This window comes from Sphingomonas sp. PP-CE-1A-559, from assembly GCF_004340965.1.
Lineage (GTDB): Bacteria > Pseudomonadota > Alphaproteobacteria > Sphingomonadales > Sphingomonadaceae > Sphingomonas.
This window is the reverse complement of record NZ_SLYA01000004.1, coordinates 1-57,671: the sequence shown is the minus strand read 5'-3', so window position 1 is coordinate 57,671 and position 57,671 is coordinate 1. Positions and strand designations below refer to the sequence as shown.

Below are 57,671 nucleotides of genomic sequence, written 5' to 3'. Positions count from 1 at the left end.
CCGTTCTACGATCACAAGCATGACGAGGGCCAGCCAGACCCTTACGCCTCGCCAGTGGCTTACGAGGATATCGTCGTGCCGAAGGGCAGCGCGACCAGCGTCGTGATCGGTCTCACCGCCGCGGTCGCGGCGTTCGGCCTGATCTGGGAGATCTGGGGGCTGACCATCGTCGCGCTGCAGGTGATCGTCGCGGCGGTCGTGCTGCGTAGCTTCGGTCGCGACCAGCACCGGACCATTCCCGCTGCAGAGGTCGCGCGCGAGCACGAAGCCTGGCTTACGCGCGTCCGGGCGACGCCCGCGATTCCGCGGCAACTGGAGACCGCCGCGGTCAATCGTGGCCTTGCGGAGATCGTGGCATGAGCGAACCCGAACTGTCGCATGCCGGCCTCAACCTTGGCGACACCGGCGCGCTGACGCAGGACCAGGCGGAGAACGCGATCTTCGGCTTCTGGATCTTTCTCATGAGCGACGCAGTGATCTTCGCGCTGCTGTTCGCGACCTATGGCACGATGATCGGCAGCACCGTCGGCGGCCCGACGCCTGCCTCCGAATTCAAGCTGCTGCCGGCGTTCGTCGAGACCCTGTTGCTGCTGACGAGCAGCGCGACGTTCGGCCGCGCGACGATCGCGATGAAGTACGACGAACCGCGCCGCGTGCTGTTCGGCTGGCTCGGTGCGACGCTCGGCCTCGGCCTCGTCTTCCTCGCGCTCGAGGCGAACGACTTCGCGACGATGTTCGCGCACGGTGCCTATCCGATGCGCAGCGGCTTCCTGTCGTCGTTCTTCGCGCTGGTCGGGCTGCACGGGCTGCATGTCGCGGTCGCGTGCTTCTGGCTGGTCGTGATGGTCGCCCAGGTCTGCGCCTATGGCCTTGATGCGCGCGTGAGGATCAACCTGTTGCGGCTGGGGCTGTTCTGGCACCTGCTCGACATCGTCTGGATCGCGATCTTCTCGGTCGTCTATCTGCAAGGGAATATCGGATGAGCGACCGGACCCGCGAACTCAGGACCTATGCGGTCGGCTACGGCCTGTCGCTCGCGCTGACGGTGGCAGCCTTCGCGGTGGTCCGCTGGCCGTCGTTCGGTGCGCGCGCGATCTTCGGGACCGTGCTGGCGCTGGGGCTGGTGCAGATGGCGGTGCAGTTCCGCTGCTTCCTCCACATCAGCCTTAAGCGCTCGTCGCGTCACGACCTGCAACTGATCCTGTTCTCCGCGCTCATCATCGCGCTGATGGTATCGGGAACGCTGGTGATCCTGTTCAACTTGCGCGGGCGGATGATGGGGTGAGGGCGGGCGACTGCGTAGCGGGGTGAACCGAACGAGGGCCCGCAGCGTTTGAACGGCAGCCGACACGCGCGACGTGCGCGGCGCAGTAGGAGAGTAGAGCGTGGCGCAATCACCGTTCCTGAACGATCCGCGGGAACAGCTGGCCCGGCATATCGCTGCGGCGGTCGCCTCGCCGATCAACGAAGTCCGCGCGATGCACATCAGGGCGGCGGAGCATCTGTCCGAACTGGCGAAGGAAAACTGCCTGCCGGCGCGCTCGGGCAAGACGAAGACGGCGAAAGACGCCTAGAGGTTTCGGACCGTATCGACCTGTCGGCGAATCGACGACGATGACATCGATCGGCTGGATGCCGGCGGCTCGGCGAGCCTGTGAGAATTTTCGCGCCGCGACCGCCGGTTCGCGCAACGCGAGGCACTCCGTCTATATCGTGCTGCTGCATGACTCGCGGTTTCCGGAGCGCTGGGGACTGTATGTCGGGCAGACGTCGCGTGATCCGGACTGGCGGTTCGATCAGCACAAGCTGGGGTACAAGGCCAGCGGTGCGGTCAGGAGGTTCGGGGTGCATCTGCTGCCCGAGTTCGTCGAACATCTGAACCCTATGCAGCAATGGGAGTCGCTGGAACTCGAAGCCGCGCTCGCCGATGCGTTTCGAGAGGCGGGCGTTCCGTGGGTCGAGGGCGGCCATTAGCGCACGACCGGCATCGGTGCGGGGCCTATCGTTCGATGCAGTGATCGACCTGGTCGTTGGGGCAGAGAAATAATATGCGGCGTAACTGCGTGGAAACGCCTCGCTTCTTGGGATACGCGCTATCCCGATCAACGGGAATGGCACACGCATGACGACAATCGGGACAGTAATCGACGAGACCGGGATGCTGCTTCGCGATGGCGGTGCATTCTATCTGCGTCGGGACATCGGCGGTCGCTATCAGCTCGAGCTGCACCGCGTACCGGTCGATCTCGTCGAGAAACGGGTGCGCGTGCGCGGTACGCTCGTCGGCGCCGACTTGGTCAACGCGGACGGTGTCGCCCCGGAATAGACGCATCAAGGTACGGATGGCGGCGTGAGGCCTCGGCCGGAGCCGGGACGGGCTCAACTGCCAAAGTCGTTAGGCAACCGTGATCGTCAGCAGCGATGATGCTGCTGTGAACTCACAGTTGCGTCGGCAGGATGTCGGGATCGATTGGATCCCCGATGTCGCGAATCGATCGGCCAGTGCCGCAGGCGCCATTCCGGAACGGCGCATGATGTCGGACCGGGTCTTGCACGAGCATTATCGTGCAAGCCCGGTCCGGGAACGATCAGTTATCGCGCTCGGCGCGCTTGCGATCGGCCTTGCGTGCACGGCTGACAGCGGCAGCATGCTCGCGGGCACGCTTTTCCGACGGCTTCTCGTAATGACGACGAAGCTTCATCTCGCGGTACACGCCTTCGCGCTGCAGCTTCTTCTTCAAGGCGCGGAGGGCCTGGTCGACGTTATTGTCGCGAACGATTATTTGCATGCTATCTAGGGCTCTCGGCTATCGTGACGGTCTTTCGAATCAACGCCCGCTTTATGAGCGACGCGACAGGAAGCCAAGTCCCTATCGGTCTGGACGACCACGCGGCCGTCGTTGAAGGGAATTTTTCGCCTGTTTGGGTCGATCGTCACAGCTTGAAGTTGACGCCGAACGTCACCGTGCGACCGATCCGGGTCTGGAACAACGTGTCCTGGCGGACGCTGTCGGTATAAAGCCGGTTCTGTTCGTCGGTCAGGTTGGTCCCTTCGAGGATGAGCTTCACGGTGTCCGTGACCGCGAACGAGGCGGAGGCGTCGACGAACAGCGTGCTGTCGTTGCCCTGGAGATCGCTGCCGGGGGAGGCGGGGATGCCGCGGATGAAGCCGTCGCGGTAATTGGCGGTGCCACGGATGCTGAACTTGCTGTCCTCGTAATAGAGCGTGCCCGATGCGGTGTTCTTCGACAGGCCGATCAGGTTGGCGGTGGTCGTGACGGTTGGCACGCCGTTCACGCTGGCGAGGATATAGTCGATCCGCGAGGTGACGTGCGTGTAGTTCGCCAGCGCGCCGAAGTTCTTGAGGAACCCAGGCAGGAAGGTGAACGGCACCTGCGCGTTGACCTCGACGCCCTTCAACGGGCCACCTGGCGTGTTGAGCGGCTGCGCGATCGTGAACTGTTCGCTCGGCAACGTGTTGCTGCCCGCGAGAAGTTCGTTCGGCAGGCCGAGATCGCTGAACGGGATGAGCGTGTTGACGCTCTGAACGTAGGATTTCAGATCCTTGTAGAAGAACGCGGCGGACAGCAGCGCGCCGGGGCGGAAATACCACTCGATCGCCGCATCGAAGGTGTTGGCGCGGATCGGATCGAGTTGCGGGTTCTGTACGCTGCCGTTGCGCGTGATCGCGTTGACGCCGCTGGTGGGAGTCAGCACGCCGAGCTCCGGTCGGGCGAGCACCTTCGCGCCCGAGAAGCGGAACAGCAGGTCTTCGATCGGCTCGATCACGAGGTTACCGGAGGGCAGCCAGTCGCTGTAGCGCTTGTTCGCGGTGGCGAACCGTCCGGTCACGCCTGTCGGCGAGCCTGCGAGCGCGACCGAGATGAAGCCCGACGACAGCTGGTCGGTGTGGACGAAGCGGACGCCCGCATCGCCGCGGACGCCGATGCCGCCGAGCCGGTCGCCGAGATCGAACGCCGCCATCGCATAGGCCGACGAGACTTCCTCGAGGACGCGGCTGGACTGCGCGCCGCATTCGGTGCCGCAATAGCGGACCGCATCCAGGTTGAACGTGCTGATCAACTTGTCTGGATCGAGCGAAGCCCAGCTCGACGGCGCGCCATTGCCCCAGAGATTGCCGACGCCGCTGATCTGGTGCGTGATGTCGGCGAGCGTGGTGCCGGCGGGCAGCGCCCTGGTAAGCGTGTCCGCAGTGTACGGAATGACGTTGCGCAATGTGAAATCGCTGCGGCGATATTGGCCGCCCGCCTTCAGCGTCAGCACGTCGGCGACCTTCCAATGCAGGTTCGTTTCCGCGGTCAGTCCGTTGTTGGTGTTCGTCGAGGGACGCGCCTGGAAGCTGTAGCCGCCGCGCACTGTGCCATCGGCAAGCGCAGGTCCGTAATTGAAGCGGGTCGGATCGGACACGTCGAAACCGAAGCCAAGCTTCGGCGTATCGTTGCCGTCGCGGTAGTCGATCGAGAAATTGGGCGTGTCGATCGCGTCCATGAAATACTGGAAGCGTCGCTTGCCGAACGCCTTGGCCTGGTTGAGTCCGAACAGCGCGGTGATCCCGAAGCTGTCGGTGAAGTCGTGCTTGATGTTGAGATTGGCCTGCTTGAACGTCGACGTGAAATCGTCGACCAGCCCTTCGGAGCGAACGTCGACGCCGTCGAACAGGCCGTAGATCAGGCCGCCTTGCGGTGTCAGCTGGACGTCCTTGATCGACATCACTGGCTGGCCGTTGTTCGCGGCCGAGCGCGCGAACGAGATCGCCTCGATGTAATTGTCCCGGCGCACGACGTGGAAGCGCGAATAGAGCAGGTCGAGCGAAATATCGGTCGCCGCGTCAGGCTGGAACTGGAAGCTGAGCGTGCCACCGAGCCGCTTCTGCTTCTGCTCCGAATTCAGATAGCGCGGGATGCGCGGGAAGAACGCGCCGCTGCCGGCGGTGTTGGGCAGGTCGGGGCGGCGCGCGGCGAGCACCGTGTTGAACGCCGCCGACGTGCTGGTGCGTGGCGTTCCGGGATAGCAGTTCGCGGCATCGGCCCCCTTGCTGCCGATCGCCGGCGTGGCGGGCGCGAAGCCGACCGGCGAACAGAACAGCCCGTTGGTATTGGCGGACAGGATGTCGACCGCGGAATAGCCCACTTCGCGGATGTCGCGTTCCTGATAGGCGACCGAGCCGAGGAGGCCGAACCGCCCGTCGTCGAACTTCTTGGCGATCAGCAGCGAAGCGCGCGGGTTCACCTTCTTCGCCAGTTCGCTGTAGACGCCGCGGACGGTCGCGCTGAGGGTGAAGTCCTGCTTGCCCGCCAGCGGTTTCGGCGCGGACAGGTCGACGGTCGCGCCGAGCGAGCCTTCCTCGACATCGGCCGAGGGCGTCTTGCGAACCGCGAGCGACGAGAAGATCTCGGTCGGGAAAACGTTGAAATCGAAACTGCGGCCGTTGTTGCCGCCGCCATAGATGTCGGACGATCCGGTCTGCGACGTGCCTTCCATACCGTTGATGCGGACGCGGGTAAATGCGGCGCCCAGCCCGCGGACCGAGATGTTGCGGCCCTCGCCACCGTCGCCGCGGGCAAGCGCGACGCCGGGAATGCGCTGCATCGATTCGGCCAAGTTCGAGTCGGGGAACTTGCCGATGTCCTCCGCGACGATGCTGTCGATGGCCGCGGTTTCGTTGCGCTTCTGGTTTATCGCGGTGGTGAGCGACGCGCGGAAACCCGTGACGATGATGTCATCGGTCTGGACTACGTCGGCGGGCGTCGCGGGTTCGGGGGGAGTCTCCGCAGTTGTCGTCGTCGGCGGGGCTGCCTGCTGAGCCGTGGCGGTGGTCGCAACCCCGGCAGAGAGCAGCGCGAGCATCGATGTGCCGCTACGAATGCAGGCCGTGAGACGTAAACCGTTCATTGGTATCCCCCCTTTGCGCAGAACCACTCTTTGGTGATTTACCACATTGTAAGATGGCTAATCATATATCATCGATTTATGGCCGTGTCAGGCCCTTTTTCCGTGGGGTGGTCGGATGCGTGCCGGTCCGCAGACATGCACGAGGGAATTCCAGTATCAGTTCAAGTCTGCGTTTGACGCGGACATTCTCATCAAGTAATCATTCGTCTCACAAAATGAGATGATGCAAATCATCGGGTGAGACGTGGATGTGCTGCGTTGCCGGGTCGAAACAGACCGGGCGGGCAGGACGCGGACATCGTTCGATGGTGTGTGCGACGCGCCTCCGGTGGGGCGCGGGGGATGAGGAGCGTTGAGCGTGGCGATTGTGACTTTGCCGAAGATCAAGCACGTCCGGGCGTTCGTCGTCCGTGGTGGTGGGGCGGACTATCACGACCAGGGCGCGGGGCACTGGATCGATGACCACATCGCGACGCCGATGAGCCGCTATCCCGAGTACCGCCAGTCGCGCCAGAGCTTCGGGATCAACGTGCTCGGTACGCTGGTCGTCGAGATCGAGGCGGAGGACGGCACGGTCGGCTTCGCGGTCACTACCGGCGGCGAGCCCGCGGCGTTCATCGTCGAGAAGCACCTCGCGCGCTTCCTCGAAGGGCGCTCGCCGACCGAATACGAGAAGATCTGGGACCAGATGTACTTCTCGACGCAATATTACGGCCGCAAGGGGCTGGTCGTGAACGCGATCTCCGGCGTCGATCTCGCTTTGTGGGATCTGCTCGGCAAGCTGCGGCAGGAGCCGGTCTATCACCTGCTCGGCGGCGCGGTGCGCGACGAACTGCAATTCTATGCGACCGGCGCACGGCCCGACGTCGCCAAGGAACTCGGCTTCATCGGTGGCAAGATGCCGCTCCACCACGGCCCCGCCGAGGGCGCTGAGGGGATGAAGAAGAACATCGCGATGATCGCCGACATGCGCGAGAAATGCGGTCCCGATTTCTGGCTGATGCTCGATTGCTGGATGGCGCTCGACGTCGACTACGCCACGCGGCTTGCGATCGCGGCGCACGAGCATGGTCTGAAGTGGATCGAGGAAGCGATCAGCCCCGACGATTACTGGGGCTATGCCGAACTGAAGCGCAACGTGCCCAAGGGCATGCTGGTCACCACCGGCGAGCATGAGGCGACGCGCTGGGGCTTCCGGATGCTGCTCGAGATGGACTGCTGCGACATCATCCAGCCCGATGTCGGCTGGTGCGGTGGCGTCACCGAACTGCTCAAGATCAGCGCGCTGGCCGATGCGCATGGCAAGATGGTCGTGCCGCACGGGTCGTCGGTCTACAGCTATCACTTCGTCATCACGCGCCACAATTCGCCGTTCGCCGAGTTCCTGATGATGCATCCGGGACCGACCGAGGTGGTGCCGATGTTCCACCCGCAGCTGCTGGGTGAGCCCGTGCCGCAGAACGGCCGGATGAAGGCGAGCGCGCTCGATGCGCCGGGATTCGGCGTCACGCTCAACCCCGAGATCGCGATGCACCGCCCGTACACGCATTGATCCAGTCTCTCTTTTCGCCATTCTCTTTTCCGAAAGTCCCCTCATGAAACTCTGCCGCTACGGCCAACCCGGTCAGGAAAAGCCCGGCATCGTCGATGCCGACGGTGCGATCCGCGACCTGTCGGGCGTGATCGACGATCTCAGCGTCGCAACGCTGGCGCAGGCGCTCGCGGCCGATCCCGCGTCGCTGCCGGTCGTCGACGGTACGCCGCGCTACGGCGTCCCGATCAAGGGCATCGGCAAGATCGTCGCGATCGGCCTCAACTACCGCGATCACGCGATTGAATCCGGCCTGCCGATCCCCACCGAGCCGATGATGTTCATGAAGCCGCTGTCCAGCCTCAGCGGCCCCAACGACGACGTCGTCCTGCCGCGCGATTCGACGCATGGCGACTGGGAGGTCGAGCTTGGCGTGATCATCGGCAAGACGTGCCGCTACGTCTCGGAGGAAGATGCACTCGACAAGGTCGCGGGCTATGTCCTCGCCAACGACGTGTCGGAGCGCTTCAACCAGAAGCAGCGCGGGTCGCAGTGGAGCAAGGGCAAGGGGCATGACACCTTCTGCCCGGTCGGCCCGTGGCTGGTAACGCCCGACGAGATCGGCGATGCGCAGGACCTCGACATGCATCTCGACGTCAACGGTGTGCGGATGCAGACCGGCAACACCAAGACGATGATCTTCAAACTGAAACAGCTGATCGCGTACGTCAGCGAATATATCACGCTGTATCCCGGCGACCTGCTGATCACCGGCACGCCGCCGGGCGTCGGCGAGGGCAAGAAGCCGGAGTCGATCTTCCTGAAGGCCGGCGACGTGATGGAACTCGGCATTGTCGGGCTCGGCACGCAGCGCCAGTCGGTCGTCGAATGGCGCCATTTAGGTGAAGGTTCGATCGCATGACGATCTATGGGGGGCGGTTTGCCGGTCGCTGCGCGATCGTCACCGGCGGCGCGTCGGGGCTCGGCAAGGATGTCGCCAAGCGGATCGTCGCGGAGGGCGGCAGCGTCGTGCTGTGGGATCTCGATGCCGCCAAGCTCGCGGTCGCGAAGGGCGAGGTCGGTGCGGCGCACGTTGTCGCGCTCGACGTGTCCGACGTCGACGCGGTTGTCGCGGCGGCGGACGAGAGCGCGGCCGTGCTCGGCAAGGTCGACATCCTGATCTGTTCGGCGGGGATCACCGGGGCGACAGCACCGGTCCACGAATACCCGCTCGACAGCTGGAAGCGCGTCGTCGACATCAATCTGAACGGGCTGTTCTATTGCTGCCGGACGGTCGTGCCGCTGATGTTGGCGAACGGTTATGGCCGGATCGTCAACGTGTCGTCGGTGGCGGGCAAGGAGGGGAACCCCAACGCGTCCGCCTATTCGGCGACCAAGGCGGCGGTGATCGGCCTGACCAAGAGTCTCGGCAAGGAACTCGCGGGCAAGGGCATCATCGCCAACGCGCTGACCCCGGCGACGTTCGAGAGCCCGATCCTCGAGCAGCTGCCCGCGAGCCAGGTCGAATATATGCGTTCGAAGATCCCGATGGGGCGGCTCGGCGAAATCCCGGAATCGACCGCGATGGTGTGCTTCATGGCGTCGGAGGAGTGCAGCTTCACGACGGCGTCGACGTTCGACACGTCAGGGGGAAGAACGACGTTCTAGACAACGTCAATCCTCCCCCGCCAGGGGGAGGTGGCGCCAAAGGCGACGGAGGGGGCGGACACGCCACCGCAGTTATCCCTTACCGCCCCCTCCGTCTGGCAAGTGCCAGCCACCTCCCCCTGGCGGGGGAGGATCATTCAGACGCTATTCCGCCATCCCCAGCAAAGCCGCCCGACACGAGGCGCATGCCAATAATATCCCAGGAGAGAAGGCGATGATCCCGTTCGTAGACGCGCATATCCACCTGTGGGACCTGAGCCACATCCGCTACCCGTGGTTGTCGCCGCCGTTCGCCGATGACGGCCCCAACGGTAGCGTCGAGCCGATCGCGTGCGACTTCGAGATCGCCGAGTACCGCGCGGCGCTCGCGCGGTGGAATGTCGTCGGCGCGGTCCATGTCGACGCGGGTGCGGACCCGGTGCAGGCGCTCGACGAGACACGCTGGCTGGACGGGATCGCCGCCGAGCACGGCTTGCCCAACGCGATCGTCGCCTACGCACCGCTGGACGATGCCGACGTCGAGACGCACCTCGCCGCGCAGGCTGCATTCCCCCAAGTCCGGGGCATTCGCCAGATCGTCAACTGGCACGCCGATCCGGCTCGCAGCTACACGGCGCGCGACCTCACGCAGGATGCCCAGTGGCAGGCGGGCTACGCGCTGCTGCGTACGCACGCGCTCTCGTTCGACCTGCAATGCTATCCAGCGCAGATGCCGGGCCTCGCACCGCTGATCGCGCGTCATGCCGACGTCCCGGTGATCATCAACCATCTCGGCATGCCCGTGCTTACCGATCCCGATGGCATCGCGGAATGGCGCGACGGCCTGCGCGCGCTCGCGGCACTACCGCATGTCGCGATCAAGCTGTCGGGGCTAGGCTTCATCGCGCGCGACTGGACGCCGGAGAGCGTGCGGCCCTTCCTGCTCGAAGCGATCGACCTGTTCGGCACCGAACGCTGCCTGTTCGCCAGCGACGCGCCGACCGACATGCTGTTCGCGCCGATCGATCGCTACCTCGAAACCTATCACGCGCTGGTCGCGGACTTCGCCGAAGACGAACGCAGCGCGCTGTTCGGCGGCAATGCGAACCGGATCTACCGGCTGGGTCTCGACCTTTGAACCCGTTGCTCGGAGTCCTGTATCACTGGCTCGGCGGGCTCGCGTCGGCGAGCTTCTACGTCCCCTATCGCGGGGTGAAGCGCTGGTCGTGGGAGATCTACTGGCTGACCGGCGGCGTCGTGTCGTGGCTGGTCGCACCGTGGTTCTTCGCCAGCCTCCAGACGCAGGACCTGCTCGGCGTGCTCGGGCGCGCACCGGACGGCGCGTTCTGGTGGCCGGTGATGTTCGGCTTGCTGTGGGGGTTCGGCGGGCTCGGCTACGGGCTCGTCATGCGGTATCTCGGGCTGTCGCTTGGCATGGCCGTCGTACTCGGATTGTGCACCGTATTCGGCACGCTGATCCCGCCGGCGTTCACGGGTGAGTTCCACGAAAAGCTGATCGCGACCACCTCCGGCAACATCGTCCTCGCCGGTATCGGCTTGACGCTGGCCGGTATCGTCGTCGTCGCAATCGCGGGCGCGATGAAGGATGCGCTGCTGACCCCGGAGCAGAAGCTGGCGGTCGTCGCCGAGTTCGATTTCCGCAAGGGCATCGTCGTCGCGATCGGCGCGGGGATCATGTCCGCGTGCTTCGCCTTCGGGCTGGCCGCAGGCGAGCCGATCAAGGCGCTGTCGGCGACCGCGGGGACCGGGCCGCTCTGGACCGGGCTCCCCGTGTTGTGCCTCATCATGGCCGGTGGGCTCGTCACCAACGGCGCCTGGTGCGCGTGGTTGATCGTCAGGAACCGCAGCGGACCGCAATGGCTTGGCCGCACGACCGACGGCGCCCGTCCGCCGCTTCTGCGCAACTACGCACTGAGCGCACTCGCGGGGGTGACGTGGTATTTCCAGTTCTTCTTCTACACGATGGGGGAGAGCCAGATGGGACGCCTCGGCTTCTCGAGCTGGACGCTGCACATGGCGAGCATCATCATTTTCGGCACGCTGTGGGGCTTTGCGTTCCGCGAGTGGAAGGACGCCGGCGCGCGGATCAAGGCGGTGGTCTGGGCGGGCGTCGCGCTGCTCCTGATCGCGACCGTGGTGATCGGCTATGGCAACAGCATCGCGGTGGAGACCGTCGCATGACCCGGATCGCGCACCTGATCGCCGCCAGCCTGCTGGCACTTGCGGGGGCCGCACCCGCAACCCCGCCACGCGAGCCCGACGCACCGCTGGTGATGACCGCGATGCACCTCCACGATCCGTGGATCGTCGCCGACAAGGCCAGCCGCACCTATTACCTCTTCACCCGCAACGAGGTCGCGATGACCGGCGACTCGCGGCTGGGCACGATGATGTATGCGAGCCGCGACCTGAAGCACTGGACCAAGCCCAAGCTGGTGTTCGTGTTGCCCGGCGACGTCTGGGCCAAGGCGGGAAGCTGGGCGCCGGAAGTGCACCGCTGGAAGAACCGCTGGTACCTTTTCGTTACCTTCCACGATCCCGCGTCGCCGCTGACGCCCAACGGCAAGCGCGCGACCTATCGCCGCGGCACAGTGCTCGCGGTCGCGGACAAGATCGACGGGCCTTACGCATTGGTTCGGGGCGGCGAGCCGATCGTGTCGAAGGACCAGATGTCGCTCGACGGCACACTGTACGTCGACCCGAAGGGCAAGCCGTGGCTCGTCTACGCGCACGAATGGTGGCAGACGACGATCGGCACGATGGAAGCCGTGCCGCTGAACGACGACCTGTCTGCGGCGGGCTCGGCGAAGCGCCTGTTCAGTGCGAACGACGCCGCGTGGGTGGTCGGCCAGAAGCAGCCCGATGGCGACACGGTCTATGTCACCGACGGTCCCGAACTGTACCGCAGCAAGACCGGTGCATTGCTGATGCTGTGGTCGAGCTATGGCAAGAAGGGCTATGTCGAGGGGCAGGCGCGATCGCGATCGGGGGGCATCGAAGGTCCGTGGGAGCAACTCGGTCCGCTCGTCGAACGCGACAGCGGCCACGGCATGCTGTTCCGTACGTTCGACGGCCGGCTGATGATGATCCTCCACCGCCCGTTCAACTTCGCGCTCGGCAAACTGTACGAGATGCGTGACGAGGGGGACCGGCTGGCGGTGGTACGCGAGGCGACCGAACTCGACGGCGAGGCGTATCCGACGCATCCCTGCACGCCGGGGCACTCGTCGTTCGACAACGCTAAACCGGGGTGTTCGTGATGCTGGGTGCAGATGATGTGTGGCCGCTGTGGGCGGACGAGCCCGCGGTGACGTTCGAGGATCTCTCGGTCGCGGCCGAGGTTGCGGTCGTGACGGCGGTCGACCAGCCGGTGCTGCTCGGGTTTCGTGCCGCCAAGCCCAACGGCCGGGCGATGCTCGTGCTTGGCGGCGGTGGCTACACGCAGTTGATGGCGGGCAGGGAAGGGGTGCAGGTCGCGGCCTGGCTGACGGGGCTCGGCTATCATGCGTTCGTCCTGATCCACCGCTTCCCCAATGCTGCCAACGGTATTGCCGCACCGCTCGACGACGCGCGTAAGGCGATGCGGATGATCCGTGGAAGCGGTCTCGCACTGGCGGGGCTCGGCGTGGTCGGACTATCGTCTGGCGGTCATCTGGCTGCATGCCTCGCCGCGGCGTATCCGGACGAATGGACGGCGCCGGTATCGCGTCATCCCGACGCGCCGACGCGGCCCGACGTGATGGTCATGGGGTATGCCCCGATCTCCACCAACGCGGCGGGGCGGACGATCATCGTCGACAAGCCGCCTCTGCCGCCGGTCGAGAAGCAGGCGATGTACGATCGGCTGCAACCCGATGCGCAACTTCTGCCGTCGCCGCCGCCTGCTTTCATCGTCTATGCCGGCAACGACCCCGTCGTTCCGGCCGAGAACGCCCGCCGGCTCCACACGGCGTGGCAGGATGCCGGCGGTGCAGCCGAACTCCACGTCTTCGCCGACGCGCCGCATGGTTTTGCGCTCGATACGCAGGGTCTCCCCGTCTCGATCTGGCCGGCGCTGTGCGAGGCGTGGCTGCGGCAGGTCGGCTTTCTCGACTAGCGGCGTGCGAGCCGGATCACGGTCGGCGCGTCGCGGTCCACCGTGAGGATGCCCTCGATTTCCTTCAGTTCGGCAATCTGGAGCACGCTGCGGCGGTGCCATTCGGGATCGCGCGTGGACTGTGGTTCGCCGGACTGCTGGACGAAATAGACGATGTACGCGCGATCTCCCGCGACGATCACATCGGGATGCTGCCCTTTGGCGCGATCGGTTTCGGCGTGGCCCGGCGTCGCGAGCAGATAATCAGGTTGCCGCGTCCAGTGCTCGCCATCCGTCGAGCGCATCGCCAGCAATCCCTTCCACGCATCGGAGATCAGCCACCACCGGCCCTTCCAGCGGAACGCCTTCGGTCCCTCGCCGGGCGTGTCGACGATCGTGCCCTTCACGCGCCAGTGCACCAGATCGTCGCTGTCGGCGTAGCGGATCGCCTTGTTCAGCCGCTCGTCGTTATACCAGAGTCGATAGCCGCCACCGGGCAGCGCCGCGACGCTCGCATCGATCACCCGGTCGGAGCCGAGCGACAGCCGCTCGCCGCAGGTCCAGCGCTTCAGGTCGCGCGAGGTCAGGTGGACGATGAACCGCGGAGCGTTCCAGTCGCGGAAGACGCCCGGCACGACGGTCAGCCACATATGCCACCGCCCTCCGAGATACTGGACATCGGGCGCCCACAGCGTCGCGCCGGTGCAGGACGCGGGGATCGCCGCGGTGCCGCCGTAGCGCCAGTGCACGCCGTCACGCGAGCGCGCGGTGCCTATCGCGGTACCATGCACCCAGCGCACGTCCTTCGCGTCGGCCATCGGCAGGCGCGGCGGTTGGTGTAGAACATCACCCATTCGCGGCGGGCCGCATCATAGACAGTCGAGGGATCGGCGGCGCCGTCGTGTACCGGATCGCGGAACAGAGGTTTCAGCGCAACCGGCGCGCCGGCGAGCAACGCGGCGGCGAACAGGATCACCGCGTGCCCGCCGCCGCGACGGGGTTGTTGCCCCACAGCTTATCGTAGGACCAGCCCGACAGATCCTCGACCACGCGCGCGTTGTCCGGCGTCGATGGAGTCCGCTCGCCGCGCCGCAGATGCTCGATCTCCTCCAGCAGGATCGCATGCGTGGCGGGCGTCAGCCGGAAACGCGTCGACACGAGCACCCCGAACACCAGCATCGCGATCGTCCCCGCGCCGAGCACCGCGACGATCGCGTAGATCGCCTGCGGGCTCTGCGCGGTTGCCTTCGAGACGAAGCCCGACGCCTGCATCACCTGCCCGACCAGGATCACCGCCAGCGCCTGGCTCATCTTGCGCACGAACGTCATCACGCCGGCGAACGCGCCCTCGCGACGACGCCCGGTGACGATCTCGTCGACGTCCGCCATATAGTTGTAGGTCGCCCACGGGATGTAGTTCAGCGCGCCGCGACCGAGCCCGGCGAACACCACCGGCAGCCAGAACAGCGCCGACGTCGCGGTATAACCCGCCGCGTACATCGCGAGGAAGATCACCACCCCGATCGCAAAGCTGAGTGCTGCAAACCGGTAGGCGGCGGCAGGCGACAGGCGCAGCGCGAAATTGATCGCCAGCACGACCGCGACGAGCTGGACGATGTACGTCACGCCAACCAGGTTCGCGACCACCGCGGTCGATCCGGCGAGCGCGAAGATCACGAAATAGGTGAACGCCGCATTGTAGATGTCCTGGCTGATGTACCCGCCCAGATACATGCCGAGATGCAGTCGGAACGCGCGGATCCGCAACGTCGAGAACAGGTTGCGGTACAGCGCCTTGAACGCCGCGCCGAGCGACGCCTTCTCGACGGCCTGGACCTCGTCGAGCCCCTCGGGCCGCTGCCGTTCCCAGCTGAACGCGTACAGTAATCCCGCGGCGCCCATGAACAGGACCGAGAAGATCATGCCCATATACAGATACGTGTCGGGCGAATCCGGGCCGAGATACGCGATCAGCCAGCCCGGCAGGAACGCCGCCGCGATCGCCGAGCACTGGCCGCACAGGATGCGCGCGCCGGCGAACTTCGCCTTGGTGCGGTAGTCGGTCGCCATTTCCGACGCGAGCGTCTCGTACGGGATGATCTCCATCGCGTAGACCATCTCGAACAGCACGTACGTCACGAGGTAATACCAGAAGCCCTGGCCTGCGACCCACATGATCGCGAACGACGGCAGCAGCGGGATCGCGGCGAGGATGAAGAACCGCCGCCGGCCGAACTTGCGCCCCAGCCAGCTCCGCCCGAGATTGTCCGACAGGTGGCCGATCGTCGGGCTGGTAAACGCATCGAGCACGCGCGCGACGCCGAAGATGATCGTCGCCTGCGCAGCGGACAGTCCGCAGAAGCTGGTGTAGAAAATCAGGATCCACGTGCTGATGACCGCCATCGACCCCGCGCCGAGCACGTCGTTCGATCCGTAGGCGAGCAGATTATACCAGCGTACCGGACGGGCAGGCGCGAGCGGCATTGCCCGACGGGCGGCGATCGGATCAGTGGCCATGCGAAAGTCCTTGGGTACCGGCGTTGGCTGAAGATGAGGCGGCTGGAGATGAGGCGGAAAGCGGATCGAAGCGCAGCGCGTCGAACACGATCGCCGAGTCGTCGATCCCGATCGTCACACTGTGACGTCCGGCCGCGAGCGGTGTCGGCAGCGCAAGATCGAGACGGTTGTCGAGCACCGCGAGCGCCCATGCCCGATCACCGGTCTTGCGCGGAACACCGACGCGAACGGGCGGCCTGCCGTCGATCGCGACCGATACCGCCAGGTCGGCGCTTTCGGTCGTAGGATAGGTCGGCAAGATTTCCGCTGCGAGCTGCCAGCGACCAGGCGGGAGCGTGACACTATACGACAGCGTTGCTGGCGCCGCCGCGGCTATCACTACACCGTTGCGGCCAAGGCCGTCGACCACGCGCCAGCCATTACGCGGGCTCTCCGAAGTCTCCGCCTCAACCACGATCGTCGAAGCCGGCAAAACTGCCCGGTTCCCCGGCGAAGGCCTGGGCCCAGTTGGCAAGGCTGAGGTAATGCTGGGCGGCGCGATCTCACCAGGGACGTTCCAACTGGGCCCCGGCCTCCGCCGGGGAGGAGAAGTTGGGACGGGCAGGATTGGAACCGACAAGCGGTAACGGCGCCATTGCCCGTCGGCGGGTTCGACGGCCATCATCCCCCGCCACTTCCCGCCCGCGATCTCATTATTGTAGCGGCGCGTCAGCGCGGTGATTTCAGCGTCCGCTGCGCGCGATCGCTCGCCGGCCACCGCCGCACCATCCGGATCGGTATCGCGCAGGCGGTCATGCGCCTCGGCATCGAACACGCGCGTGTTGGCGAGCGCCGCCGCAGTCACCGGATAGTCGACCAGCTCGAAGAACGCATCGCGACGGTTGAGCGCAACGCGCGGCGCGACCGAGCGGACGCGCGCGCGCAACGTATCGAAGGCGGCGAGGCGGGTTGCGATCTCGGCAGGGGCAAGCGGACTCGGCTTCGAAAGTTCGCCGGGCAGCCACCATTGCAGATGCTCGGGCCGGCGCTGGAAGTTCAGCCGGTGATGCTCGGCCATGATCGCGGCGATCTCCGGCGCGACATCGGCGCCGACCGTGCCCGCCGCCCAGTCCGTGACGACGGTATCGATCGGTTTGCCGCGCGTGCCCGGTACGTCCCACGCAAGCCGCAGGAAATAATCGATCGCGAGTTCCGCGGGCTTGAGGTCGCCGACATTGGCGACCCACATCCGCCGCGCACCCGCATCCCAGGCCCGCCCAAGTTCCTCGCGGATCAGCGCGGGCGGGGTGGTCGACAGCCAGAGATACGACAGCGGCGCGCCAAGATAGGACAAGTGATAATAGATGCCCGATCCGCCCAATCGCGCGCGTTCGGCGGCGTCGGGGACGTGGCGGATATAGCCGAAATTATCGTCGGGCCACATCAGCGTGACGTCATCGGGTACCTTCAGCCCGCCGCGATACACGTCGAGCACTTCCTTGTACGGCGAGAAGACCTGCGGGACGCGCGTGAGATCCCGGTTCACGCCGCGCGCCAGCATCGCGCGCTGGTCGGTGAATATGCGTTCGAGCAACGATCGGCGCGCGTCGTCGGTGGTCGGGCCGACGATCCCGCTGTCGTGGATCCCGCGCATCCCGAGCGTCCAGACGTTCTCGTACTGGCCGTTCGCCCTGACGCGTGTGCGCCAATAGTCGGCCACGCCGGCGGGGTTGGTCACATAGTTGAACTCGGCCGCCGGTGCCGTCCATTCGCCGACATTGTTGCGCAGCATCGGCTCGGCATGGCTCGATCCCATGACGATCGCATAGCGGTCGGCGAGGCGCGCATTCTCGGGGTTCGCGTTGAACGGCGCGGTGACCTTGTGCATCGCCGGCCAGACCATGTTCGCCTTCAGCCGCAGCATGAGCTCGAACAGTTTGGCATAGGTCTTCGGCCCGATCGTGCCGGCCTCGGGCTCGAACGTGCCCGCGGCCCAAGGTTGCAGCCCCCAATCCTCGTCGTTGAGGAAAATCCCGCGATACCGGACCGACGGCGGCCCGTAGCGGTGGAGACCGGTCGCCGCATAAATCGCGGCGTGATGCTCGGGCGTGGCGTCGGCCCACCAATGCCAGGGCGACACACCGATCGCGCGCGACAGCTCGTACGCGCCGAACGCGGTCCCGCGACGATCGCTGCCGACGATCACCAGCGCTGCCGGGATACCGGGTGCGGGGTTGGCGACGGTGGCGATCACGAAGCTCTCCCACGCGTCGCGCAGTTTCGAGACGTCGAGCGTGCCCCGCCGGACCAGCCGGTCAATCGCGGCGTTGCTGCCGAGCGTGCCGAGCCAGATCTGCGTGCCGTTGGCAGTCGTGGCACCCGTTACGCGCCGTATGTCACTCGTCAGGTCGGCGGCGGCGATCCGGACGACCTCGTGGTCACCCGGCGCCGTCACCACGCGCGCGATGCCTTGCGCGTCCGCCAGTGCGAGACCCGCCCCGGGCTCGAACGACACAAGACGTGCGACCGGCTCGGCCGAGGCTGGCGCCCCGAGCCATAGCGCGGCCGCGAACAAGGCACGCCGCAGGGTCAGATATAGGTCCGGAGGAACTCGGCGAGCGCGACCATCGCGAGGCTCTGGCCGTAAGGCATCGAGGTGAGCGCGATGTCCTTGTAGAATTGCTGCGTGTCGCCCATTGCGGTGCCGAAGCTGACCTGCTTCAGTTCGCCGGCCTCGTCGATATTGGCGAGCACGCCCTGCACGGCCTTGATCCCGACCGCCTCGTAGTGGCGCGGCAGATAGCCCTTCCGGACGCCCTTCAGGATGCCATAGGCGAAGCCCGCGGTCGCCGACGCCTCGAGATAGCTGGTCGGGTCCATCACCAGCGTGTGCCACAGGCCGCTCTCGTCCTGCGTCTCGGCGAGCGTCTTCACCTGCGCTGCGAGCGTATCGATCAGGAAGGTGCGGAACGCGTCGCCCACCGGCAGGTCGAGGATCTCGATGATCTCCGGGATCGCGATCGTCACCCAGCAATTGCCGCGGGCCCACAGCGCCTCCGCGAAATTGTGCCGCCCGTTGAAATCCCAGCCGTGGAACCAGAGCCCGGTCTTCTTGTCGAACAGATATTTGATATGGACGAGGAACTGCCGCTTGGCCTCCTCGACATAGTGCGGGCGGTCGAGCAGCAGGCCGATCTTGGCGAGCGGCAACACCGACATCATCAGCGTGTCGTCCCACATCTCACCCGGGTTCTCGTCATTGTAGACGATGTGCTGGAACCCGCCCTCCTCGGTCTTGGGCAGCCCGTCCGGCGCCATCAGCCACTCGGCCCAGGTGTCGAGATAGGGGATGTAGCGCGGATCTGGCTCGCGCTCGTAAAGATAGGCGAGCGTGATGAACGGCGCGACGGTGTTGATGTTCTTGGTCGGCGTGCCCTCGGCGAAACGATCCTCGAACCACTGCTTGATGATCGCCAGCGCGCCCGCGTCGCCGGTCTGCTCGTAATAGCGCCACATCCCGAACAGGCCGACGCCGTGCGTCCATTCCCAGCCCGCCCAGCCCTTGGTGTCGATGACCCGGCCGTCTTCGAGGCGCAGCAGGAACTCGCCGGTCTCGTCCTTGATGTTGACGAGGTTGTCCATCAGCTTGGCGATCGCAGCGGTCACGTCCGCGCGCGGCACATTATGGGTGAGGGCAGCCACTTATAGTCTCCTGTTGGGACGCGCAGGGTTGAGCCCGTAGTCGCGCGCCATCGTCCGATAGAGGGTGAGAAATTCGGGGTCCGCGTCGTAGCGGCCGCCATGACCGGTCGACGGCGTCGTGCCGTTCGGTGGCGTCGGTGCGGTCGGCGCTGTCACGGCGCCGGGCGCTTCGGCGGCGTTGATCCCCTGCGAGAGGAGGTCGGGCTTGGGCCCTTCGCCGGCGGGCGTGCCTTCATGCGTGAAGATCGCTTCCTGGTGCCGCGTCGGCTCCCAGATGAAGCTGCCCCAGCCGTGCGGCTGCGCGTGGACGAGGTCGTTCAAATAGCGTTTGCGCGACGAATATTCGAGCGCGAGAAAGCCGTGTTCGGGATAGGCCTTTGCGAACTCGGTAAAGGTTCGCGCCCAGTCGCCCTGCGCCTGTTGCTGGTAGCAGGAGAAGCCGGTGGCATCGAATTTGACCCCGCGCTGAAGCAGATTGTCCATCCAGTAGCGGACGATCGGCCAGTGCCGCCCGAGATGATTGTGCACCGCCACCCGCGCCTCGGGCGTCGCTTCGCGCGCGCCGGCGATCCCGGCTTTCAACAGCATCGCGAACCGGTCGTACCCGCCGGCGCCGGGCACCTTCATGTGCACCGCATCGGTCTGCGGATTGCCGGTCGGAATCGTCAGCGGCACGCGTCCGTCGGGCCAGAGCATGCCGAAGGTCGTCTCGTTACCGATCATGACCAAGTCGGGGGCGGCCCCCGCGCGCTTCATCGCCGACAGCGCGTCGACGGTATGGCGGTGGACTGCCTCGACCAGTTGGGGAAAGGTGAGCGCAGCCCAGGCGGCGGGCTTGTCCTGATGCTGCGGGTCGGCCCAGGTGTCCGAATAATGCAGCGTCAGCGACAGGTGGAAACCGGCGGACTTGATTCGCTTGGCGAACGCGATCGTGCGCGGCAGGTCGCACCACGGCCCGCCCGGCTTGCCGCTCGAATACCCCTTCGCAGGATCGACGAAGAGCCGCAGCTTGATTGCGTTGAATCCCGCATCGCGAAGGATGTCCAGCGGGTCCTTCGCGACGCCGTTCTCAAAATACGTCGCACCGGCGAACGCGTCCTCCGGGATCCACGAGACGTCCGCGCCGATCAGATACGGCCACGGCCTCGCACCGTTCGCGACCTTTGCAGCGGGTGCGATGCTGGCGAGACAGGCCGCCCCAGCGCCCGCGCCAAATGTTCTGCGCGTGATCATTTGGCGGTGCCCAGCCGGTCGGGTGCCGCGACCATCCGCACCGGCACGCCGCCCTTGACGTTGCGCATCGTCACCAGGCGGACCTGCTCGATCGCATCGCCGGGCGCGCCGTCGGACGTGACCGCGAGCGCGACGGTGTTCGCGCCGTGGTGGTTGAGGATGCCCTCGGGGATCGGGAACACGCGCTGCGGTCCGACATGCGCGATGAACTGCCCCATGTTCCAGCCGTTGACGAACAGCAGCGCACGGTAGCGGGCGACCGAGCGCGGCGTCGTCGTGTCGCCGAATGCGAGCGCGATCGTCGTGTCCTGGCCCTTCGGCACCGCGAGATCGAAGCGCGTGCGATACCAGGTCGTGCCGGGTGTCGCCGTGGTGGCGGGGATGGTCGCCGTGGCCCAGGCCTTGTCGTCGAAGCCGGGCAGGTGCCAGCCGAACCGTTCGCCATATTGGCCGCCGTTGTTGGCGGGGCCGCGCGCCGGATCGGGGAGGTCTTCGCCGCCGAGCTTGCCCTGGATCTTCCACGCGATCGGTACGCCGAAGCTGCGCCCGCCCGGCGCCTCGATCGACACGAAAACCAGCCCGCGCGCTTCCTTGTGATAATCGTCGGAATCGAGGTCCCAATTGTGCCCGTTGTTGCGCACCATGACGCTGACGACATGCTCGCCGCCCGACTGTGCGGAGGCGGGCAAGTCGAACCGTGCGAGCCCGGTCGTAATCGGCCGCGGCAGTCCGCTCGGCAGCTCATTCTGGCCAACGAACTGGCCATCGACCCAGACCTGTACCATGCCCGCCCCCCCCGCGCCGTAGAACAAGGCGATCTGCTTGGCGTCGGGCGTGCCGGTGAAGCGCCCGCGATACCAGACGTCGCCGTCGTGGAAACCGTAGGAGTCCATCGTCAGGTTCGGCTGGCCGTCGGGTTTGGCGGTCGTCGTCGCGCTGCCGCGTCCGTCGATCGCCTGCCAGCTGGTGTCGTCGAAGCCGGGTGTGGCTTCGGGCGAACCCTGTGCCATCCGCCAACCGGTCAGCGCCGGGAGTACGACCGGGGCGGGGCCAGGCAATGCCGCCGTCGCGCTTCGGCTACCGATCGCGGTCGTCTTCGTCGCAACCGCCGTCCCGTTCCACCGCACCGACCGTAGCGCGGCAGGAGCCCAGATTTCGAGCGGCGCCGTCTCGGCAGTATCGCCGGTCAGCGCCAGCGTGCCGTCGGTCGCCTTGGTCGAGCGCAGCAATGCGGGGCCGCGCACCAGCACCGCGTCGCTGCCCCGCCAATAGCGAACCGCCTCGGCCTCGTCCGCCAGGATCAGCGTGAGCGCAGGGCGCCCGCCGCCCGTGATCCGCACCACCGACCTACCGACATGCATATAGTCGAGCCTGAGGTCGCCTTTCGCCACGTCGAACGCGGACATTACCTTGCCTTCGAGCACGGTCACTGTTGGCGCAGACGTATAGCGCAGCACCGTCTCGCCGGTCTCACCTGCGCGACCGTACAGCAGCAACACGTCGCCGCGATCGATCGTCAGCGCGGCTTGCAATTCGGACGTCGAATAGACCAGCCGTTGCCCGCCGAGATTAACCCCCGCAACCAGCCATTTCGCGTCGAACCCGTTCAGCCGCATCGGCTCGGCCTGCGGGAAGGTGTAGCGCCCGTCGGGCAGGTCGGCGGTGATCGTGAAGCGGTCGTCGGTCTGGCCGTTGGACGGCTTGTGCGTCACCATCAGGAAGCGCGCATCGCTCTCCGGGCTGCGGTTGTGATACGCCTGCACGTTCGGCGACGACACCTGCACCGGCGCGGCGGGGACCATGCCCGCTAGGTCAGGCACCGCGGCGATCAGCCCGCCGAGCTGTTTCATCTCCTCCGCCTTGCTGCGCACCTCGCGCGCTTCGGAGATCGCCGCGCCGTAATCGTAGCTCGTGAACACGACCGGGGCGGGGAGCCAGCCCCAGCTCGTCCCGCCATAGCCCATGTAGAAGCTCTGGATGTCGATGCCGTTGGCGAGATTGGTGCCGTAGAACACGCGCTGGAATCGCTTGCCGCGCTGGATGGCGTTGCATTCGTAGCCGCCGTTCGAGCCCCAGTAATCGAACCAGCCGCCACCGAACTCGGCGAGGAAGGCCGGCGTGTCGGGCGAGGCGGACGCGCCGCCCTTTGCGGCGCCGGGACCGTAGAACCCCCAGTCGGGTGCCGCCACGCCGCGCGTCGGCTTGCCGGCGACGGTGCAGGTGCCGCCCGGATAGCCGTCGAATGCGTAGAGATCGCCCGGCCCCTTAACTACGTTGGCGACGGTCGAGCTTTCGGGCACCCAATAGCCGTTGCGGCCCTGGTCGTTATGGAACAGCGGCACGGTGATGCCGTCGGCGCGGGCCTTGGCGTAGAGATGGTCCATGTAGCGGCGCTGCGCAGGCGTGGTCAGCGCCAGTTCGTTCTCGATCTGGTGCAGGATGACGCTGCCGCTATGGCCCTTGCCGTCGCCATTGATCTGGTGCCGCGCGATGATCGCGTTGACGTGGCCGAGCCACTCGTCGACCGCGGCGAGATACGCCGGATCGTCGGTCCTTGCCCGCGCCTTCTGGTTGACCAGCCAGCCCGGAAACCCGCCGCGCGACAGCTCCGCGTTCACATACGGGCCGGCGCGGGTGATGACATAAAGCCCTTCTTCCTGCGCCATCGCCAGCACGCGCTCGACGTCGCGGATGCCGGTGAAGTCGTACACGCCCTGTTTGGGGCTGTGATATCCCCAGTCGAAATACAGCGCGACGGTGTTGAAACCGCTCGCCTTCATCTTCTGCAATATATCGCGCCACAGATCGGGGCTGGGCAGGCGGAACGGGTGGAATTCGCTCGACCAGATTACCTGACGCTTGCCGTCGATCATCAGCGACCGTGCGTCGTACGACACGCGGCCGAATGTCTTGACGGGCGCGGCGAGGTTCTGTGTCGGGCGTGCGATCTGCGCGGTCGCGGTGACCGGCGTCAGCGCGGTGGCGAGCGCCAGTGCGATCAGGCGGGTGCGGTCAATCATGATGGAAGATCAGCGGGAGCGACCATTCCTTCGGTCGGTTGTCGTCCTCGACTTCCATCAGCGGCGCCATGTGATCCCACCAGCGCTTCATCACCGGGTGATCGGGCAGGGCGTCGCGCGTGTTCGGTTCGGCGAGCTTCAGGACGGCGAACAGCGCCAGCGTCGCCTCGTCGAGGAAGATCGAATAGTCATGGATGCCGCTCTCGGTCAGCAAGGCGGACAGTTCGGGCCAGATTTCGTCGTGGCGCTTGCGGTATTCGTCGACCACGCCGGGCTTCAGCTGCATCCTGAACGCATGGATCGACATCGCACCCTCCCAATCCACTATGTGGTATTGCTATGTACGATTTGGTAAAGACGTTCCGCGCTCAGGTCAAACGCTAACCGCGCCAGAGCGGTGTCCGCGTCACCGAAAGTCCGGCGGCGTCCTCGATCATGAGGGGCGGGCGGGCATCGGGGCTGGTAGTGGCCAGATCGAGGCGGTCGATTACGAGGCCCTTCGCGTGCTGGACCCACAAGCCCCAGGCGGGGAGTACACCGAACATGCTCGGCTCCGGATAGGCACCCGCGAGGTCTTCAGGCCTGCGTGCGGCATCTTCGGAAGTGCCGCCGCCGCGATAGGACAGATGGATGCGGGATAGCGTGACGTCCTCGACCGGATGGCCGGGAAGCCCCGCGATCGCTGCGGCGAAGCGGTGATCGATCCCCGTCGCGTCGATGTCGCTTAGCGTCACCCGCCGGATCGCACCTACCTGCGTTCCGGCCGGACCGCGGCGTCGGTCGCCGATCCGCAGGAACAGCGGCGCAGTCGTCACGTCGCGCATCGTGATGCGGTGCACGACGACGTCCTCCATCACGCCGCCGTCGACCGTCTCAAGTGCGAGCCCCCGGCAGTGGGTGAAGCTGCAATCCTCGATCAGGATGCGCCGGTATCCGCCGTTGCTCTCGGTCCCGAGCTTGATCCGCCCCGTCACGCGGTCGCGGTCGGGCGCGAGCAGTTGCGTCGTCCGCCGCGTGCCGTCGAACATCGTCCCGAGGTCGTAACCCGAGACGGCGCAATGCCGCACGGTCACGTCCTCCGAAGCAACCGCGCGGCCGAGCGCAAAACTGCTCTTGATGACGATCGCGTCGTCGTTGGGCGTGTTGACGCGGCACCACTCGACGATCGTGCGCTGGACGCAATCGAGGTCGATCCCGTCGCGGTCGGTGTCGATCGTCAGGTCGTGAATGTGCAGGTCGCGCGTGCCCGTCGCGAGGATCGCAAAATGCCCGCATTTGAGCATTGAGAAACCGGACAGGCGGATATTGCGGCCGTTCCGGAACGCGATCGCCTTGTTGCCGAGACCGTTCATGCGCGCTGCATCGGGTTCGAGCCGGGCGATCTCGGCGGCGCTCATTTGGCGCATCGATAGCGGCCGCTCGCCGGTCTGCGCCTTCCACCGCGCACCGGGACCGTCGCGTGTCAGCCCGAGCCCGTGGATCAGGCCGGGGCCGATCATCGCGACGTTCTCGACATCCTCGCCCCAGAACAGGCTGTTCCGCCAATGGCTGTGGCCGAAATCCTGGTACAGTTGCTCGCCATTGTCATCGGGCAGGTCGTAGCGACCGGCATGCCGTGCCGGATCCGCCGCCTCGATCACCGCGCCCTGCGCGAACTGGATCGTGACGTGGCTCAAGAGCCGGATCGAAAAGCACAGATACCGCCCCGCCGGGATCAGCACCGTCCCACCGCCGGACCGTGCGGCGGCAACGATCGCGGCGTTGATCGCGGTGCTGTCGATCGTCCGCCCATCGCCGCGCGCACCGTGGTCGCGCACGTCTATCATGGTCGCGGCATGCGCGGGAAACGGAAGCAACGCCGCGCCGAGTCCCAATCCGACATCGCGGCGAGTCACGTGATCCATCATACCGAGGGTGCCGGGCGCGCCTATTGCAGGTTCACGTACATGCCGCCGTCGACCAGCAACGAGGCGCCGGTGACGTATTGCGCGAGATCGGACGCGAGGAACACGGTCGGCCCGACCAGATCGTCCGGCTTGCCGAGCCGGCCGAGCGGAATGCGCTTTTCCATGTACGACCGCTTGCCCTCGTCGGCGAGATCGTCCTTGTTGATGTCGGTCAGGATCGTGCCTGGGAACAGCGAGTTGCAACGAATACCGTGCTTGCCGAGCGCGATCGCGACCGACTGCATCAGCGAATGCAGGCCAGCCTTGGTCGGCGTGTAGTGCGTCTGATACTCGCCGCCGACCAGCGCCGAGATCGACGACATCGCGATGATCGAGCCCCCATCGCCCTGCTTCACCATCTGGTTGGCCGCGGCCTGGACCATGTAATACGCGCCATGCAGGTTGACGCGCATGGTCCGCTCGAACGTCTCGACCGGCATGTCGAGGAATGCGTGGAACGGGCAGATCCCGGCGTTGTTGACGAACACGTCGACCCGCCCGAGCGCCGCTACGGCCTTGTCGATAAAGTCGCGCGCGGTATCCGGATCGGCGACGTCGCCCTGGATCGCCACGCCCTTGCGCCCGAGTGCCTCGATCTCCGCGACCGCGCTCTCGGCACCGGCCACGTCGCGCGCGAAATTCAGCGCGACGTCCGCGCCATGTCGTGCGCAGCCGATCGCGACCGCACGGCCGATCCCTGCCGATGCGCCTGTCACCAGCACGGTCTTGCCTTCGAGCAACATTATTTTCTCCCAGTTAGTCGGTTGGCGGCTCGAAGCCGAGTTCGCGGCTGATCGCGCCCGCGGTGCCGCGCACCTCGTCGGTCAGCGTCGTCATGCGGTCGTCGCTCATGTATTGCGCGGCGCTCGACACGCTGATCGCGCCGACGATCTTGCCCGCGGCATCGCGGATCGGGGCGGCGACGCAGCGGATCTGGTCCTCGTTCTCCTCCAAATCGAACGCACGGCCGCACGTCGCATAGCCTTGCATCCGTTCGCGCCACACTTTCGCATCGGCCTTGGGCGCACCCGCCGCCTGGTCCGCGTCAAAACGCTCCTGCCAATATTTTGGCAGAGAATCGATCATCAGCGCCTTGCCGAGCCCGGTCGAGCTCAGCGGCTGGCGATCGCCGACCCGGCTCGAAATCGTGATCCGCCGCCGCCCCGGCACCTTGTCGAGATACAGCGCGAAATCGCCGTCGAACACGCCAAGATGCACGGTGTCCTCGGTCGAGGCGGCGAGTTCCTCCAGATAGGGTCTTGCGACCTGCACCAGATCGGCCTGCGCCTGCGCAAGCGTGCCGAGCAACAAGAGCTTGGGCCCGAGGCGATATCCGGAGCGCGGCGTGAAGGCGAGATAGCCGCGATCGACCAGCGCGCTCAGCAGCCGGTGCGTTGTGCTCTTGGTCAGGTCGAGCTTCACCGCGAGTTCGCTGAGCGTCAGCACTTCGTGGCTGACCGCTTCGATCAAATCGAGCCCGCGCATAAGGGTCTGGCTGCCGGCACCGACGCCGTTTCCGGCCGACTCCGACTTATCGATGTTCGTCGTGGAAGTGTTCATGCCCACTCCATAAGACGGCCTCCTACATGCTGGCAATCGGCGAATCTTGCGTCGATTCCGGTCACGCTACATGTCTGGAAAACCGAGAAAAAATGGCCGACCGTCTTGCGGCGGTCGGCCGAGGGGGGAGCGCTCTAGAATTTCAGCTGGAGACCGGCGAAGAACCGCTGGCCGGCGTAATAATATTCCACCGGCCGAGCCTTGTCGATGTAGCTCGCCGACGACTCCTTGTTGATGTTCTGGATCTCCATGAACAACTGGGTGTGCTGCTCGGGGAACCGGAACGTCACCTTGGCATCGAAATAGCCTTCGCCGCGACGATAGATCGGGCTGTTGTCGAAGTTGACGTCGGACACGACCGCCAGCCAGTTCGATCGGTAATTGTAGTTGACGCGGATGTTGAGCCAATCCTTGTCGTAGAAGATGCTCGCATTCGCGGTCCATTTCGACAGGCCGGGATAGTCGTTGAGCGGTTGACCGGTGGCGACGTTGGTCAGGTTGGTCCGGATCGCGCGTGCATAGGTGAAGTTGCCGCTGGCCCCGAGACCATCGAACGGTGCGGGGAGGAACGTGAAGGCGGTTTGTACGCTACCTTCGATCCCGTCCAGCAACGCGCCGAACCCGTTGACCGGCTGGCGCACCGTGAACAGCGAGCCGTCCTGGAAGAGATCGACATCGCCGCGCGTCACGTTCGAGATGACGAAGCTCTTCTCGTATTTCTTGAAATAGCCAATGCTGACCGCGGTGTCCTTGTTCGGGAACCAGCCGAGGTTCACTTCCCACTGATCGGCGCGATACGGCACGAGATCGGGATTGCCCGCGGTGCAGGCGTCCTGGAGCCCGGTGATGTCGGTCGAGTCATCGAGACAATTGACGTTGGGCACCAGATCGGTCGGCTTGGGACGGGCGAGATTGCGGGCCCAGTTTGCGCGGAAGGTCAGGTTCGGCGTGATTTCCAGCGCACCGTTGAACGCGGGAAGCCAGTCGGTGTAGCTGTTCTTCAACGACAGCGAGTTTGCCGCAAGCGTGACCGTTTCGATCACTGCGGGAATACCGGGCACGCCCGTGCCGGGACGGATCCGGGTCTGCCGGCTGATGTTTGTGCCGGTGCCCTTGTCGGTCGTCTTGATATAGCGAACGCCGGCATTGCCGCTGAACCGCATGCCGAGCACGTCCTGCTCGAAATTGCCCTTCAGATATGCGGCGGCAACGGTTTCCTTGATGAAAACGGTCGGGATCTGCGACTGGCCATCGGCGTTGCGGACCAGATCCTGATCGAAGCCCGACAGGTCGTAAATCTGGCCCAGTCGGTCGAAATTGATCGTCGGTACCGACAGTTTCGAGGGCAGTCCCGCCGGCGCACCCTGAAGCCCGGTGAACAGGCCCGCACCCGGCAGACCGCCGGTATTGGCCGCGATGAACTGTGCGTACTGGGCCTGCGTCATGTAATAGGTGTTCGCGGCGCGCACGGCCGGCGGCGTATCGGTGACGACGGTGGTGTACGAAACGTTGGCGCTCGTCTGATACACGGCAGGGACGGCCGCCGCGCCGGTTGACGGATTCGCCGAAACCGCGGGGGTCAGCAGGCGCGAGCCGCCGCCGTTGTAGTTCTCATACTCCTGCCAGCGGAACTGCCCGCCATATTCGATGCTCGTCAGGAACGGCAGGTTGGTGTTCCAGTCCGCGTCGAGCTTGAGCTGGTCTTCCTTGTTGTTGTTGTCGCTCGGGCGATACTGGACGGTCGGTCCGGCCTGTCGTCCGGGTGCGTTGATCGTGCCGGGGCGGACATAGGCGCCGGTCGAATTCGGGTCGAAGTTCTCGGGGAACACGAACACCGGAATGCCGAGGTCGTTGCGACGGTCTATGGTAACCCCGCCGATGCCGGTCGAATAGGCGAGCAGGTTGGTATCGTTGACGGTTCGGCCAGTCGAATGCGACGCGAGCGCCTTGATCTTGAGATCGTCGAACGTCCAATCGAACCCGGTCAGGTAATACCGGGTGCGCTGATCGTATTTGAAATCGCGACGCTGGACGCCGAGGATGTTGCTGGCGCCGTTCCAGACCGGTGCAGCGGCTGTGCCGACATTGACCGAATTGAGCGCGGTCAGCGCGCTGGTGACGACGTGGTTCTCGCTGGTCGATGTGCCCGCGGTGATCTGCGGACGCGACGTCCCGCCGTTCAGTCCGACCGGCAGCGCGGCGTCGTAGTTGAAGCGCTCGAAGCGGCCGAGATCGAGCGAGTAGTTGACGTCGTTGAACTGCTGCTTGCGGTTGGTGATGATCGCTTCGGCGTACGCGCGGAAGTTCGGCGCGAATTCATACTGGACCTGGAGATCGGCGGACAGCCGCTGGTCGTCGATCCGGCGCTGGCGCAGGCGCGGCACGGTCGGGACCCAGTCGAAGAATTGCGTCTCGCAGGCCAGCCGCCGCGTCGTCGCCGCTGCCGCATTCGCTCCGCCGACGCCTGCACAACTGCCATAGGTATTGAAATTGGCATACGCGGGGTTGGCGATGGTCTTCTCGTCAGAACGGTCGAAATCCGCGATCCGCTTCCAGTTGGTGTTGCTGATATAGTCCTGGCGAAGCTGCTTCTTCTCGTAGTTGACGGTGCCCAGGATGCCGAGGCCATCGAGCAGGAAATGGGGCGTCCCGAAGATGCCGGTGAGGCGGGGACGCCATTTCTGCGCGGTATCGAGATGCTGGGCGGAGGCCACTGCGCTGAGGAGCGGCTTGACCAGCTCGAGCGGGCGGCGCGTTTCGACGCTGACCGTGCCGCCGAGGCCGCCTTCGGTCAGGTCGGCGCTATAGCCCTTGTAGACGTCGATCGACTTGACGAGTTCGGTCGCGAGATCGCGCAGATCGCCCGAGCGGCTGCCATCGGCGCTGGCCTGGGTGACGCCGTTGATCTCGATGCGGTTGAGATCGGGTTCGACGCCGCGGATCGACACCTTGGTGCCTTCGCCGAAGTCGCGATCGAGCTGCACGCCGGTGACGCGGGCCAGCGAGTCACCGAGGTTCTTGTCGGGAAAGCTTGCGATGTCGTCGGCGACGATCGAGTCGACCACGGTGCCGGCCTTGCGCTTGCGGGCGATCGCCGACTGCAGCGACGCGCGGGTGCCGACGACGAGGATGTCTTCCGAGGTCGCGCCGTCCGGCAGGGTCGCGTCGGGCGCGGGCTTCTGTGCGGGTTGCGCAACGTCTGTGGCGGGCGTCGTGGGTGCGGTCGTCTGGGCGGTAGCGGCGGTCGCCGAGCCCAGCATCAGCGCCAGTGCAGACGTCGTGATCGCCAGATTGCGCACCGAACAAGTGTGAAGTGTCATCATATTTCCCCCGAAAGACGTTCCGGGCGGCGACGCATGCGGTAGCCGGCCCATCGTGAAGTCACCGTGCTGGGTGGCTGGGCTAGCCGGCTGGGCGCGTAGACAAGGCACGGGCGCGGCAGGCCTTGCGGCATGATGCGCGATCGATTTCTGTGCTGGGTCCAGTCATCATCATCCCCTCGTCTCGGCGCGGCCGTTACCGTCGCCAATGCCGGTACCATGACCGACGAAAAACCACATTGTGAAGCTCTGTCCCGTTTATTAGTTTGCCATTTCCTGAAGGGCAATCATAATAATTGGGATAAGTGCGATAATTGGCACGCCGCGATGGAGATGATGATGACGATAGGCAGCCGCGCGTTCCTGGCGCTCATGATCGGTGTCGCGACGCCCGCGCTCGCGGCGTCGCCGTCCCGCGCGGTAGAGCGGCTGGATCGCGGCGTCGTCGCCACGCCCGCGAAGGACGGCGGCTGGCTTATCAGCTGGCGGCTGTTGCGGGACGATCCGTCCGCGACCCGCTTCGACGTCTATCGCGACGGCCGCAAGATCACCCCGCAACCCCTCGCCGACGCGACGTCGTTCGTTGATCGGCAGGGCAATGATCGCGCACGCTATACCATTCGTGCCCTCGTCGGCGGCAAGGCGGCGACGGCTAGCGCGCCCGCGTTGATGGCGCCGCGCGGGTATTTGTCGATCCCGCTCGTACCCCCGCCCGGCGGGACGACGCCCGATGGCGAGGCGTTCACCTATACCGCCAACGACGCCAGCGTCGGCGATCTCGATGGCGACGGGCGTTACGAACTGATCCTGAAATGGGACCCGACCAACAGCCATGACAACAGCCAGGCGGGCTACACCGGCAACGTCTTCGTCGACGCCTATACGATCGACGGCAAGCGGCTCTGGCGGATCGACCTCGGCTGCAACATCCGCGCGGGGGCGCATTACACGCAGTTCCAGGTCGCCGATTACGACGGCGATGGTCGCGCAGAAATCGCGATGAAGACTGCGGACGGCACCGTCGATGGCGTCGGCACGATCATTGGCGATGCGAAGGCGGACTGGCGCGGTCGCGACGGCGAAGTCCCGCAACCGGACAAGACTGGCGCGAAGCTGCTGGCGGACGGCACCAAGGTTGCGCCGCTCGTCGGACGCATCCTGAAGGGTCCTGAATATCTGACGGTGTTCGACGGTCGTTCGGGCAAGGCGCTCGCCACCGCAGCCTATGATCCGCCGCGCTATCCCGGCGGCAATCCAAGCTTCGAGCAGATGCGCGAGACCTGGGGCGACGGCTATTCCAACCGCTCCGACCGGTTCCTCGCAGGTACGGCCTATCTGGATGGACGGCATCCCAGCATGATCTTCGGCCGCGGCTATTATGCGCGCACCGCCATCGCCGCCTGGGACTATCGCGGCGGCAAGCTGACCAAGCGCTGGCTGTTCGACAGTGCGGCGCCGGGTAACGCCGACTATGCCGATCGCGGCAACCACCAGCTCAGCATCGCCGATGTCGACGGCGATGGCCGCGACGAGGTAATCTATGGCTCGATGGCGGTCGATGACGACGGCAAGGGATTGTGGACCGTCCCGCTGTTCCACGGCGACGCGATGCATGTCGCCGATCTCGATCCGCTGCGGCCGGGGCTCGAAAAATGGGGCGTGCACGAACAGGTGAAGACCAATGGCGGGATCGGCTCGGCACTGCTCGACGCGCGCACCGGCGCCATTCTCTGGACCAAGCCCGCCGATACCGATACCGGTCGCGGGCTCGCCGCAGATATCGACCCACGCCATGTCGGTGCCGAGCTATGGGGCTCGAACAGCCGCGACCTGTTCGACATGAAGGGCAACGCGATCGGGCCGGCCCCGCGCCAGACCAACTTCGCGCTCTACTGGGACGGCGACCTGCTCCAGGAACTGCTCGACGGCACGACGATCAGCAAATGGAACTGGAAGACGGGCACCGCCTCGCCGATGCTGCATCCGACCGACGTCGCATCGAACAACGGTACCAAATCCAACCCTGCGCTCCAGGCGGACATTCTCGGCGACTGGCGCGAGGAGGTGGTGTGGCGCTCGGCGGACAACCGCGAACTGCGCATCTACGTCACACCGTATCCGACGACCCACCGGCTCGTCACGCTGATGCAGGACCCGGTCTATCGCGCGGGCGTCGCGTGGCAGAACACCGCCTATAACCAGCCGCCGCATCTCGGCTATTTTCCGGGCAGCCTCACGCCATCGGACGATGCCGACTGAGGCTGCCGGCCGTCAGGACTGGGACTTGGCGGTCTCCACCGCGTAGATCGCCGCCTTGACCTCGATGTTCGCGCGGAAGATGAGCCATTTCCCGTCTGGCGAAAAGCGCGCGTTAGGCTCCAGCTTGTAATCCTGCTTGCCCATGTCGACGAGTTTCTCCGCGGCGAAGGTTCCCGCTTCGATCAGGCTGTCGGCGTTGTCGGCGCGGATCCCGGCGACATCGGGCACGGGCTTGGGGCGGAAGAGGTACATCCATTTCCCGTCGGGGGCGTGCGCGACCATCTCGCTGTCGCCGCCGTCGCCCGAGAACAGTGTCTGGTCCGCCGAGACGTTATAATGGACCGACCATTCGTTGCGCTCGAGATGGTACCAGCGGCGCTTGGCGCTGGCGACGTCGTAGCCGGCCAGCCAGAAATCCTCGCCGCGCGGCGTCTGCAGATCGTACCAGATCGTCTTGCCGTCGGGCGACCAGAATTCGTGGCCAGCGATCTCCATGTTCATCGTCCGCGTGTGGACCTTGGTCATCTGGCTGCCATCGGTGCGGATGGTCCAGATTCGATCGACGCGGTGCCACGGCCCCTCATGGCAATACATCAGCAGCGTCGGGTCGGTCGGCGAGAATTGCAGGTGGTTGAGCCAGTCGGTCGCCTTTACCACGCTGCGCCGCTGCCCGGTCGTCACGTCGATGGTGAAGATCTCCATCGGGATCTTGGCGTCGAGCCGCTGGTTCAGCCGGAACTCCTTGGCGTCGGCATAGACCATCGGCCGGCCGTCGGGCCAGTTCGCCGCGTACGCTGTCTGTCCGGTCTTGATATCGACGCCCGCCGCGTTGGGCTGGAGCGGCATGTCGCGCGACGCGACCTGTCCGGCGAGCAATGTCTCGTCGGCGTTGAGCGTATCGATGCGGCTGCCCTTCGGTACCACCGCGATCTTGCGGACCTTGGCCGTATCGATGTCGGCGGCATAAATCGTGATCGGCGCGTCGTCGCCACCCTTGGCCTGTTCGGAGAAATACGCGGTGCGCGTCTTGTGCCCGGCGAACAGCAGGTGAGCGCCCGGCCGGTGCAGCAACGACCTGACCGCCCATGTCTTCGTATCCGCCACCGAGATACCGTCGGCAGTCTGGAATATCATCAGGTCGCCCTGCGGCGTGTAGGCGTTGTAGTTGAAATACAGCGCGTAATTGCCGGGCGCGTCGGACAGCCGAACGACCTTGTGGCCGGTCTTGGCATCGATCCACGACGCGGGCGCCGCCGCGATCGAGGGCGCGGCGACGGCGAGCGCGATGCTCAACCCGAATACAGTGTTTCGCATCGTCAGATCCTTGTCGTCACGCAGGCCAGCCATGGTCGCGCGACCAGGCCAGGAACAGGTCCATCCACGGTATCGGCGTGCCATCGCGGTGCGGGGCAGGCGGCCCATGGCCGCCTTTTTCGAACACCATCAATTCGGTCGGAATCTTGGCGGCATGCAGCGCTTCGTACAGCAGAATGCTGTTGCGCGCTGGCACCGCGGGATCGTCGGCATTCGCCATCACGAAGCTTGGCGGCATGTCAGCCGGGAGATCCAGCTGTGTCGAATAGCGGCGCTGCCACGCTGGATCGGCGGCGTGCGGACCGAGCAGTTCGCGGCGTGATTGCGAATGCACGCCGTCGTCGAGCATCGTCACGACGGGAAAGAACAGCCCCGCGATCATAGGTTTCGCGGACAGGCGATCGGCCGTGTCGATCGGCGTGTAGCTCGGCGTACCGGACCGGGACGCCAGCCGCGCCGCGAGATGCCCGCCAGCGGAAAAACCGGTGACGGCAAGGCGCGCCGGATCGACCGTCCAGCGCGTACCCGCACCCGCGCGGATCACGCGCATCGCCCGCTGCGCATCCTGCAACGGCGCATCGGGTCCCGCCGTCCAGCCATCGTGCGGCAGGCGATAGAGCAGCTCGAACGCGGTGATGCCGCGCGCCGCGAAATCGCGTGCAATGCCGCCGCCCGTTCGCCCGACTGCAACACGTGCGTAACCGCCGCCCGGACAAATCAGCACCGCCGCGCCGTTGGGCTTGGCCGGTCGCACCACCGTCAACATCGGCGTCGCGACATGCGGCCAGGCGATGTCGTCCGCCGCGCCGGTCGGCGAACGCTTGACCCATTGGTCGGTAACCGCCGGTGTCGGGCCGCCGGGTGCGGCACTTGGCCAGAGCGCGAACCGCTCCACCGCCAGCGTCGTTTGCTGTGCGAGAGCGCGGAGCGGCAGCAGGCTGATGAGCCCACTGGCGAGACCACCGGCCAGGATCGTACGTCGCGTGGTCATCTCAGTTTCCGTCCGGTCGGGTGGAATCATGCGCCACGCTCGGCGCAAGCCGGAACGCGGCAGGGTCGGGCGGATGGCCCGCGTCGAATGCTGTCAGGTCCGGCTTCAGATGCTCGGCGAGCGGCAGTTTCGCGGTAGCAATGCCCGCCGCGACCGCCCGCGCAAGGACCCAGGCGCCGTAATTGTCGTGATGCGTCGCGTCCTTGCCACCATCGTTGAACGCGAGCGGCGCGCGCGTCGGTCCGAGTGCCTCGTAGAAGCGGATGCTCGCGGCATTCAGGTCGATCACCGGCACGCGTAGTTCAGCGCCGACCGCCTTCACCGCCGCAGCATAGTCCGTGAGTGTCGGGCGGATCTTGTCGCCGGTCCACATCCGCCGTTCGGGCGAAGTCACGAGCACTGGCTCCACGCCCCGACGCCGAAACTCCGCGATCCACGCGCGGAGGTAATCACGATAGGTCGTCTCGGCCGCGGCGTAGGTCTGCGGCCACTGCGCTTTCTGGTCGTTATGCCCGAACTGGATCAGCGCCCAATCGCCCGGCTTCGCGGACTCCAGCACCTTAGCGAAGCGCAATTCCGTCATGAAAGATTTCATCGTCTCGCCGGATTCCGCATGATTGGCGACGGCGATGTCCGGACGGAAGAAAGCGGGAAGCATCTGCCCCCAACTGGCGGCAGGCTCCGCCGGCTGGTCGGTGACGGTGGAGTCGCCGAGCAGGAATATCGTCGGCACCGTGATCGGCTCGATCGTGATCGCAGTCACGCCGGGCTTCGTGCCGAGCATCTCCAGCGTCAGCCGGTCGTCCCAGCTGAACGAACCGCGCTCGCGTGGCTTGATCAGCACCGCGGTCCCACCCGGCGCGTTCAGCGGCGGCGGGGTGAGTGCGGCGTTGCGGACGTTGACGACGAAGCTCTGCGTGAGCGATCGCCCCGCCGGCACGACGACCGTATCGAGCATCAACCGCCGCGACTCCGCCTTGATACTGGTGTCGGTACGCATCTTGGGCAGGCCGAGAGTCACCGTGACCCGATAATTACCTGGCGGGACCGCAACCGAGAACAGCGCGGGGTTACCGCCCTCGAAACCGAAGCCGTCCGCATAAGCGCGCCCGGCCGCCACCGACACGGCGTCTTTCGGGGCCGAGCCACCACCGAACACGAACCGTCGTACCTGCGCTTCGGCCGCCGTACTCATCAAAGCAAATCCCAGAGCCAGCGCGCCGATCAGCCGCACGACGGGCCACCCGCCGGCGTCGCACGCGTCAGGGCGGGAGTCCCAAGCGTCACGTACCGCGCGATCGGCAGCTTCAGATGGTGGAGTCCGGTCGCCACCAGATCGGCAACCCGCCGCGCGCCGATTTCGCTGAAATGCGTGTCGTCGGCCACGCCGGTGGGATAGCCGGGCGCTCCTGCTGCGCCGGTGTAATGCAGGTAATACCCCTTCGCCGCGTCGGCCCCGGCCGCCTGCACCCAGGCCTGTGACGTCTTGCCGAGATCGATCAGCGGCGTCCGCGTGTCGCGCGCCACCTGTCGCGCCGCATCGGCATAGGTCGGAAAGCTAGGTTGCTCGACCCCGTCCTTGAAGTCGCGGCGCGCGACCGGGGTCAGGATCACCGCCTTCGCACCCGCATGGCTGGCGACGTCGAGAAATTGGCGGAGGTTTGCGCGATACTGTTCGATCGTCGTGAAGCGTTCGGGCTTGTCGACACTCGCATCGTTGTGACCGAACTGGATCAGCAGCGTGTCGCCTTTCCGCAGGTCCGCGGCGATCTTGTCGAGCCGCCCCTCGCGGATGAAGCTGTTGGTGCTCCGCCCGCCAATCGCGCGGTTCTCGATGCTGACGTTTGGCGCCACGGCGCATCGCAGCATCGTGCCCCAACCCGACTGCGGATAGCGATCCGCCTTGTAGTCCTGTGCGGTCGAGTCGCTGGCGATGAATATCCGCATTGGGGCAGGGGCGGCTCCCATGATCGCAGGCGCAACCAGAGCGATGGCTATCAACAGGCCGTTCTTCACCCACACTCTCCCGTGGCGTCTTTCCCGCATGATGCGACGCCGTTCCGGAAAGAGCAACCGGCATCTCGATTAAATAACCATAATGTGGAATGCATAACTAATATTCGGCACTAACTTGGCAGTGGCGATTTCGCGGCCTATGCAATGGCGGAGCGCGATGACAGCGCACGGGGAGGGCAGCATGCGCTTGAATGCACGGCTTCACATCGCTGCGGGTATCCTCGCCAGCGTGCCGTCGATGTCGATCGCCCGCCAGCCGCTCGCCGATTGGGTCGTCGAGGCCGAGGACCCCGCGGCGCGAGTCACCGAACGCGGCGGGATCATCGATATCGATACCGCGAAGGGCCTGACGCTCTGGTGGCGCAAGCCGGTCGCGGGACCGGTCGTCATTCGGTTCGAAGCGTTGTCGGTATCGCAGGGTGGCGCAAACGACAAAGTCAGCGACCTCAACGCGTTCTGGATGGCCCGTGAAGACGACGGCGGTTCCGTTCTAGTCCACCGCCGCAGCGGCGCCTTCGCGGACTATGACAGCCTGCGCACCTATTATGTCGGCATCGGCGGCAACCGGAACACGACGACCCGCTTCCGCCGCTATGTCGGCCGTGCCGGCGATCGCCCGCTACTCCCCGAGCACGACAGGCGCGACGCCGACGACATGCTTCAGCCCAATCGCTGGACGACGATCCGGCTGATCGCGGACGGGCGGACGGTGGCGGTCGAGCGCGACGGGCGGCGGGTGTTCACGCTCGACGATCCCGAACCCTATGCGTCCGGCCAGTTCGGGCTGCGGACCACGTGGAGCCACCTGCGCATCCGCCACCTGTCGATCACGCGCCGCTGATGGAGAAGATCATGACCCCAATGAACCCTACGCGGCGCGATACGCTGAAGGTCGCACTGCTTGGCGGCGCGACCGCGCTGCTGCCGGTTCGGCTCGACGCGGCTACCGCGCCTGCGTTCCAGTCTGCCGCGATACGCTGGATCGACGGGGCAACGCCGACGATGCACATGGGGCAGACGTTCGGCGTCGCGTGGCCGCGCGGCGTGCTGAAGCGCAACACCGCGCTCGCGGTTCGCACTGCCGATGGCGCTGACATACCCGCGCAGACCTGGAGCACCGCGACCTGGCCCGACGGCTCGATCAAGTGGACCGCCCACGCGATACCCGCCGATGTCGCGCCCGCTGGCCTGATCGTCACGCGCGGTCGGGCGACGGCACCAGCGCGCGCGGTGAAGGTTACCGAGTCGACCGATGCCGTGGTCATCGACGTCGGCGACTTGCGCTGGGAGATCGGTCGCACCGGGCCCGCATTGGTCCGCTCAGCCAGCCAGTCCGGGAAGCCCGTGCTCGGCGCCGTTTCTCTCGTCGGTTCGGTCAAGTCCGACCCGCTCCACGGCGAACCCGTGTCGTTCGCCGGCGAGATCGAAAAGGTCACCATCGAGCAACGCGGACCCGTCCGTGCGGTCGTCAAGATCGAGGGGCGGCACGCGATGGCCGATCGTCGCTGGCTCCCCTTTACGGTGCGGCTCTATGCCTATGCCGGATCGGCGGCGTTGCGGATCGTCCACAGCTTCGTGTTCGACGGCAATCCCGGTCGGGATTTCCTCGCGAGCCTCGGCGTACAGGCGTCCGTCCCGATGAGTGGCGCACTCCACGATCGCCATGTCCGCATCGCCACCGACGGCCAGATGTTCGCCGAGGGCGTGCGGCCGCTCACCGGTCTGCGTCGCGACCCCGGCCGAGCGTTTCGCGAGGCGCAGGTCGCCGGCCGCGCGACCCCGCCGCTGGCAACTATGGCGCCAGCGGTGCGCGACACGCTGGAACGAATCCCCGCCTGGGGCGACTTCCGTCTCGAACAGCCCAACGCCAATGGGTGGCAACTGACCAAGCGGACCGCGCCGGGGCAGGGGTGGATCGACGCCGACGAGGGTGCGCGCGCTCCAGGGCTTGCCTATGTCGGCGGTTCCGACGGCGGCGTCGCGCTCGGCCAGCGCTATTTCTGGCAGCGTCATCCGACCGCGCTCCACATCGACGCTGCTGATGGCGATGCGGCGCGACTGACCGCCTGGCTGTGGTCGCCCGAGGCACCGGCGATGGACCTGCGTCCCTATCACGGCGCGATGGGGATGGAGGGATTTGAGGCACAGAATGAGGGACTGTCCGTCACCTATGAGGATTACGAACCCGGTTGGGACGACGCATCCGGCATCGCGCGCACCAGTGAACTGACGCTCTGGGCGTTGCCCGCGACGCCCGACACCGCGACGCTCGCCAACATGGCGAAGGCACAGGCTACGCCGCCGCAACTGATGGCGACCCCTGAGCGCCTCCACGCCGCGCGCGTCTTCGGCGACTGGGGCCTGCCCGATCGCTCGACGCCGAACCGCACCGCGATCGAGAACCAGCTCGACAACCTCGTCGATTTCTACGCGGGCGAGGTCGATCGCCGGGCCTGGTACGGGTTCTGGAACCACGGCGACATCATGCACACCTACGACAGCGACCGGCATCGCTGGCGGTATGATATTGGTGGATTCGCGTGGGACAACAGCGAACTCTCGCCCGACCTCTGGCTCTGGTATTCGGTCCTGCGCACCGGCAACGCGCAGGCGTTCCGCTTTGCCGAGGCGATGACGCGCCACACGGGCGAAGTCGACGTCTATCATGGCGGGCGTTTCGCCGGCATGGGCACGCGCCACGGCGTCCAGCACTGGAGTGACAGCTCGAAACAGCCACGCGTCAGCAACGCCAGCTATCGCCGCATCTTCTATTACCTGACCGCGGACGAGCGCGTCGGCGACCTGATGCGCGACCTGCTCACCTCCGACCAGACGCTCCAGCAGGTCGAGATCGGGCGGAAGGTGCCGGGCGCGAAGAAGCCGGTGCTGCCGACGGGTACGATCGAGATGACGTTCGGGACGACCTGGTGCCCGCTCGCTGCAGCGTGGCTGACCGAATGGGAGCGGACCGGCGACACGCGGTGGCGCGACCGGATCGTCGCGGGGCTCGACAGCATAGGGCGCCTGCCGCACGGCTGGATGACCGGCAGCGCGCCGTTCGATCTCGCCTCGGGACGGTTCGTCGACCAGAATCGCGGTATCCGGCTCTCGCATCTGAACGCGGTGTTCGGCGCTGTCGAGGTAAGTTCCGAACTGATCCGCCTGCTCGATGTGCCGCGCTATCGTACCGCCTGGCTTGATTACTGCCGATGGTACAATGCGCCTCAAGCCGAATATCTAGCGAAGTTCGGTGCACCGTTCGGCCCGCGCAACTTACGCGAGGCGCATTCCCGGCTGACTGCGTATGTCGCGCACGAAACGCAGGATATGACGCTCGCGGCACGGGCGGCGGGAGAGTTCCTGTCCGGCGATGCGGGGCTTGGCACATGGCCCGCCGATCCGCGGCATACCGAGGGGCACGTCACCGAATGGCCCGGTGTCTCGACCAATGCGTCCGCGCAATGGGGTCTTGCCGCGATCCAGTGTCTGGCGTTGATCCCCGAGGCGCTCGACCGCGCGACCATCCAATCGCCGGCGGCGTTGGGTAAACGCCGCCTTGGCGACGTTGGCCGCGACTGATTGATAAATCCCGTATTGTGGTCACTTGCGTCAAAATATGCGGAGCGGTATCGGTTCTATCAACTGAGGTGTCGCTTCCGGCATCCATCTCTCGGCCATCGGAGTCCCGCATGTACGACCGCACCTATTACGCCACGCATCCCGACATGATGGAGTGCGTCTCCAACGACGAACTGCGCGACCGGTACCTGATCCAGGACCTGTTCCGCGACGGTGAGTGCGTGCTCAACTACACCCATGCCGAGCGTTTCGTTATCGGCGGCGTCTCCGTCGCGAGCGGTAGCGTCAAGCTGCCGGACCAGGCCGAGCCGGCATCTGCGGCAGGGCACCCGTTCCTCGAACGCCGCGAACTCGCGGTCGTCAACGTCGGCAAGGTCAGCGGCACCGTCACGGTCGACGGCGAGACGTTCACGCTCGGCAACAAGGATTGCCTGTACGTGACGATGGGCGCGAAGGACGTGCAGTTTTCCGGCGACGGCGCACGTTTCTATCTGGCGTCGTGCCCCGCGCACAAGGCGTTCACGACGCGGGTGATCTCGGTCGGCGATGCAACGACGCTTGAGCGCGGCAGCCTCGAGGAGTCGAACGAGCGGACGATCTACCAGATGGTCATCCCGGGCATCTGTGACAGCGCGCAGCTGGTCATGGGGCTGACCGTCCTGAAGCCCGGCTCGGTCTGGAACACGATGCCGCCGCATATCCATGAGCGTCGCAGCGAGATCTATTTCTACTTCGAGCTCGACGATCTCGAGAAGGACCGCGTGTTCCATTACATGGGCGAAGGCGAGGCGACCCGCCACATCGTCATGGCGAACGAGGAAGCGGTGATCAGCCCGCCCTGGTCGATCCACATGGGTTCGGGGACGAAGGCGTACGCGTTCATCTGGGCCATGGCGGGCGAGAACCAGGATTATACCGATATGAACGTCCTGGATATCTGCCAGCTGGCGTAACTTCTGCTCCCCTCCCGTTGACGGGAGGGGTCGGGGGAGGGCGTGTCCACGAGCGTTGGCCCTCATTTCCCCTCCCCTAGCCCCTCCCGCAGGCGGGAGGGGAATGAGAGAGATAGCGATGACAAACCCCTTCGACCTGACCGGCAAGGTCGCCATCGTCACCGGCGCCAACACCGGCATCGGCCAGGCGATCGCTGTTGCGCTCGCGACCGCCGGCGCGGACGTGGCCTGTGTCGGCCGCACGCCTGCCGAGGATACCGTCGCGCAGATCCGCGCGCTCGGACGGAAAGCGGAGATCGTGTCGGCCGACCTGTCGACGATCGAACCGGTCCAGCGCGTCGTCGACGAGACGGTGGCCAAGCTCGGCGGTCTCGACATCCTGATCAACAACGCCGGCATCATCCGCCGCGCTGATGCGGTCGACTTCACCGAAGCCGACTGGGATGCGGTGATCGACACCAACCTCAAGTCGGTGTTCTTCCTGTGCCAGGCGGCCGGTCGCCACATGATCGCGAACGGTGGCGGCAAGATCGTCAACATCGCCTCGATGCTGACGTTTCAAGGCGGCATTCGCGTGCCGAGCTATACTGCATCGAAGTCGGGGATCGGCGGCCTCACCAAGCTCCTCGCGAACGAATGGGCGGCCAAGGGCATCAACGTCAACGCGATCGCACCGGGATACATCGCGACGAACAACACCGCTGCACTCCAGGCGGACGAGACCCGCAACCGTTCGATCCTCGACCGCATACCGGCAGGCAAATGGGGTGACGCGAGCGATCTCGGCGGTGCGGCGGTGTTCCTGTCGTCGGCGGCAGCCAACTACGTGCAAGGCCACATCCTTGCCGTCGATGGCGGCTGGCTCGCACGGTGATCTTCAACTCATCGTCGAGAATTGCGAGACGTTAGGGTTCCGTCTCCTCCCGAGCCTTTGCCGAGAGTTATAAGATTTAGCGCGAAATGCTCATACGGACTGCGCCGTGAGCTAAGGCATCCGCGTAACTTTGGTTGGGTCGATGAGCTTTACCAGGAACCTGTCAAAATCGGCTTCTCTGGCTGGCGCTGTCACGATCACGCGATCCGTCTGTCTACCGCCGAAACGGGTGACTTTGGGCGTTCCTGAAGTGGCGTGACGAATGCGATCATCTTCGCGAAGATCTGATAACCGGCGCTTTCGCAGACCGCCTCGCATACGTGTGTAGCGCAATGGCCCCAGACGACGAGCGAGGGCGGGTACCGTGTAATTGCCTATGAACTACATAGGCCAGTCATAGCTAAGCCGTGGTGTTCCGGAACATTGTCCGACCCACCACGGCTTATATTCATGTCACCGAAGTTCAGGTCGCCTGGTTTGACGAAACAGGCTTGGCCGTGACGTCGAAACGATCGGCGTTCATGACCTTGACCCACGCCTTGACGAAGTCGCGCACGAACTTCTTCTCGTGGCCGTTCTCGGCATAGACTTCGGCCGTCGCGCGCAGCTGCGAGTTCGAGCCGAAGATCAGGTCGGTACGGGTCGCCTGCCACTTCTTCTCGCGACCACCACGATCGTAGCCGATGAACTTCTCGTCGCTCGACGTGTCGACCAGATCCCAGAAGGTGTCGTTGTCGAGCAGGTTGACGAAGAAGTCGTTGGTCAGCTGGCCCTTACGCTCGGTCAGCACGCCCTCTGGCGCATCGCCGAAGTTCGCGCCGAGTACGCGGAGGCCACCGACCAGCACCGTCATCTCCGGCGCAGACAGGCCGAGCAGCGAGGCCTTGTCGAGCAGCAGCTCTTCGGTCTTCACCGGGTGACGCGTCTTCAGGTAGTTCCGGAAGCCATCGGCCTGCGGCTCCATCCACACGAAGCTCTCGACATCGGTCCACTCCTGCGTCGCATCGCCGCGTCCACCGAGGAACGGCACCGACACGTCGTGGCCGGCATCGCGCGCTGCCTTCTCGACCGCAGCCGATCCGGCCAGCACGATCGCATCGGCCAGCGACATGTCGCCGCGCAGCTCGTTGAGCTTGGCCAGGACCTTGCTCAGCTGCTCGGGCTCGTTGACCGGCCAGTCCTTCTGCGGGGCGAGCGCGATGCGCGCACCGTTCGCACCACCGCGGTGGTCCGACCGGCGATAGCTCGATGCCGACGCCCAGGCGGTCTTGACCAGCTCGCCGATCGTCAGCCCGCTCGATAGCACGGCGTCCTTGAACGCAGCGGCGTCGGCGTCCGACGGTGCGGTGCCCTCGGGAACCGGATCCTGCCAGATCAGCGTCTCTTCCGGCACCTCAGGTCCGAGGTAACGAACCCGCGGACCCATGTCGCGGTGCGTCAGCTTGAACCACGCGCGCGCGAACGCGTCGTCGAGTGCCGACTGATCGTCCCGGAAGCGCAGCGCGATCTCGCGGAACTCGGGGTCCATCTTCAGCGCCATGTCGGCGGTGGTCATCATCGTCGGCACGCGCTTGTTGGGGTCGCGTGCGTCGGGTGCCATGTCCTCCGGTGCTGGATTGACCGGCTGCCACTGCTTCGCGCCGGCCGGGCTCTCGGTCAGCTCATAGTCGTACTTGAACAGCAGGCGCAGGTAATCGCCGGTCCACTTGGTCGGGTTGTTCGACCACGCACCCTCGATGCCCGAGGTCGTGATGTGGCCCTGGCCAATCTCCTCGCTGTCGGTCAGCCAGCCAAGACCCTGCATGTGCACGGATTCCGAAGACGGTGCCTTGAAATGCGGGGCGGGCTTGGCGCCATGCGACTTGCCGAAAGCGTGGCCGCCAGCGGTCAGCGCGACGGTTTCCTCGGAGTTCATCGCCATCCGCAAGAAGGTCGCCTTCATGTCGCGCGCGGACAGGAGCGGGTTCGGATCACCGCCCGGACCTTCCGGATTGACGTAGATGAGACCCATCTGGATCGCGGCGAGCGGGCCTTCGAGCTCGGGCATGTCCTCGCTGATGCGCGTCTGCGCACCCTCGTTGACCCACAGCTCTTCGGCGCCCCAGAACGTGTCGCCCTCGGAGGCGAAGACGTCCTTGCGGCCGCCGGCGAAGCCGAAGATCGGTCCGCCCATGCTCTCGATCGCGACGTTGCCGGCGAGGATGAACAGATCGGCCCAGCTGATGTTCTTGCCGTACTTCTGCTTCAGCGGCCACAACAGGCGACGCGCCTTGTCGAGGTTGCCGTTGTCCGGCCACGAGTTGAGCGGCTCAAAGCGCTGCTGGCCCGACGACGATCCGCCGCGACCATCGGTCACTCGGTAGGTGCCGGCGGCGTGCCATGCCATGCGGATCATGAACGGGCCGTAGTGACCGTAATCGGCAGGCCACCAGGACTTGCTGTCGGTCATCAGCGCGGTCAGGTCCGCCTTGAGCGCGGCATAATCGAGCTGCTGGAACGACTCGGCATAGTCGAACTCTTCGCCCATCGGGTCGGGGGAGACGCCGTGCTGGTGCAGCATGTCGATCGGCAGCGCATCCGGCCACCAATCCTTGTTCGTGCGACCGAGCAGCGAGCGGGCCTTGACCTCGCCGCCACCGTTGGGGCCCATCGGGCAACCGCTGCTCTTGGGCTGTTCGTAATCGGCCATGTCGGCGTCCTCTCTCAATCAGTGTTACCTGCGTGATCGGAAGATGCAGGAAATGACCGACATTTGTCCAATCGATTATTCGGAAACGATTGATGACAGCAGTCGATCACCAAAGCTGGTCGAGTGTCGCGTAACGGAGCGTAGGGCAGCCGAGTGAACGCCGCGGGCTACAAGATGCTAACCCCCTAGAAAGTAGGAAGATTGCGTTGTCCCGGTTGGTCGCTGCGCTTAGACGCGTTGGCTGACTTATCTGACCCCGGGGGAAATATGGCAACCAAGGCCGCGAGGGGCATCGTCGAGCGCGTGTTCGCGCGCAAATCCATTGCGCAGGTGCAACGCGAAACCGCGGCGAGCGAGCTGAAGCGTACGCTGGGCAAATGGAACCTGCTGATGCTGGGCATCGGCTGCATCATCGGCGCGGGTATCTTCGTGCGCACCGGCTCGGCGGCCGCGCTGCACGCTGGGCCGGCAGTGCTGCTGTCGTTTGTCGTGGCGGGCATCGTCTGCGCGTTTGCCGGGCTGTGCTATGCCGAGCTGTCGTCGACGTTGCCGGTGTCGGGATCGGCCTACACCTATGGCTACACGACGCTGGGCGAGTTCGTCGCGTGGATGATGGGCGCGCTGCTGATGCTCGAATACGGGCTGGCGGCGTCGGTGGTGGCAGTAGGCTGGTCGGGCTATATGGTAAGCCTGCTGGGCGATTTCGGCATGCACATTCCGCCGCAGTTCACCGGTCCGGCCGGGTACCCGCTGATGCGGGGCGGTGTGCCCGTGCTGGTCGACGGACAACCGGTGACGACGATCTTCAACCTGCCGGCGTTCCTGATCTGCCTGGCACTTGCCGCGCTGTTGGTGCGGGGCGTTGCGGAATCGGCCAAGGTCAACACGATCATCGTCGCGATCAAGGTCGGCGTGCTGGTCGCCTTCATCGCGGTCGGCGGCGCGATCGTGCTGTCGCACTTCAACGAGCTGGTCGCGCGCAACTGGACGCCGTTCATTCCCGCCAGCCAAGGCGACGGCAAGTTCGGCGTCGACGGCGTGATGCGCGCCGCCTCGATCGTGTTCTTCGCCTATGTCGGCTTCGAGGCGATCTCGACGGCGGGGCAGGAGGCGAAGGATCCCAAGAAGGACATGCCGTTCGGGATCATCGGAGCGCTGGTCGTCTGTACGCTGATCTACATGCTCGTCGCCGCGATCATGACCCTGCTGGTGCCCTATACCGCGCTCAACGTGTCCGATCCGGTTGCCGTGGTGGTCGACAGTTTCGGCCCGACATGGAGCTGGCTCGCCAAGCTCATCAAGATCGGCGCGATCATCGGCCTGACGTCGGTGGTGCTGGTGCTGATGTACGGCCAGACCCGGATCTTCTACACGATGGCGCGCGACGGCCTGTTGCCGCGGGTGTTCGCGACCGTGCACCCGACGTTCAAGACGCCGTATGTCAACACGGTGCTGGTCGGCGTCATCACCGCGGTGGCGGCGGGGTTCTTCGACATCAACGTGCTGGGCGACATGACCTCGGTCGGGACGTTGTCGGCGTTCTCGATCGTCTGCCTGTCGGTCATCTATCTGCGCCGCGCCGCGCCCGATTTGCCGCGTGGCTTCACCGTACCGCTGTATCCGGTTGTGCCCCTGCTGGGCATCGCGTCGTGCGTCTACCTGATCACGACGGTGCCGATGAAGGTCCTGATGTTCTTCCTTTGGTATCTGGCGGGCGGGGTGGTGCTGTATTTCGCCTATGGCATCCGCCACTCGAACCTGCAGCGTGGAGAGCCGCAGGACGATGCGCCCGACATGGGCGAGTATGTCGCCCCGGTCGGGGAACAGCCCTGAGCTTCCCGGAGGGCTGTCTCTAAAGGTTTGGCGTTGGACCTGGATGGACGAGCGGGGCAACGCCGTCAGTTGCGGATGTGTGCGGGAGCAGAGATTCACTAAAGCCCATCATGCATGCACGCGATAGCGGGTGGGTCATTTGCAGCATGGGGGTGATCTTCCACCGCCGCCTACGGCTGCTCGGCGTTCGCAGGCCATCCGCTTTCGCCGGCCCGATGGGTTCGGGTTTGACGAGTTCGCTCTCGTCTATCCCGATCACACCTTGCTCGTCGCGATCGGGCTCGACCCGGCCGGCGAGTTCGTTGACCTCATCGGTCCTGATCCTGGTAAATAAGGTTCACGCTGAGCCTTCACCGAAGCCGGATCGTTGTTCGACCCGGACCGTGACGATGCCAATCCGGGCTTGCGCGTCGGCAGGCAACGTTGGCTTGAGCACATCGCCTTTATGGCGACTGCCTCGGTCTTCGCCGACGCGACAAGCGATGCCGCCGGCCGGTTTTCGGACGATAGCGGTGCGCGAACATCGGGATCGGGCGTATCAGGGGCATGCCCCCGGTTAGCGGCGCCGATTGAGAGCAGCTTGCGGCGCTACGCCATTTCCTAATGTTCGCAGGCGCATCTTCGCGCCGTGCCCACAAAAGTCTAGACGTCGCGGTATTCGTTGGAGATCGCGCGATGCCGCTGTCAGACCCCGCCCGTGCCGCCATCATCAAGGTGCCGGCGGTCACGCTCGGGTTCTGGATCATCAAGATCCTCGCGACCACGCTGGGTGAGACCGCCGGCGATACCGTCAGCATGTCGATGAACCTCGGCTATCTGGTCGGCAGCGCGATCTTCCTCGGTGCGCTGGTCATCCTGATCGCCTTGCAGATCGCTGCGACGCGTTACCGGCCTTTCCTCTATTGGACGACGATCATCGCCTCGACCACCGCGGGCACGACGATGGCGGACTTCGCCACCCGCTCGCTAGGGATCGGCTATGCCGGTGGGTCGGCGCTGCTACTGACGCTCGTCCTGATGGCGCTGTTCGCCTGGTATCGCACGCTCGGCTCGATCGCGGTCGAGACGGTGCACGAACCGCGTGCGGAACTGTTCTACTGGATCACGATCACCGTCTCGCAGACGCTCGGCACTGCGCTAGGCGACTGGTTCGCCGATACCGGCGGGCTCGGCTACATAGGCGCGGCAGCCATCTTCGCAGCCGGCCTTGCCCTGCTCGTGTTGCTGTACGCGAAGACAAGCGTCAGCCGGGTCACCCTGTTTTGGACGGCCTTCATCCTGACCCGCCCGCTAGGTGCCGCGGTGGGAGATTTCCTCGACAAGCCGGTCGATCATGGTGGGTTGGCCTTCAGTCGTCCGCTGGCATCGGTCGTCCTCGGGGTCGCCATCGTGCTTCTGGTCGCCCTTGCCAGGAACAGGGACCGTTCGGCTGCCGTGACTCTGGGACCTGCCTAATAGATATCGCGACAATATCGGCCCTGTTCGGCTATCTCCTCAAGTCGCGCATCGCCCAGGATGGCGCGCAACGCCGCATCGACGGCGCTCGCCATGCCGGCAAGGCTGCCGCACACATAGATGGCGGCGCCACGTTCCGCCCATTCGAGCATCTCGTCGGCAGCATCGGCGGCGAGATGCTGGACGTAGCGGTCACACTCCGCGTCGCGCGAGAACGCACGGTCGATCCGAGACAGTGATCCGTCGGTGGACAGCGTTTCCAGTTCCGCGGCGAAAGGTCGGTCGTGAGCACCCGACCGCTCGCCGTACAGCAGCCATGCCGGAGCACCGCCGACGGCTGCACGATCACGAAGATGTGCCATCAGCCCGGCAAGCCCTGTCCCGTTTCCGATCAGGACGATCGGTATCGTCGGTTCGACCGGACCGAACCCTGGGTTGTCGCGGATACGCAGAAGGATGGCGCCACCGATCGGCGCGACCTTCGTCAACCAGCCGGAACCGATTCCGAGCCCCCCATCCGGACCTGGACACGCACGGACCAGCAGTTCGACCGCGCCGGAGGCTGCGATCGAGGCGATCGAGTAGTCGCGGTGCGCGAGGGCCTGCAGCGGGGCGGGACAGTCGCCGCCGTCGTCAGGCAGTATCTTGTCCAGCAGCGTCTCACGTAACGCGGAATCGTCGTAACGACCGACGCGGGCCAGCCAGCGATCGACGCGTGCAGGGTCGTGGCGCGGCAGAACCTCGGCGATCGCGCCGGGTGTCCAAATGGTCGGCGCGTGGGGCGCCAGCATGATCCGGTAGACCGCGCCGCCTGGGCTGCCCGGATTGACGTGCTCGCGCGATACGAGTGTCCACGGCGTATAGTCCGCGCGTTGCCAGTCGGGCTGGATCGCCGCGCCGGCGATCGCGGACAGCTGTTGCTGCCAATGTCGTTCGGCATCGATGTCGGCGCCATCGAGATCGACGCGGTCGAACAGCCGTCGACCACCGCTGGCATGAAGCCACGCGTCGACACGGTGTCCGAATGCGCAGAAATCGCGATATTCGCGGTCGCCCAGCGCCAGCACCGCATAGTCGAGCGTACCGAGATCGATCGGGGTCGCCATCGTCGTCACCTCGAATTTGCGGGCACGATCGGGGGCGTCGCCTTCGCCGTAGGTCGCGACCACGAACAGCGCGCGGCGGGCAGCGCGCAGGCTGTCCTGGTCAAGCGTCGCCAGCGAACGGACGGTCGCGCCGGGAAAGGCGGCGGCGCTCAACCGGGCAATGCGTTCGGCATTGCCGGTCTGCGAGGCGTGGACGACCAGCATGTTCTTGCCGAGCGTACCGGTCGACGGAGCGGACCAATTGGCGACAGGACGGAGACCCACTGGCGGACGCTCGCGGGGAGCGGGGGCGTACACCAGACAAAATGCCGAAGCGGATCGGCGACAGCCGTAACTCCATTCACCTTGCCGAGCCCCCCAAACCGGCGCGCGCCGCGACGCAGGATGCCGGAGGAAGTCATGGCGCTTGAGCTACGGCCGAACTGTGAGTTCTGCGATCGCGATCTGCCGCCCGAGGCGACGAACGCGCGCATTTGCACTTGTGGATGTACGTTCTGTACGACGTGCGTCGAGACAGAGTTGCTCAACGTCTGCCCAAATTGCGGAGGAGGGTTTACGCCGCGTCCTATCCGCCCTGCGACAGAATGGCGGCCGGGACTATCCGTGGCGAAGAGGCCACCGTCGACGCACCATCGACACCTGAGGTTCGAGCCAACTGACATCCGTGATTTGTCAGCCCGAGCGCGAGACATACCGCCTGAGCAGCGATGAATCGCCGGCATTCTGGCGCCAAGCTCACCAACCCGGCTCGTCCCAAAAACTCAATCATTCACAACAGTTTGATTTTTGCGGACCCTCGAGACCCTCTTCATCAACGTGCATCTGAAGTTGGGAGGCGGGGACAGGAAGCTGAACGTCCGTGAGTGTTTCTACCGGGTGACCACGTCCGGCTTCATAACCGCGAGCTTGCCGAGGAAGGCGTTTTGAGCTGGAAACGGCACACCCTCGCGACGCATGGCGGCCTGGAGGTTTTCGACCAGCGCGTTCATGTCCTTGGCCTGGATGCCGAGGTTCTTGTGCGCGGTCGCCATGTCGCGACCGCTGTAACGGCAACCGCCGTTCAGCAGGGCGCAGAACTGCTCCTTCAGCGTGCGGCGCAGGCGGATCATGTCCTGCCCCTTGAAGATGTCGCCGATCCGCGCATCGGCCTGGCTCGTCGTCACCAGATCGTCGACGATCCGGTCGATGCCGGCCACCCCGTGAAACGCTTCGAGCATGGCAACGCCTTTGAACGGGCGGCCTCCGGCATTGGCATCGCTCATTGCATAGGGCGCGACCGGGTCCTCGCCGGGCGGCGTGGGCGCGGTCTGGAGGAGGGCGAGCAGGGCTAGCACGAGCATCGGAAACGTCTCCTAGAAGGCGGTCTGGAGTGACAGGAAGCCGCCGCGTTGGCGCTCGGCCGTCGCGATCGATCCGAGATCGACATAGGCCGCGGTCGCAGTCAGGTTTTTGCTGATCGCATACGCGGCATAGGCGGTCTTCCAGTCGTTCTCCTTGGCGAACCCGAGATTGTCCGGTTTCGACCGGTATTCGCCGCCAACGACCAACTGGCGCGAGATCTGATAGCCCAGCGTGCCCTCGACCTGGACGGTGCGATTTGCGCCACGATCGCCTCCGAACCCGAGCAGGCCATTCTGGTTGGCCTTGGTGTAGCGGATCGTGGTGCCGAACAGGATGCTCTGTCGCAGCAGCAGCTTCGTGGCAGCCACGTAGATGTCGGTACCACTGGCGTGGCGTCCACCGACCGCAGCGACGACCTGCGGATCGAGATTGTGCTTGTACTGCGCGCCGATCGCGATTTGCGGCAGGTAGGGGCTGCCATAGACGGCATCGCCGACGACGTGCAGCTTGGCACCGAATACGTCCTGGTTGAGCGTATAGCCTTGGCCGATACCCAGCTTTGCACCGACGTCGCGTGTGTCGAGATTCTGTCGGGCGTAGCTCAGTTCCAGCCGGTCGTGGACGCCGATCGCTGCGCCGTGGCTTTCCCACCGATAGCCCGGCAGCAGGATGACCGAGACATGCGCGGACCCGCCGATCCCGTCGACGGTTTCGTTACCGGCGATCAGCGCCCATGTGGAGATGCCGCCGCCCGAACTTCCCTCGATCGTGGTGACGCCGTTGGTCAGCATGAGTTTACCGCCGGCACGACCCTCGCGCGCTGCGGCGGGGGATGCTGTCACGACGGTGATCGCCACTGCGAGCTTGGCGATGCATCCGGCGACGGTCGATGGCGACATGCGAATCATCCGGTATCCCATGGAGACTATTGGTTAATTGTTGGTCTCCCACGCCGGGTTATCGATGCGGAGCCCGAGCGAAAAAGACATGACCGGACGTCAGTGGCGTTTACGGCTTCGCAATCTTCGGACCGTTAGAGGCCAAGCTATGTACGCATCCGTCCTCCGCCTGACCTCGATGATCGTCGTGCTCGCACTGCCGATGGCGGCGCATGCCGCCACGGTGGCGATCGACGTCCGTGGCTTCGACGGCAAGCCGCTGCCGGGCGCGGTGGTCACGATCGAGACGCCCAAGGCGCCGGCGGTGACGGTGCGTGGGCCGTATATGATCGAACAGCGCGACATCGCGTTTCAGCCGCATGTGCTGATCGTCCCCGTCGGCGCGACGGTCGGCTTCCCCAATCGCGACCGGGTGCGTCACCACGTCTATTCGTTTTCGAAGACCAAGAAGTTCGATCTGAAACTCTACGGGCAGGAGGATGCGCGAACCGTCCTGTTCGACCGTCCGGGCGTGGTCCCGCTCGGCTGCAACATCCATGACTCGATGAGCGGATTCGTGTTCGTGACTGCCACCCCGTTTGCCGCGCTGACCGACCAGGCGGGGCATGTCAGCATCACCGGCGTTCCCGCGGGGACAGGCACGGTCCGTGTCTGGCACCCATCTATTCGCGCGCCCGGCAGCACTGCCTCCCAGCCGATCGACGTCGCCGCCACCGGCTTTGCCACGACTTTCGTGCTGCACCGGTGATGAGTCTGCGCTGGCCGCGGTTCCGCCATCTTCGGACCAAGCTGTCAGTGCTGTACGCAAGCCTGTTCGCGGTGACGCTGGTGCTGCTTGCCGTCGTCGCGCAGGTGATGATCTGGACGCACGCGCGCGATTCCGTGCGTCAGGAACTCGTTACCAGCGGCAGCGTCTACGACCGGCTCTGGTCGCTCAGGTCTCAGTCGCTGATCGCCTCGGCCGACCTGTTGTCGCGAGATTTCGGATTCCGCGCGGCGGTCGCGAGTGGCGACCGGCCGACGATTGCGTCCGCGCTCGCCAATATCAGCAACCGGGCAGAGGTTACCGCCGCGTTCGTGGTCGATCAGGAGGGCCAGGTCACCGGTCCCTCAGGTGCCCTGGCTGAGACGGTCGCGCGGTTCCCCTTCGCGGTTCCGGACGGTCGGCGTGACGCGGTCGTGGTGGTGGCGGGGCAGGTGTACCGACTCATCATGTCCCCCGTGATGGCACCTATGCAGGTTGGCTGGGTGGTCTTCGCGGTGCGGCTCGACGGCATGGAGATGCAGGGGCTCGAACGGCTTTCTGCGATCCCGCTGATCGCGACGATCATGCGCAGCGACGGCGCAGGGCGCTGGCACGCGGCAGACAGGTCGGTCGGATCGAACGCGGCGGTCGACGATCTGGTCGAGGCATCGCGGTCATCTCGGACACTCGCCACCCTCAATCTGTCGACCGGCCGCGCGTTCGCGATCGCCAAGCCGCTCGCCGGCCTGACAAATCGACCGCAGGCGGCGATCCTGATCCGCTATCCGCTCAACGCCGCACTGACTCCGTATCTGCCATTGCAGGCGGGCATCGCGCTGGCCGGGCTGGCCGGGCTGATCCTCGTCGTGCTGGGCAGCCGGCGCCTGGCGATGGGAATCGCCGGACCGATCGCGGCGCTGGACGCCGCGGCGCGAGCGTTGGAGGAGGGGAGTCGCGCGCATATCGTCGTGAAGGGGCGCGACGAGATCAGCAGGCTGGCCGCCAGCTTCGACCGGATGTCGGCCGGCATCCTCGAACGCGAGAACCGGATTACGCATCTCGCATTCCACGATGTCCTCACCGGCCTGCCGAACCGGACGTATTTCCGCCAATCGCTCGATCAGGCGATCCTCCAGGTCGGGCGCACCGGCGGGGCGATCGCGGTGCTGTGTCTTGATCTCGATCGCTTCAAGGGCGTGAACGACACGCTCGGCCATCCGGTCGGCGATGCGTTGCTGAAAGCGATCGCCACGATGTTGAGCGAGGTCGCACCCGACGGGCTGGTCTCGCGGCTCGGCGGCGACGAATACGCGGTGATCCTCTCGGGCCAGTTCGATGCCGATCGCCCGCGCGTCCTTGCACAGAGCATCCTCGACATGATGCGCCAGCCGGTCGTGGCCGATGGCCACCATATCGCGACCGCGGTCAGCATCGGCATTGCGATCGGCCCGGTCGATGGCGAGGACGCCGACGAACTGCTCAAGAATGCCGACCTCGCGCTATATCTCGCCAAGGAAGACGGTCGCGGCGTGTTCCGGTTTTTCGAACCCTCGCTTGACGCCGCCGCACGCTGGCGTCGGCAGGTCGAGCTCGACCTTCGCGAGGCGATCCAGGCAGGCCAGTTCGTGCTCAACTACCAGCCGGTATTCGACCTGAAGGCGGACCGGATCGGCGGGTTCGAAGCGCTGGTGCGCTGGCATCATCCGGAGCGCGGCATCGTTCCTCCGGCCGAATTCATCCCGATCGCCGAGGATACCGGGCTGATCATCGCGATCGGCGAGTGGGTGATGCAGGAGGCCTGTCGACAGGCGATGCACTGGCCAGAGCATATCCGCGTCGCGGTCAACGTGTCGCCGCTGCAGTTCCGCAACAGCGGGTTGCAGGCGATCATTCTCCAGGCGCTCGCACATAGCGGCCTGGCACCCGACAGGCTCGAGATCGAGATCACGGAATCGGTCTTCCTCGACGGCGAGGGCCCGGTGATCGCATTGCTGCATACGCTGCGCGCGATGGGCATCCGCGTCGCGCTCGACGATTTCGGCACCGGCTACTCGTCGCTCAGCTACCTGCGCAGCTTTCCGTTCGACAAGATCAAGATCGACCGCTCGTTCATCACCAGCATCGCCACCGATCCGAGCGCCGCGGCGATCGTCCGCGCGATCGTCGACTTGGCGACCGCGCTGGACATGGAAACGACCGCCGAGGGCGTCGAGGATACCGGGCAGCTCGACCTGCTGCGCGGTGAGGGCTGCGGTTACATTCAGGGCTATCTATTCAGTCGTCCGGTTGAGAGTGGCCGTATCGCGGGGCTGCTTGAGAACAGAATCAGCCGGGCAGCATAGCGGATGGAAGAGCGCGCATCGCGCTCGTTGCCGGCTGTTCCCCGGGCTTTGGCTTGGAAACTGCATCAGCACCTACCGCGCGAGCAAGGCGGCGGTAAATGCGCCCACCGAGAGCCTCGCCGTTCGTGCTGCGGCCCATTCGCCGACGACCCAGTTCGGCGCCAATGCGATGCCCCTCCCGCGCGGTCTCGGTTGCCTGATACGCGAACCCAGCGGTCGACGGGTGCGAACCTGCCGACCGCTGGGCCCTGCCTGAGCATCATTCGGCAGCGATCCGGACGGCCGTCTCGCGGTAGCCGTGGAGAGGGCGGCCAAGCAGCGTTACGAGACGCTCGCGGTCGCCATCTTCCGGGATCATGCCGTCGCTGACGTAGCGCTCGGCCATGAGACGCATCTCATAAGCCATCCATTCCGGCATGAACGTCGCCATGGTCTGTTCGAAGCCACTGGGATCGTCGCCACCATAGGTGACGGTGCGGCCGAGAACGTCGGACCAGATCGCCGCGACGTCGACCCCGGTCAGCGTCTCGGGGCCGACCAGGTTGATCGTCTCGATCGGTAACGTGTGCGGTGCGCGCTCACGACGGATCAACTCGATCGCCGCGACCTCGGCGATGTCGCGCGCATCGACCATCGCCACGCCCCTGCCGCCGAGCGGTATTGGGTAGACGCCGTGCTGTAGGATCACGTCCTTCACCATCACCTCGTTGTCGATGAAGTAGGTCGGGCGCAGGATGGTGGCGCCGAAGCCCATCGCGGCCAGCATCCGCTCGGCCCCCGATTTCACCGCAAAGTGCGGGACATTGACGGCGCGGTCGGCGTCGAACACCGACAGATAGACGACACGATCGACGCCGGCTTCGCGCGCGACGTTGAGTGTGAGGATAGCCTGGGTGAATTCGTCGCCCGTTACCGCATTGAGCAGGAACACCGTGCTGACGCCGGAGAAGGCGGCGCGCAGCGCGCCGATGTCGAGCAGGTCGCCTTGCATCACCTCGACGCCGACCGGGAACGCCGCCTTGGCGGGATCGCGCGTGAGCACGCGCACCTGCGCATCGCGCTGTATGAGTTGGTCGACGACATGGCGGCCGACGCGGCCGGTGGCTCCGATCACGAGAATGGTCATGGTGTTCGCTCCTTCGTTTTGTCTTGCTGACGATGCAAAGATGCGTGATCCACGTTCGTGCAAATAGATGCGTAATCTGGACGCATGGTCTCACTGGTGGAACGTTATGGACCTGCTCGCGCTTGCCGACTTCATACTCGTCGCCCGTCATGGCGGGTTTGGAAAAGCCGCTCGTGCCGCGCGCCGGCCCAAGGCGACGCTGTCCCGACGCGTGGGGGAGTTGGAGGCAGCGCTCGACCTGCGGCTGTTCGAACGCGGACGACGTGATCTCAAGCTGACCGAGGAAGGGCGCGCGCTGTTCGAACGCGCCGGCGCGCTGCTGACCGAATTGGAGGAAACGGCTGCGGCCATTGCCTCGGGCAGCGAACGGGTACGCGGCCGCCTGCGGATCAGCGCACCGCTGCTGTTCTCGCAGACGGCGATGGGCCGGTTGGCTGCAGAGTTCTCCCGCCGCCACACCGAAATACGGCTGGAAGTGACCACTGAAGATCGTGCGGTGGACATGATCGAGGAAGGCTACGATCTGGTGATCCGCGTCGATCCCGCGGCAGATGATGCGCTGGTCGGCCGCCCGTTTCTCCACGACCGACTGGTGGTGGTGGCCGCGCCTGACATGCCGCACAGTGCAGGCGCCGTGCCCGCCGTGGTGCGCGGTGGCGATGCCGCGCAAAACTGGCGGCTTGCAGATCCGGCTGGGACGTCGACGATTGCGGTCGATCCGGTGCTGCGCCTGTCGTCGTTGATCATGATCCGCGACGCAGTGCGCGCTGGGGCAGGGGCCGCCCGGCTACCGCTGTCGCTGGTCAGTCGCGATATCGGCAGCGGGCGGCTGGCGCATTGGGGCGACATAGCGGACTCGGACATCGCCCTTTGGGCACTTTACCCGTCGCGCAGACTGCTCAATGCAAGGGTGTCCGCCTTTCTCGACTTTCTGCGGCAATCTTTCCCGCACGCCGCGCCCGAGGAACTCGCCGCCTATCTCGATGGGTGAGGCGGGAGGATAATTCGCCAACCACGCGATCAGCCGAAAGGTTTTATAGTGTTTCGAGGGTCACTTCGACGCGGATGATCCCCGCGCGGTACCCGCCGCGCCGGTGATCGGCTCGGGCACGTTGATGGCGGCGGCGCCGGGCAGGGCAGGGCAGGGCATCCTTGCGCACCATAACGCCAGCGGCAGTATCCATGCCTATGTGATCTGCCCGAGGAATGGCTGGCAGCAGACCAGCCAGTTGCGACCGCCCGGATAGCGACTTCGTTCAACGGCTGGTTCGCTCAACGGCTGGGTGTCATCGATGCGTGCCCTGATTACCTGCGGCGAAAAGGTCCCGGTGGTTCGCCTCATCTACGCGTTGCCGCCCTCGCTAGGCGTGCTAGTCGAACCGTAGGCGCCAAGGGTCTATGAGCTGCTTCATGTCCGCGAGCCCGACACCGGACCGCTACCCTCCCGCGTCGTCGTTATTCCATATTTGAAAAATTCGCTGTTGACGTTCTGAGTTCGCTCTCTTAGATAGGTCGAACCGCAGCGGAGTGCCTCACCGGCCTCTGCGGCGGTCGCAAGAAAACCAGATGCTCCAAATCTTCCGCAAGGGAGGTTATGCGAGTGTCGGTATTTTTGTCGGCTCTTTGACATTGTAGGTTAAGATGAAGGGACATGTGGGCGGCGGCTTGCGGTTTCCGGGCTCCTC

Annotated in this window: 47 protein-coding genes (1 of these 47 running past the window's edge); 24 read left to right on the top strand and 23 right to left on the bottom strand. The window is 65.4% G+C overall.

What is annotated here, in order from left to right:
* The 6 genes from C8J42_RS13810 to C8J42_RS13785 form a co-directional block, all read left to right on the top strand.
* Positions 1-360: the 3' portion of a cbb3-type cytochrome c oxidase subunit I gene (locus tag C8J42_RS13810; protein WP_133020537.1), read on the top strand. Its footprint begins 1,740 nt before the window's first position; the window shows 360 of its 2,100 coding nt (coding positions 1,741-2,100); its start codon lies beyond the left edge, outside the window; it ends in the stop codon at positions 358-360.
* The gene (locus tag C8J42_RS13805; protein WP_133020536.1) at positions 357-983 is read left to right on the top strand and encodes a cytochrome c oxidase subunit 3; all 627 of its coding nucleotides are present in this window, start codon (positions 357-359) and stop codon (positions 981-983) included. Before C8J42_RS13810 ends, C8J42_RS13805 begins: the two co-directional genes overlap by 4 nt.
* Positions 980-1,285: a cytochrome C oxidase subunit IV family protein gene (locus tag C8J42_RS13800; protein WP_133020535.1), complete on the top strand. Its 306-nt coding sequence runs from the start codon at positions 980-982 to the stop codon at positions 1,283-1,285. The genes C8J42_RS13805 and C8J42_RS13800 overlap by 4 nt, the downstream gene beginning before the upstream one ends.
* Positions 1,286-1,385: 100 nt before the next feature.
* Positions 1,386-1,574: a hypothetical protein gene (locus tag C8J42_RS13795; RefSeq protein WP_133020534.1), complete on the top strand. Its 189-nt coding sequence runs from the start codon at positions 1,386-1,388 to the stop codon at positions 1,572-1,574.
* 40 nt (positions 1,575-1,614) lie between these two features.
* Positions 1,615-1,974 (top strand): hypothetical protein, encoded by a 360-nt coding sequence (locus C8J42_RS13790; RefSeq protein ID WP_133020533.1) that lies wholly within the window; start codon positions 1,615-1,617, stop codon positions 1,972-1,974.
* Positions 1,975-2,122: 148 nt separating this feature from the next.
* A complete protein-coding gene (locus tag C8J42_RS13785) occupies positions 2,123-2,326 on the top strand; it encodes a DUF5818 domain-containing protein (protein ID WP_120301000.1) in 204 nt (67 codons plus the stop codon).
* A 262-nt stretch (positions 2,327-2,588) separates the two neighbouring features.
* Here C8J42_RS13785 and rpsU read toward each other — a convergent pair whose 3' ends face one another.
* Positions 2,589-2,789 carry a 30S ribosomal protein S21 gene (gene rpsU, locus C8J42_RS13780; protein ID WP_031393196.1) on the bottom strand — a complete coding sequence of 67 codons (201 nt, stop codon included), beginning with the start codon at positions 2,787-2,789 and terminating at the stop codon, positions 2,589-2,591.
* 145 nt (positions 2,790-2,934) lie between these two features.
* Entirely contained in the window at positions 2,935-5,913 is a 2,979-nt protein-coding gene (locus tag C8J42_RS13775) for a TonB-dependent receptor (protein ID WP_243644422.1), read from the bottom strand.
* 367 nt (positions 5,914-6,280) lie between these two features.
* Here C8J42_RS13775 and rhmD point away from each other — a divergent pair, with 367 nt between their 5' ends.
* The 7 genes from rhmD (at position 6,281) to C8J42_RS13740 (ending at position 13,208) form a co-directional block, all read left to right on the top strand.
* Complete coding sequence (rhmD, locus tag C8J42_RS13770) at positions 6,281-7,465, top strand: L-rhamnonate dehydratase (protein ID WP_056065412.1); 1,185 nt, start codon at positions 6,281-6,283, stop codon at positions 7,463-7,465.
* Positions 7,466-7,508: 43 nt separating this feature from the next.
* Positions 7,509-8,366 carry a fumarylacetoacetate hydrolase family protein gene (locus tag C8J42_RS13765; RefSeq protein ID WP_133020532.1) on the top strand — a complete coding sequence of 286 codons (858 nt, stop codon included), beginning with the start codon at positions 7,509-7,511 and terminating at the stop codon, positions 8,364-8,366.
* On the top strand, positions 8,363-9,112 hold the full coding sequence (locus tag C8J42_RS13760; protein WP_133020531.1) for an SDR family NAD(P)-dependent oxidoreductase: 750 nt from the start codon (positions 8,363-8,365) through the stop codon (positions 9,110-9,112). The genes C8J42_RS13765 and C8J42_RS13760 overlap by 4 nt, the downstream gene beginning before the upstream one ends.
* 214 nt (positions 9,113-9,326) lie before the next feature.
* The gene (locus C8J42_RS13755) at positions 9,327-10,229 is read left to right on the top strand and encodes an amidohydrolase family protein (protein WP_133020530.1); all 903 of its coding nucleotides are present in this window, start codon (positions 9,327-9,329) and stop codon (positions 10,227-10,229) included.
* A complete protein-coding gene (gene rhaT / locus C8J42_RS13750; protein ID WP_133020529.1) occupies positions 10,226-11,293 on the top strand; it encodes an L-rhamnose/proton symporter RhaT in 1,068 nt (355 codons plus the stop codon). The genes C8J42_RS13755 and rhaT overlap by 4 nt, the downstream gene beginning before the upstream one ends.
* Complete coding sequence (locus C8J42_RS13745) at positions 11,290-12,372, top strand: glycoside hydrolase family 43 protein (RefSeq protein ID WP_133020528.1); 1,083 nt, start codon at positions 11,290-11,292, stop codon at positions 12,370-12,372. The genes rhaT and C8J42_RS13745 overlap by 4 nt, the downstream gene beginning before the upstream one ends.
* Positions 12,372-13,208, top strand: a complete 837-nt coding sequence (locus C8J42_RS13740; RefSeq protein WP_133020527.1) for an alpha/beta hydrolase — start codon at positions 12,372-12,374, stop codon at positions 13,206-13,208. Before C8J42_RS13745 ends, C8J42_RS13740 begins: the two co-directional genes overlap by 1 nt.
* Here C8J42_RS13740 and C8J42_RS13735 read toward each other — a convergent pair.
* The 12 genes from C8J42_RS13735 to C8J42_RS13685 form a co-directional block, all read right to left on the bottom strand.
* Positions 13,205-14,005 carry a glycoside hydrolase family 43 gene (locus tag C8J42_RS13735; RefSeq protein WP_243644420.1) on the bottom strand — a complete coding sequence of 267 codons (801 nt, stop codon included), beginning with the start codon at positions 14,003-14,005 and terminating at the stop codon, positions 13,205-13,207. The genes C8J42_RS13740 and C8J42_RS13735 overlap by 4 nt on opposite strands.
* Positions 13,960-14,163, bottom strand: a complete 204-nt coding sequence (locus tag C8J42_RS20495) for a hypothetical protein (protein ID WP_243644418.1) — start codon at positions 14,161-14,163, stop codon at positions 13,960-13,962. The genes C8J42_RS13735 and C8J42_RS20495 overlap by 46 nt, the downstream gene beginning before the upstream one ends.
* A complete protein-coding gene (locus C8J42_RS13730; RefSeq protein ID WP_133020695.1) occupies positions 14,160-15,671 on the bottom strand; it encodes an MFS transporter in 1,512 nt (503 codons plus the stop codon). Before C8J42_RS13730 ends, C8J42_RS20495 begins: the two co-directional genes overlap by 4 nt.
* A gap of 22 nt (positions 15,672-15,693) precedes the next feature.
* Positions 15,694-18,198 (bottom strand): glycosyl hydrolase 115 family protein, encoded by a 2,505-nt coding sequence (locus C8J42_RS13725; RefSeq protein WP_243644417.1) that lies wholly within the window; start codon positions 18,196-18,198, stop codon positions 15,694-15,696.
* A gap of 74 nt (positions 18,199-18,272) precedes the next feature.
* Positions 18,273-19,385, bottom strand: a complete 1,113-nt coding sequence (locus C8J42_RS13720; protein ID WP_133020525.1) for a glycoside hydrolase family 88 protein — start codon at positions 19,383-19,385, stop codon at positions 18,273-18,275.
* The gene (locus C8J42_RS13715) at positions 19,386-20,618 is read right to left on the bottom strand and encodes a glycosyl hydrolase 53 family protein (protein ID WP_133020524.1); all 1,233 of its coding nucleotides are present in this window, start codon (positions 20,616-20,618) and stop codon (positions 19,386-19,388) included. It lies immediately after the preceding gene.
* On the bottom strand, positions 20,615-23,638 hold the full coding sequence (locus C8J42_RS13710) for a beta-galactosidase (protein ID WP_133020523.1): 3,024 nt from the start codon (positions 23,636-23,638) through the stop codon (positions 20,615-20,617). The genes C8J42_RS13715 and C8J42_RS13710 overlap by 4 nt, the downstream gene beginning before the upstream one ends.
* On the bottom strand, positions 23,631-23,945 hold the full coding sequence (locus C8J42_RS13705; RefSeq protein WP_133020522.1) for an L-rhamnose mutarotase: 315 nt from the start codon (positions 23,943-23,945) through the stop codon (positions 23,631-23,633). The genes C8J42_RS13710 and C8J42_RS13705 overlap by 8 nt, the downstream gene beginning before the upstream one ends.
* Positions 23,946-24,018: 73 nt before the next feature.
* Positions 24,019-25,542: a glycosyl hydrolase family 28-related protein gene (locus C8J42_RS13700; RefSeq protein WP_133020521.1), complete on the bottom strand. Its 1,524-nt coding sequence runs from the start codon at positions 25,540-25,542 to the stop codon at positions 24,019-24,021.
* 23 nt (positions 25,543-25,565) lie between these two features.
* On the bottom strand, positions 25,566-26,330 hold the full coding sequence (locus C8J42_RS13695) for an SDR family NAD(P)-dependent oxidoreductase (protein WP_133020520.1): 765 nt from the start codon (positions 26,328-26,330) through the stop codon (positions 25,566-25,568).
* A gap of 10 nt (positions 26,331-26,340) precedes the next feature.
* The gene (locus tag C8J42_RS13690; protein WP_133020519.1) at positions 26,341-27,144 is read right to left on the bottom strand and encodes an IclR family transcriptional regulator; all 804 of its coding nucleotides are present in this window, start codon (positions 27,142-27,144) and stop codon (positions 26,341-26,343) included.
* Positions 27,145-27,278: 134 nt separating this feature from the next.
* Positions 27,279-30,464, bottom strand: coding sequence for a TonB-dependent receptor (locus C8J42_RS13685; RefSeq protein ID WP_133020518.1), 3,186 nt, complete (start codon positions 30,462-30,464; stop codon positions 27,279-27,281).
* Between the two features lie 339 nt (positions 30,465-30,803).
* Here C8J42_RS13685 and C8J42_RS13680 point away from each other — a divergent pair, with 339 nt between their 5' ends.
* On the top strand, positions 30,804-32,723 hold the full coding sequence (locus C8J42_RS13680) for a rhamnogalacturonan lyase (RefSeq protein WP_243644415.1): 1,920 nt from the start codon (positions 30,804-30,806) through the stop codon (positions 32,721-32,723).
* 12 nt (positions 32,724-32,735) lie between these two features.
* Here C8J42_RS13680 and C8J42_RS13675 read toward each other — a convergent pair whose 3' ends face one another.
* Genes C8J42_RS13675 through C8J42_RS13660 form a run of 4 tightly spaced genes read right to left on the bottom strand, consistent with a single transcriptional unit; the run spans position 32,736 to position 36,975 of the window.
* Entirely contained in the window at positions 32,736-34,037 is a 1,302-nt protein-coding gene (locus C8J42_RS13675; protein ID WP_133020517.1) for an oligogalacturonate lyase family protein, read from the bottom strand.
* A 16-nt stretch (positions 34,038-34,053) separates the two neighbouring features.
* On the bottom strand, positions 34,054-35,028 hold the full coding sequence (locus tag C8J42_RS13670; RefSeq protein ID WP_133020516.1) for an alpha/beta hydrolase: 975 nt from the start codon (positions 35,026-35,028) through the stop codon (positions 34,054-34,056).
* A gap of 1 nt (position 35,029) precedes the next feature.
* The gene (locus C8J42_RS13665; RefSeq protein WP_133020515.1) at positions 35,030-36,223 is read right to left on the bottom strand and encodes a rhamnogalacturonan acetylesterase; all 1,194 of its coding nucleotides are present in this window, start codon (positions 36,221-36,223) and stop codon (positions 35,030-35,032) included.
* 29 nt (positions 36,224-36,252) lie between these two features.
* Positions 36,253-36,975: a rhamnogalacturonan acetylesterase gene (locus C8J42_RS13660; RefSeq protein ID WP_243644413.1), complete on the bottom strand. Its 723-nt coding sequence runs from the start codon at positions 36,973-36,975 to the stop codon at positions 36,253-36,255.
* 250 nt (positions 36,976-37,225) lie between these two features.
* Here C8J42_RS13660 and C8J42_RS13655 point away from each other — a divergent pair, with 250 nt between their 5' ends.
* The 4 genes from C8J42_RS13655 (at position 37,226) to kduD (ending at position 42,450) form a co-directional block, all read left to right on the top strand.
* Entirely contained in the window at positions 37,226-37,885 is a 660-nt protein-coding gene (locus C8J42_RS13655) for a DUF6250 domain-containing protein (RefSeq protein WP_133020514.1), read from the top strand.
* 11 nt (positions 37,886-37,896) lie between these two features.
* Positions 37,897-40,623: a Tat pathway signal sequence domain protein gene (locus tag C8J42_RS13650; protein ID WP_133020513.1), complete on the top strand. Its 2,727-nt coding sequence runs from the start codon at positions 37,897-37,899 to the stop codon at positions 40,621-40,623.
* 110 nt (positions 40,624-40,733) lie between these two features.
* Positions 40,734-41,576 carry a 5-dehydro-4-deoxy-D-glucuronate isomerase gene (gene kduI / locus C8J42_RS13645; protein ID WP_133020512.1) on the top strand — a complete coding sequence of 281 codons (843 nt, stop codon included), beginning with the start codon at positions 40,734-40,736 and terminating at the stop codon, positions 41,574-41,576.
* Between the two features lie 118 nt (positions 41,577-41,694).
* A complete protein-coding gene (gene kduD / locus C8J42_RS13640) occupies positions 41,695-42,450 on the top strand; it encodes a 2-dehydro-3-deoxy-D-gluconate 5-dehydrogenase KduD (RefSeq protein ID WP_133020511.1) in 756 nt (251 codons plus the stop codon).
* Between the two features lie 463 nt (positions 42,451-42,913).
* Here kduD and katG read toward each other — a convergent pair whose 3' ends face one another.
* Positions 42,914-45,100, bottom strand: coding sequence for a catalase/peroxidase HPI (gene katG, locus C8J42_RS13635; RefSeq protein ID WP_243644469.1), 2,187 nt, complete (start codon positions 45,098-45,100; stop codon positions 42,914-42,916).
* A 306-nt stretch (positions 45,101-45,406) separates the two neighbouring features.
* On the opposite strand from katG, the gene C8J42_RS13630 reads away from it, so the two are divergent.
* A complete protein-coding gene (locus tag C8J42_RS13630) occupies positions 45,407-46,972 on the top strand; it encodes an amino acid permease (RefSeq protein ID WP_133020509.1) in 1,566 nt (521 codons plus the stop codon).
* Between the two features lie 675 nt (positions 46,973-47,647).
* Positions 47,648-48,427 carry a hypothetical protein gene (locus C8J42_RS13625; protein WP_133020508.1) on the top strand — a complete coding sequence of 260 codons (780 nt, stop codon included), beginning with the start codon at positions 47,648-47,650 and terminating at the stop codon, positions 48,425-48,427.
* Here the strand turns inward: C8J42_RS13625 and C8J42_RS13620 are convergent.
* Positions 48,424-49,797, bottom strand: a complete 1,374-nt coding sequence (locus C8J42_RS13620; protein WP_133020507.1) for a sulfite reductase subunit alpha — start codon at positions 49,795-49,797, stop codon at positions 48,424-48,426. The genes C8J42_RS13625 and C8J42_RS13620 overlap by 4 nt on opposite strands.
* 120 nt (positions 49,798-49,917) lie before the next feature.
* Here C8J42_RS13620 and C8J42_RS13615 point away from each other — a divergent pair, with 120 nt between their 5' ends.
* Complete coding sequence (locus C8J42_RS13615) at positions 49,918-50,244, top strand: DUF1272 domain-containing protein (protein ID WP_347812411.1); 327 nt, start codon at positions 49,918-49,920, stop codon at positions 50,242-50,244.
* Positions 50,245-50,402: 158 nt separating this feature from the next.
* Here the strand turns inward: C8J42_RS13615 and C8J42_RS13610 are convergent, their stop codons facing one another.
* Both C8J42_RS13610 and C8J42_RS13605 read right to left on the bottom strand, forming a co-directional pair.
* Positions 50,403-50,873 (bottom strand): group 1 truncated hemoglobin, encoded by a 471-nt coding sequence (locus C8J42_RS13610; RefSeq protein ID WP_133020505.1) that lies wholly within the window; start codon positions 50,871-50,873, stop codon positions 50,403-50,405.
* Between the two features lie 12 nt (positions 50,874-50,885).
* On the bottom strand, positions 50,886-51,773 hold the full coding sequence (locus C8J42_RS13605; protein ID WP_133020504.1) for a DUF3034 family protein: 888 nt from the start codon (positions 51,771-51,773) through the stop codon (positions 50,886-50,888).
* A gap of 148 nt (positions 51,774-51,921) precedes the next feature.
* Between C8J42_RS13605 and C8J42_RS13600 the strand changes: the two genes are divergently transcribed.
* Together C8J42_RS13600 and C8J42_RS13595 are read left to right on the top strand one after the other, a co-directional pair.
* Entirely contained in the window at positions 51,922-52,521 is a 600-nt protein-coding gene (locus tag C8J42_RS13600) for a methylamine utilization protein (RefSeq protein WP_243644412.1), read from the top strand.
* On the top strand, positions 52,521-54,860 hold the full coding sequence (locus C8J42_RS13595) for an EAL domain-containing protein (protein WP_133020503.1): 2,340 nt from the start codon (positions 52,521-52,523) through the stop codon (positions 54,858-54,860). Before C8J42_RS13600 ends, C8J42_RS13595 begins: the two co-directional genes overlap by 1 nt.
* 259 nt (positions 54,861-55,119) lie before the next feature.
* Here the strand turns inward: C8J42_RS13595 and C8J42_RS13585 are convergent, their stop codons facing one another.
* Positions 55,120-55,986 carry an NmrA family NAD(P)-binding protein gene (locus tag C8J42_RS13585; RefSeq protein WP_133020502.1) on the bottom strand — a complete coding sequence of 289 codons (867 nt, stop codon included), beginning with the start codon at positions 55,984-55,986 and terminating at the stop codon, positions 55,120-55,122.
* 106 nt (positions 55,987-56,092) lie between these two features.
* Between C8J42_RS13585 and C8J42_RS13580 the strand changes: the two genes are divergently transcribed.
* Positions 56,093-56,977 (top strand): LysR family transcriptional regulator, encoded by an 885-nt coding sequence (locus tag C8J42_RS13580; RefSeq protein ID WP_120300973.1) that lies wholly within the window; start codon positions 56,093-56,095, stop codon positions 56,975-56,977.
* Positions 56,978-57,671: the final 694 nt, after the last annotated feature.

Bases quoted from the DNA above. Each gene is read 5' to 3' on its own strand.
- C8J42_RS13800 (WP_133020535.1), top strand. From the start codon at position 980: ATGAGCGACCGGACCCGCGAACTCAGGACCTATGCGGTCGGCTACGGC.
- C8J42_RS13685 (WP_133020518.1), bottom strand. From the start codon at position 30,464: ATGACACTTCACACTTGTTCGGTGCGCAATCTGGCGATCACGACGTCT.
- C8J42_RS13615 (WP_347812411.1), top strand. From the start codon at position 49,918: ATGCCGGAGGAAGTCATGGCGCTTGAGCTACGGCCGAACTGTGAGTTC.
- C8J42_RS13745 (WP_133020528.1), top strand. From the start codon at position 11,290: ATGACCCGGATCGCGCACCTGATCGCCGCCAGCCTGCTGGCACTTGCG.
- C8J42_RS13585 (WP_133020502.1), bottom strand. From the start codon at position 55,986: ATGACCATTCTCGTGATCGGAGCCACCGGCCGCGTCGGCCGCCATGTC.
- C8J42_RS13735 (WP_243644420.1), bottom strand. From the start codon at position 14,005: ATGGCCGACGCGAAGGACGTGCGCTGGGTGCATGGTACCGCGATAGGC.
- C8J42_RS13605 (WP_133020504.1), bottom strand. From the start codon at position 51,773: ATGTCGCCATCGACCGTCGCCGGATGCATCGCCAAGCTCGCAGTGGCG.
- C8J42_RS13705 (WP_133020522.1), bottom strand. From the start codon at position 23,945: ATGTCGATCCATGCGTTCAGGATGCAGCTGAAGCCCGGCGTGGTCGAC.
- kduI (WP_133020512.1), top strand. From the start codon at position 40,734: ATGTACGACCGCACCTATTACGCCACGCATCCCGACATGATGGAGTGC.
- C8J42_RS13680 (WP_243644415.1), top strand. From the start codon at position 30,804: ATGACGATAGGCAGCCGCGCGTTCCTGGCGCTCATGATCGGTGTCGCG.
- C8J42_RS13690 (WP_133020519.1), bottom strand. From the start codon at position 27,144: ATGAACACTTCCACGACGAACATCGATAAGTCGGAGTCGGCCGGAAAC.
- C8J42_RS13760 (WP_133020531.1), top strand. From the start codon at position 8,363: ATGACGATCTATGGGGGGCGGTTTGCCGGTCGCTGCGCGATCGTCACC.
- C8J42_RS13600 (WP_243644412.1), top strand. From the start codon at position 51,922: ATGTACGCATCCGTCCTCCGCCTGACCTCGATGATCGTCGTGCTCGCA.
- C8J42_RS13755 (WP_133020530.1), top strand. From the start codon at position 9,327: ATGATCCCGTTCGTAGACGCGCATATCCACCTGTGGGACCTGAGCCAC.
- C8J42_RS13630 (WP_133020509.1), top strand. From the start codon at position 45,407: ATGGCAACCAAGGCCGCGAGGGGCATCGTCGAGCGCGTGTTCGCGCGC.
- kduD (WP_133020511.1), top strand. From the start codon at position 41,695: ATGACAAACCCCTTCGACCTGACCGGCAAGGTCGCCATCGTCACCGGC.
- C8J42_RS13740 (WP_133020527.1), top strand. From the start codon at position 12,372: ATGCTGGGTGCAGATGATGTGTGGCCGCTGTGGGCGGACGAGCCCGCG.
- C8J42_RS13625 (WP_133020508.1), top strand. From the start codon at position 47,648: ATGCCGCTGTCAGACCCCGCCCGTGCCGCCATCATCAAGGTGCCGGCG.
- C8J42_RS13710 (WP_133020523.1), bottom strand. From the start codon at position 23,638: ATGATTGACCGCACCCGCCTGATCGCACTGGCGCTCGCCACCGCGCTG.
- C8J42_RS13790 (WP_133020533.1), top strand. From the start codon at position 1,615: ATGACATCGATCGGCTGGATGCCGGCGGCTCGGCGAGCCTGTGAGAAT.
- C8J42_RS13655 (WP_133020514.1), top strand. From the start codon at position 37,226: ATGCGCTTGAATGCACGGCTTCACATCGCTGCGGGTATCCTCGCCAGC.
- C8J42_RS13580 (WP_120300973.1), top strand. From the start codon at position 56,093: ATGGACCTGCTCGCGCTTGCCGACTTCATACTCGTCGCCCGTCATGGC.
- rpsU (WP_031393196.1), bottom strand. From the start codon at position 2,789: ATGCAAATAATCGTTCGCGACAATAACGTCGACCAGGCCCTCCGCGCC.
- C8J42_RS13775 (WP_243644422.1), bottom strand. From the start codon at position 5,913: ATGAACGGTTTACGTCTCACGGCCTGCATTCGTAGCGGCACATCGATG.
- C8J42_RS13670 (WP_133020516.1), bottom strand. From the start codon at position 35,028: ATGACCACGCGACGTACGATCCTGGCCGGTGGTCTCGCCAGTGGGCTC.
- C8J42_RS13675 (WP_133020517.1), bottom strand. From the start codon at position 34,037: ATGCGAAACACTGTATTCGGGTTGAGCATCGCGCTCGCCGTCGCCGCG.
- C8J42_RS13765 (WP_133020532.1), top strand. From the start codon at position 7,509: ATGAAACTCTGCCGCTACGGCCAACCCGGTCAGGAAAAGCCCGGCATC.
- C8J42_RS13650 (WP_133020513.1), top strand. From the start codon at position 37,897: ATGACCCCAATGAACCCTACGCGGCGCGATACGCTGAAGGTCGCACTG.
- C8J42_RS13700 (WP_133020521.1), bottom strand. From the start codon at position 25,542: ATGGATCACGTGACTCGCCGCGATGTCGGATTGGGACTCGGCGCGGCG.
- C8J42_RS13785 (WP_120301000.1), top strand. From the start codon at position 2,123: ATGACGACAATCGGGACAGTAATCGACGAGACCGGGATGCTGCTTCGC.
- C8J42_RS13610 (WP_133020505.1), bottom strand. From the start codon at position 50,873: ATGCTCGTGCTAGCCCTGCTCGCCCTCCTCCAGACCGCGCCCACGCCG.
- C8J42_RS13805 (WP_133020536.1), top strand. From the start codon at position 357: ATGAGCGAACCCGAACTGTCGCATGCCGGCCTCAACCTTGGCGACACC.
- katG (WP_243644469.1), bottom strand. From the start codon at position 45,100: ATGGGCCCCAACGGTGGCGGCGAGGTCAAGGCCCGCTCGCTGCTCGGT.
- C8J42_RS13665 (WP_133020515.1), bottom strand. From the start codon at position 36,223: ATGAGTACGGCGGCCGAAGCGCAGGTACGACGGTTCGTGTTCGGTGGT.
- C8J42_RS13595 (WP_133020503.1), top strand. From the start codon at position 52,521: ATGAGTCTGCGCTGGCCGCGGTTCCGCCATCTTCGGACCAAGCTGTCA.
- C8J42_RS13660 (WP_243644413.1), bottom strand. From the start codon at position 36,975: ATGCGGATATTCATCGCCAGCGACTCGACCGCACAGGACTACAAGGCG.
- C8J42_RS13730 (WP_133020695.1), bottom strand. From the start codon at position 15,671: ATGCCGCTCGCGCCTGCCCGTCCGGTACGCTGGTATAATCTGCTCGCC.
- C8J42_RS13715 (WP_133020524.1), bottom strand. From the start codon at position 20,618: ATGATCACGCGCAGAACATTTGGCGCGGGCGCTGGGGCGGCCTGTCTC.